Annotated in this window: 53 protein-coding genes, 1 tRNA gene and 1 pseudogene; 29 read left to right on the top strand and 26 right to left on the bottom strand. The window is 43.2% G+C overall.

Annotated elements, in window-relative coordinates; all coding sequences use genetic code 11:
- Positions 1-582 precede the first annotated feature (582 nt).
- On the top strand, positions 583-1,500 hold the full coding sequence (locus FXV91_RS17315; RefSeq protein ID WP_229391936.1) for a Nif3-like dinuclear metal center hexameric protein: 918 nt from the start codon (positions 583-585) through the stop codon (positions 1,498-1,500).
- Between the two features lie 344 nt (positions 1,501-1,844).
- On the opposite strand, the gene FXV91_RS17310 is transcribed toward FXV91_RS17315, so the two are convergent.
- The gene (locus FXV91_RS17310) at positions 1,845-2,645 is read right to left on the bottom strand and encodes an HD domain-containing protein (protein WP_229391933.1); all 801 of its coding nucleotides are present in this window, start codon (positions 2,643-2,645) and stop codon (positions 1,845-1,847) included.
- Between the two features lie 656 nt (positions 2,646-3,301).
- Between FXV91_RS17310 and FXV91_RS17305 the strand changes: the two genes are divergently transcribed.
- Positions 3,302-6,658 (top strand): tetratricopeptide repeat protein, encoded by a 3,357-nt coding sequence (locus FXV91_RS17305; RefSeq protein WP_229391932.1) that lies wholly within the window; start codon positions 3,302-3,304, stop codon positions 6,656-6,658.
- Between the two features lie 493 nt (positions 6,659-7,151).
- Here the strand turns inward: FXV91_RS17305 and FXV91_RS17300 are convergent, their stop codons facing one another.
- Both FXV91_RS17300 and FXV91_RS17295 read right to left on the bottom strand, forming a co-directional pair.
- On the bottom strand, positions 7,152-7,472 hold the full coding sequence (locus FXV91_RS17300) for a hypothetical protein (protein ID WP_229391930.1): 321 nt from the start codon (positions 7,470-7,472) through the stop codon (positions 7,152-7,154).
- A gap of 22 nt (positions 7,473-7,494) precedes the next feature.
- A complete protein-coding gene (locus tag FXV91_RS17295; protein ID WP_229391926.1) occupies positions 7,495-7,674 on the bottom strand; it encodes a hypothetical protein in 180 nt (59 codons plus the stop codon).
- Positions 7,675-8,169: 495 nt separating this feature from the next.
- Here FXV91_RS17295 and thiI point away from each other — a divergent pair, with 495 nt between their 5' ends.
- The gene (gene thiI / locus FXV91_RS17290) at positions 8,170-9,387 is read left to right on the top strand and encodes a tRNA uracil 4-sulfurtransferase ThiI (protein WP_229391925.1); all 1,218 of its coding nucleotides are present in this window, start codon (positions 8,170-8,172) and stop codon (positions 9,385-9,387) included.
- A 1,208-nt stretch (positions 9,388-10,595) separates the two neighbouring features.
- On the opposite strand, the gene FXV91_RS17285 is transcribed toward thiI, so the two are convergent.
- The 9 genes from FXV91_RS17285 to FXV91_RS17245 all read right to left on the bottom strand — a co-directional run bounded on the left by FXV91_RS17285 (position 10,596) and on the right by FXV91_RS17245 (position 20,154).
- A complete protein-coding gene (locus FXV91_RS17285; RefSeq protein ID WP_229391924.1) occupies positions 10,596-10,994 on the bottom strand; it encodes a response regulator in 399 nt (132 codons plus the stop codon).
- A gap of 408 nt (positions 10,995-11,402) precedes the next feature.
- Positions 11,403-11,816, bottom strand: a complete 414-nt coding sequence (locus tag FXV91_RS17280; RefSeq protein WP_229391923.1) for a response regulator — start codon at positions 11,814-11,816, stop codon at positions 11,403-11,405.
- Positions 11,813-15,304: a PAS domain-containing protein gene (locus FXV91_RS17275; protein ID WP_229391922.1), complete on the bottom strand. Its 3,492-nt coding sequence runs from the start codon at positions 15,302-15,304 to the stop codon at positions 11,813-11,815. Before FXV91_RS17275 ends, FXV91_RS17280 begins: the two co-directional genes overlap by 4 nt.
- A 1,039-nt stretch (positions 15,305-16,343) precedes the next feature.
- Positions 16,344-16,415, bottom strand: a tRNA-Ala gene (locus tag FXV91_RS17270).
- A gap of 64 nt (positions 16,416-16,479) precedes the next feature.
- A complete protein-coding gene (locus FXV91_RS17265; protein ID WP_229391921.1) occupies positions 16,480-16,749 on the bottom strand; it encodes an elongation factor 1-beta in 270 nt (89 codons plus the stop codon).
- A gap of 92 nt (positions 16,750-16,841) precedes the next feature.
- On the bottom strand, positions 16,842-17,012 hold the full coding sequence (locus FXV91_RS17260; protein ID WP_048171521.1) for a zinc finger domain-containing protein: 171 nt from the start codon (positions 17,010-17,012) through the stop codon (positions 16,842-16,844).
- A 193-nt stretch (positions 17,013-17,205) separates the two neighbouring features.
- Positions 17,206-17,883: an amino acid kinase gene (locus FXV91_RS17255; protein WP_229391920.1), complete on the bottom strand. Its 678-nt coding sequence runs from the start codon at positions 17,881-17,883 to the stop codon at positions 17,206-17,208.
- A gap of 146 nt (positions 17,884-18,029) precedes the next feature.
- On the bottom strand, positions 18,030-19,019 hold the full coding sequence (locus FXV91_RS17250; protein WP_229391919.1) for a hydantoinase/oxoprolinase family protein: 990 nt from the start codon (positions 19,017-19,019) through the stop codon (positions 18,030-18,032).
- Between the two features lie 172 nt (positions 19,020-19,191).
- Complete coding sequence (locus FXV91_RS17245) at positions 19,192-20,154, bottom strand: ATP-grasp domain-containing protein (RefSeq protein ID WP_229391918.1); 963 nt, start codon at positions 20,152-20,154, stop codon at positions 19,192-19,194.
- Between the two features lie 598 nt (positions 20,155-20,752).
- Here FXV91_RS17245 and FXV91_RS17240 point away from each other — a divergent pair.
- The 8 genes from FXV91_RS17240 to FXV91_RS17205 all read left to right on the top strand — a co-directional run bounded on the left by FXV91_RS17240 (position 20,753) and on the right by FXV91_RS17205 (position 32,041).
- Positions 20,753-21,199 (top strand): heat-shock protein, encoded by a 447-nt coding sequence (locus FXV91_RS17240; RefSeq protein WP_229391917.1) that lies wholly within the window; start codon positions 20,753-20,755, stop codon positions 21,197-21,199.
- Positions 21,200-21,325: 126 nt separating this feature from the next.
- Entirely contained in the window at positions 21,326-21,955 is a 630-nt protein-coding gene (grpE, locus tag FXV91_RS17235) for a nucleotide exchange factor GrpE (RefSeq protein WP_229391916.1), read from the top strand.
- A gap of 389 nt (positions 21,956-22,344) precedes the next feature.
- The gene (gene dnaK, locus FXV91_RS17230; protein ID WP_229391915.1) at positions 22,345-24,195 is read left to right on the top strand and encodes a molecular chaperone DnaK; all 1,851 of its coding nucleotides are present in this window, start codon (positions 22,345-22,347) and stop codon (positions 24,193-24,195) included.
- A gap of 110 nt (positions 24,196-24,305) precedes the next feature.
- Complete coding sequence (gene dnaJ, locus FXV91_RS17225) at positions 24,306-25,475, top strand: molecular chaperone DnaJ (RefSeq protein WP_229391914.1); 1,170 nt, start codon at positions 24,306-24,308, stop codon at positions 25,473-25,475.
- Between the two features lie 527 nt (positions 25,476-26,002).
- Positions 26,003-27,349: a Trk system potassium transporter TrkA gene (gene trkA / locus FXV91_RS17220; protein ID WP_229391913.1), complete on the top strand. Its 1,347-nt coding sequence runs from the start codon at positions 26,003-26,005 to the stop codon at positions 27,347-27,349.
- A 24-nt stretch (positions 27,350-27,373) separates the two neighbouring features.
- Positions 27,374-28,804, top strand: coding sequence for a TrkH family potassium uptake protein (locus FXV91_RS17215; protein ID WP_229391912.1), 1,431 nt, complete (start codon positions 27,374-27,376; stop codon positions 28,802-28,804).
- Between the two features lie 298 nt (positions 28,805-29,102).
- Positions 29,103-30,458 (top strand): Trk system potassium transporter TrkA, encoded by a 1,356-nt coding sequence (trkA, locus tag FXV91_RS17210; protein WP_229391911.1) that lies wholly within the window; start codon positions 29,103-29,105, stop codon positions 30,456-30,458.
- A 152-nt stretch (positions 30,459-30,610) separates the two neighbouring features.
- Positions 30,611-32,041 carry a TrkH family potassium uptake protein gene (locus FXV91_RS17205; RefSeq protein ID WP_229391910.1) on the top strand — a complete coding sequence of 477 codons (1,431 nt, stop codon included), beginning with the start codon at positions 30,611-30,613 and terminating at the stop codon, positions 32,039-32,041.
- A 695-nt stretch (positions 32,042-32,736) separates the two neighbouring features.
- On the opposite strand, the gene FXV91_RS17200 is transcribed toward FXV91_RS17205, so the two are convergent.
- From FXV91_RS17200 to FXV91_RS17150, 11 genes are all read right to left on the bottom strand, one after another.
- Entirely contained in the window at positions 32,737-33,960 is a 1,224-nt protein-coding gene (locus FXV91_RS17200; protein ID WP_229391909.1) for a digeranylgeranylglycerophospholipid reductase, read from the bottom strand.
- The gene (locus FXV91_RS17195; RefSeq protein ID WP_229391908.1) at positions 33,957-34,133 is read right to left on the bottom strand and encodes a 4Fe-4S binding protein; all 177 of its coding nucleotides are present in this window, start codon (positions 34,131-34,133) and stop codon (positions 33,957-33,959) included. Before FXV91_RS17195 ends, FXV91_RS17200 begins: the two co-directional genes overlap by 4 nt.
- 584 nt (positions 34,134-34,717) lie before the next feature.
- Entirely contained in the window at positions 34,718-35,395 is a 678-nt protein-coding gene (locus FXV91_RS17190) for a TetR/AcrR family transcriptional regulator (protein WP_229391907.1), read from the bottom strand.
- 605 nt (positions 35,396-36,000) lie between these two features.
- Positions 36,001-36,627, bottom strand: coding sequence for a 2-phospho-L-lactate guanylyltransferase (gene cofC / locus FXV91_RS17185; protein WP_229391906.1), 627 nt, complete (start codon positions 36,625-36,627; stop codon positions 36,001-36,003).
- Between the two features lie 99 nt (positions 36,628-36,726).
- The gene (cofH, locus tag FXV91_RS17180; RefSeq protein ID WP_229391905.1) at positions 36,727-37,881 is read right to left on the bottom strand and encodes a 5-amino-6-(D-ribitylamino)uracil--L-tyrosine 4-hydroxyphenyl transferase CofH; all 1,155 of its coding nucleotides are present in this window, start codon (positions 37,879-37,881) and stop codon (positions 36,727-36,729) included.
- Between the two features lie 56 nt (positions 37,882-37,937).
- Positions 37,938-39,068 (bottom strand): 5-amino-6-(D-ribitylamino)uracil--L-tyrosine 4-hydroxyphenyl transferase CofH, encoded by a 1,131-nt coding sequence (gene cofH / locus FXV91_RS17175; protein WP_229391904.1) that lies wholly within the window; start codon positions 39,066-39,068, stop codon positions 37,938-37,940.
- Positions 39,065-40,072 (bottom strand): 7,8-didemethyl-8-hydroxy-5-deazariboflavin synthase subunit CofG, encoded by a 1,008-nt coding sequence (cofG, locus tag FXV91_RS17170; RefSeq protein WP_229391974.1) that lies wholly within the window; start codon positions 40,070-40,072, stop codon positions 39,065-39,067. The genes cofH (FXV91_RS17175) and cofG overlap by 4 nt, the downstream gene beginning before the upstream one ends.
- Positions 40,073-40,137: 65 nt before the next feature.
- Positions 40,138-41,415, bottom strand: coding sequence for an NAD(P)/FAD-dependent oxidoreductase (locus FXV91_RS17165; RefSeq protein ID WP_229391903.1), 1,278 nt, complete (start codon positions 41,413-41,415; stop codon positions 40,138-40,140).
- Positions 41,412-41,573, bottom strand: coding sequence for a 4Fe-4S binding protein (locus tag FXV91_RS17160; RefSeq protein WP_229391902.1), 162 nt, complete (start codon positions 41,571-41,573; stop codon positions 41,412-41,414). The genes FXV91_RS17165 and FXV91_RS17160 overlap by 4 nt, the downstream gene beginning before the upstream one ends.
- Before the next feature lie 445 nt (positions 41,574-42,018).
- A complete protein-coding gene (locus FXV91_RS17155) occupies positions 42,019-42,156 on the bottom strand; it encodes a hypothetical protein (protein ID WP_229391901.1) in 138 nt (45 codons plus the stop codon).
- 515 nt (positions 42,157-42,671) lie between these two features.
- Positions 42,672-42,824 (bottom strand): hypothetical protein, encoded by a 153-nt coding sequence (locus tag FXV91_RS17150; protein WP_229391900.1) that lies wholly within the window; start codon positions 42,822-42,824, stop codon positions 42,672-42,674.
- Positions 42,825-42,880: 56 nt separating this feature from the next.
- On the opposite strand from FXV91_RS17150, the gene fpoA reads away from it, so the two are divergent.
- The 16 genes from fpoA to FXV91_RS17075 all read left to right on the top strand — a co-directional run bounded on the left by fpoA (position 42,881) and on the right by FXV91_RS17075 (position 54,586).
- Complete coding sequence (gene fpoA, locus FXV91_RS17145; protein WP_229391899.1) at positions 42,881-43,270, top strand: F420H2 dehydrogenase subunit FpoA; 390 nt, start codon at positions 42,881-42,883, stop codon at positions 43,268-43,270.
- Entirely contained in the window at positions 43,258-43,812 is a 555-nt protein-coding gene (gene fpoB / locus FXV91_RS17140; protein WP_229391898.1) for an NADH-quinone oxidoreductase subunit B, read from the top strand. The genes fpoA and fpoB overlap by 13 nt, the downstream gene beginning before the upstream one ends.
- A 30-nt stretch (positions 43,813-43,842) precedes the next feature.
- On the top strand, positions 43,843-44,319 hold the full coding sequence (gene fpoC / locus FXV91_RS17135) for a F420H2 dehydrogenase subunit FpoC (RefSeq protein WP_229391897.1): 477 nt from the start codon (positions 43,843-43,845) through the stop codon (positions 44,317-44,319).
- A gap of 10 nt (positions 44,320-44,329) precedes the next feature.
- Complete coding sequence (fpoD, locus tag FXV91_RS17130) at positions 44,330-45,472, top strand: F420H2 dehydrogenase subunit FpoD (RefSeq protein WP_229391896.1); 1,143 nt, start codon at positions 44,330-44,332, stop codon at positions 45,470-45,472.
- A 5-nt stretch (positions 45,473-45,477) separates the two neighbouring features.
- Complete coding sequence (gene fpoH, locus FXV91_RS17125; RefSeq protein WP_229391895.1) at positions 45,478-46,518, top strand: F420H2 dehydrogenase subunit FpoH; 1,041 nt, start codon at positions 45,478-45,480, stop codon at positions 46,516-46,518.
- A 4-nt stretch (positions 46,519-46,522) separates the two neighbouring features.
- Positions 46,523-46,933 (top strand): F420H2 dehydrogenase subunit FpoI, encoded by a 411-nt coding sequence (gene fpoI / locus FXV91_RS17120; protein ID WP_229391894.1) that lies wholly within the window; start codon positions 46,523-46,525, stop codon positions 46,931-46,933.
- Positions 46,930-47,220 carry an NADH-quinone oxidoreductase subunit J gene (locus FXV91_RS20020; RefSeq protein ID WP_255680684.1) on the top strand — a complete coding sequence of 97 codons (291 nt, stop codon included), beginning with the start codon at positions 46,930-46,932 and terminating at the stop codon, positions 47,218-47,220. The genes fpoI and FXV91_RS20020 overlap by 4 nt, the downstream gene beginning before the upstream one ends.
- Positions 47,210-47,461 (top strand): F420H2 dehydrogenase subunit FpoJ, encoded by a 252-nt coding sequence (gene fpoJ, locus FXV91_RS20015; RefSeq protein ID WP_322225212.1) that lies wholly within the window; start codon positions 47,210-47,212, stop codon positions 47,459-47,461. Before FXV91_RS20020 ends, fpoJ begins: the two co-directional genes overlap by 11 nt.
- On the top strand, positions 47,458-47,766 hold the full coding sequence (fpoK, locus tag FXV91_RS17110; protein ID WP_255680682.1) for a F420H2 dehydrogenase subunit FpoK: 309 nt from the start codon (positions 47,458-47,460) through the stop codon (positions 47,764-47,766). Before fpoJ ends, fpoK begins: the two co-directional genes overlap by 4 nt.
- Complete coding sequence (gene fpoL / locus FXV91_RS17105; protein ID WP_229391893.1) at positions 47,760-49,778, top strand: F420H2 dehydrogenase subunit FpoL; 2,019 nt, start codon at positions 47,760-47,762, stop codon at positions 49,776-49,778. The genes fpoK and fpoL overlap by 7 nt, the downstream gene beginning before the upstream one ends.
- Complete coding sequence (fpoM, locus tag FXV91_RS17100; RefSeq protein WP_229391892.1) at positions 49,778-51,265, top strand: NuoM family protein; 1,488 nt, start codon at positions 49,778-49,780, stop codon at positions 51,263-51,265. The genes fpoL and fpoM overlap by 1 nt, the downstream gene beginning before the upstream one ends.
- 3 nt (positions 51,266-51,268) lie before the next feature.
- A complete protein-coding gene (fpoN, locus tag FXV91_RS17095; protein WP_229391891.1) occupies positions 51,269-52,738 on the top strand; it encodes an NADH-quinone oxidoreductase subunit N in 1,470 nt (489 codons plus the stop codon).
- Between the two features lie 13 nt (positions 52,739-52,751).
- Positions 52,752-53,141, top strand: coding sequence for a F420H2 dehydrogenase subunit FpoO (locus FXV91_RS17090; protein WP_229391890.1), 390 nt, complete (start codon positions 52,752-52,754; stop codon positions 53,139-53,141).
- 191 nt (positions 53,142-53,332) lie between these two features.
- Positions 53,333-53,830: a GNAT family N-acetyltransferase gene (locus FXV91_RS17085; RefSeq protein WP_229391889.1), complete on the top strand. Its 498-nt coding sequence runs from the start codon at positions 53,333-53,335 to the stop codon at positions 53,828-53,830.
- A 307-nt stretch (positions 53,831-54,137) separates the two neighbouring features.
- Positions 54,138-54,323, top strand: a complete 186-nt coding sequence (locus FXV91_RS17080) for a type II toxin-antitoxin system Phd/YefM family antitoxin (RefSeq protein ID WP_229391888.1) — start codon at positions 54,138-54,140, stop codon at positions 54,321-54,323.
- Positions 54,320-54,586, top strand: a complete 267-nt coding sequence (locus FXV91_RS17075) for a type II toxin-antitoxin system RelE/ParE family toxin (RefSeq protein ID WP_229391887.1) — start codon at positions 54,320-54,322, stop codon at positions 54,584-54,586. The genes FXV91_RS17080 and FXV91_RS17075 overlap by 4 nt, the downstream gene beginning before the upstream one ends.
- Here the strand turns inward: FXV91_RS17075 and FXV91_RS17070 are convergent.
- Genes FXV91_RS17070 through FXV91_RS17060 form a run of 3 tightly spaced genes read right to left on the bottom strand, consistent with a single transcriptional unit; the run spans position 54,581 to position 55,623 of the window.
- Positions 54,581-55,024: a DUF86 domain-containing protein gene (locus tag FXV91_RS17070; RefSeq protein ID WP_229391886.1), complete on the bottom strand. Its 444-nt coding sequence runs from the start codon at positions 55,022-55,024 to the stop codon at positions 54,581-54,583. The genes FXV91_RS17075 and FXV91_RS17070 overlap by 6 nt on opposite strands.
- A 40-nt stretch (positions 55,025-55,064) precedes the next feature.
- Entirely contained in the window at positions 55,065-55,475 is a 411-nt protein-coding gene (locus FXV91_RS17065; RefSeq protein ID WP_229391885.1) for a 4Fe-4S dicluster domain-containing protein, read from the bottom strand.
- 1 nt (position 55,476) lies between these two features.
- The gene (locus tag FXV91_RS17060; protein ID WP_229391884.1) at positions 55,477-55,623 is read right to left on the bottom strand and encodes a hypothetical protein; all 147 of its coding nucleotides are present in this window, start codon (positions 55,621-55,623) and stop codon (positions 55,477-55,479) included.
- 331 nt (positions 55,624-55,954) lie between these two features.
- Here FXV91_RS17060 and FXV91_RS17055 point away from each other — a divergent pair, with 331 nt between their 5' ends.
- Both FXV91_RS17055 and FXV91_RS17050 read left to right on the top strand, forming a co-directional pair.
- Positions 55,955-57,406 (top strand): NosD domain-containing protein, encoded by a 1,452-nt coding sequence (locus FXV91_RS17055; RefSeq protein ID WP_229391971.1) that lies wholly within the window; start codon positions 55,955-55,957, stop codon positions 57,404-57,406.
- Positions 57,407-57,527: 121 nt separating this feature from the next.
- A pseudogene (locus FXV91_RS17050) lies at positions 57,528-57,671 on the top strand (IS66 family transposase); the annotation flags it as partial.

The following is a 57,671-nucleotide window of genomic DNA, read 5'->3' as shown; positions in this document are numbered from 1 at the left end:
AGTTTTATAGAGTATTATTTTCGCCCCCAGCATACCCCGCATGAACAAATTATATTCAGATCTGTATTTCCAGTATTATTTTTATAAATATAAACTTTATCGCTTTTTGGCAGTATTTTCATTTTTATTCTTATGGTTTTTGAAATATTCAAATTTCCTTAATTTTTTTCAAAGAATTTATCTCTTAAAAATAAATTATCCAAATCCCTATAAAATATCTTCATATATTCTATTTTAATTTTTGCTAATGTTTTAGCAAACGTCCTGAAAAAGCTATATTCTTGAGAATGGAATAGTCCTTGATCCTGCTTGAAGTAAAGAAGAAGAAAAAAGCCATAGGGTAAGATTAACAGAAAAGTCTGTCAGGACCTAAACAGGACCGAGTTTAGAGGCATGAATCAAACCAATGGTCACAATAATTAGTCAGAAAAGTCAGATAATTAAGAATAAAATAGCTTTTGGGATAATCTCCATAACTGACATTTCAGTAAGGGCTGGAATTAAATGTTATAAACGCTTAATCTGGATTTAGCCGGAGAAAACCAGTAATTTTAACTTTCCCGGTCTGCGGAGATTTTTTCCATGAAGCTTATGAAAATTGTGCAGGTTCTTGAAAAGATAGCTCCAGCTGAGCTTGCGGATGACTTTGATAAGGGCAAGATCGGGCTGGTCCTCGGTCTTAAAGATGACGTAAACAGGGTTGCGGTCGCCCTGGATGCAAACTCATATACCCTTAAAAAAGCTGCAGAAATTGGAGCGGAAATACTCATTACCCATCACACTCTTATCTTTCATCCAGTAAATATGATTTCAAAATCCCTGGCATCTTCCCTTAAAATTGCTCTTGAAAACGGGATATCCCTTTACAGCATGCACACTAATTACGATCGAGCCGAAGGAGGGATCAATGATGCTCTTGCCGCCCGTCTGAGACTCAAAAATACCAGGGCTGTAGAAACAGGCAGGATAGGGGAAATTGAATACTGCTCTTCAGCTGAACTGGCAGCCCATGTTTCGGATTGCCTGCAGGCCCCTGTCATGTACTCAGGGGAAAAGCAGGAAATCAAAAAGGTAATGGTTGTAGGAGGTAGCGGCTTTCGAAATGAATACCTTGAAATCGCCAGGAAAAATGGAGTTGACGCATTTATCTCATCAGAGCTCAAGCATGATATTCTCCGGGCATACGAAGATCTTTGCCTGATTGATGCAACCCATTATGCCACGGAGAACCCGGGTATGGAAGCCCTGTGTCCCAGGCTGCGCAGCCTTCTTGAAATTGAAGTGGAATTCATTGACCAGCCTTCCGGACTCAGGGCGGTTAACTGCAGGGTTGACAAAAATAAAACTGCATTCGACGTAAAAGAAGAAGGATCGTGTAAGCAGGAAGAAACTGGAAAGGACTCTCTTGAGTTAATACTTGAAAAACAGTTAAGAAACCAGATACGCTCAGATTACCGGCGCAGCCTGGGAAATGAAAATCGCAGGAAATATATCGAGTGAGATACTTCAACCAGTGCCAATTTGACCAATGATACTTTAAACAATATTACTTTAAACAATATTACTTTAAACAATATTACTTTAAACAATATTACTGCAACTGGTGGAATTTCAATCAATATATTTCGACCAGTAATAGTTCAACCAGAATACTCAACCATTGATACTTCAAACAATATTATTTCGGCCAACAATGCTTTGACCAATATTATACTGAGCATATTCAATTATATAGATTTCAATACGATAACATATCTCAAATATCTCTGCAGGCAATATATTTCGAAGGGGCTTTTTAGAAACCGGCTTATTTAAGACTTAACTTCCGGTTTTAAGGCACATTGTTACTTCTTGGCCCCTGACTCTATTGAATTCAAATAGTATTCAAAATGCCGCCTTAAAATGCCCGTTTCTTTTGTATCAGGCAGGCAGGACATAATTGACTCCAGATATCCGTACTCTTTAAGAAGGAAAAAAGTTACTGGAAAATTAATATCAAAAATCCAGCTAAGACGAAGAAGTTTCACATCATTTCTATTTTTCATATCCCCAATTTTTGCCATTCTGTTACCCAAGATCTCTGATACTATAGGCTCCGAATACCCCAGGGTATCTGGCAGATATAGTTCAAGCGCCGGATTCCGGTGTTTTCCTTCTTCCAAATATTCTTCGCTGGCAAGCCTCAGGATATCAATTTTATCTGCATCCCGTATCAGCTTTGAGTAAAAATAAAGTTTACTGAAGGTTTTTATATACTCCGGAATCTCCATCAGGTTATGATATTCTACAGCTTTCAGGATGATGTCTTCTTCTTCTCCTGAAAGACGGGAGAGAACCCTTTCCTCATTCAGAATTCTTATGCCCAGCAAGGCATGGTTTTCCGATTCAGAATCTCTAAACGTTTTATATTTCATGAACTGCTCAAAACGTCCCAGGTCATGAAACAGGGCTATTGTCTCAGCAAGCATGCACTCCTTTTCGCTTATCTTCTCAGACTTTGCAAGTAAAAGGATATTTTCACAAACTCTCCCTGTGTGTTCTATCTTTAGCTCAATATTTTCCTTAATAAGAGGGTCAGGAGAAAAGAATCTATTTACATACTCGAAAAACCATTTCCGGAAAAAATCCAGGTCTTCTTTCTGCATACTTCTGCAATAAGAAATATTGAGGTATATACTTTACGCATAATACTTTAAGCATAATACTTTAAACATAATACTTTAAACATATTTTAATGATGTTATACTGAAAAGGTTTTTGCTGTTTTAATAACAATACTAATTGCTCCGGGCAAAATAAGAGAATTATAATTTCCCATAATAAAAAACTTGCAATGTACTGGAACTTAACCGTAAACAGTAAGCATTATAACTAACTTTAATAAATTTAATGTTTCCTGTGAATAGAACATTCTGAGAAATATAACAATAAGATGAGAATTTAACAGTCATATGAGAGCCTTATAAGAGTTTTATAAAAATAGTAAAAATATGATAACCATTATATAATCCGGATAATTTCGACCCAAACTGCATAAATTATATAAGGAAGGAACTCCTCAAATTAAATGAGTATTTGCTGGGAGATTATAGGACGAAATTAGGCCCAGGCTGGACAATTATCTATGGGGGGAGCAAAAGAAATTTATTTCGTTACTTTTATATCTGAATGTTCTCGTTTACATTGTTTAAGAAATTACATATCAGAGTGACTTTAAATTATACTGATAACTAATAGACTACTGACAGACTGCTTATAAAAATTTTTCGCAGGAACTCATTAGAATAAATCGGGGTATTTAATGAGCTCAATTCAAAAAATTTATTTGATCATTTGTTCTTTCATTCTTCTGGCCTTTGTTTTATCTTTTACCTCAGGTTTTTTACCTGCAGCAGGAGCGGCTGAAAGCCAGAAGAATATTGTAGAAGATAACGTACCTGTTGCTCCCACTCTTGAAGAGGTACTTGCGCAGCGTCCGGCTTCTGTAGAAGGCCTGTTAAGTAAAGGCAATAATCTCTATTCTCTCAAAGAATATGAGCTTTCTATAGGATGCTTTGAAGATGCACTTAAAATGGACTCTAACTCATCGATGGCATGGTATGGAAAAGGATGTGCTCTGGCCGCTCTGGAGAGATACGAAGAATCAATTGTCTGCTATGACAGGGCTATCGAAACCTTCCCGGTTTCTTACGGCGTCTGGTATGAAAAGGGTAATGAGCAGCTTAAGACACAAAATTATGTAGAGGCTATCAACTCTTACGAAAAAAGTCTCGCTATGGATAACTACCTTTCCAGAGTCTGGTTCCAGAAAGCAATTGCTTCTGAGAAACTCAGTCTTGATCAGGAGGCTTTAGCCTCTTATGAGAGATCAATTGAACTCGGCTCCAACTCTTCCGAAACTCTGCAAATGCAGGGAAAAGCTTACGCAGGACTTGAGAATTACGAAGAAGCAATGAGCTGTTTTGAGATGGCTCTTAATATTACTCCTGACAATTTTGAACTCCTGACTCAGAAAGGAACAATGTATGATATGTCAGGAGATTATGAAGCTGCAATACAGTGTTACGACCAGGCTATCTCCCTTAATCCTGACCTTGTAGAGGCCTGGTATAATAAAGGTGTAGACCTTGAAAGGATGGAAATGTATCAGGATGCCCTGACCTGTTATGAATTTGTCCTCCTTTCAGAGCCTGAAAACCTTAATGCCCTGCAGAAGAAAGGATCCTGCCTTGAACAGCTTGGTAGAAATGAAGAGGCTTTGCATTGCTATGATGAGATACTTGTTTACAGCCCTGACAACACCGAGGCATGGTACGGCAAAGGTTCCGTGCTTAATGAGATGGGAGAATACGACGCTGCAATAGTCTGCTATGATAGAGCCCTTAATCCTAATGTGGGAGTTGAGGTAGAGGAAGCTGGCGAGGGTCTTCTCGAAAAGCTTAATGCTTACGACTCTTCACTTGCCAGTTACTCTGAAACTCCCGAGTTTAAATCCCCTGCAATTAAAATATGGTATGATAAAGGACTGGCTTTTGACAAGCTTGAGAATTATGAGTCTGCCCTTGAATGTTATGATCGGATTCTTGAAACCGAATCAGGACATGCAACGGTCTGGTACATGAAGGGTCAGGACCTTGACAGACTTAACAGATATGCAGAAGCTGCTGATTGCTACGATAAAGCCCTTAAACTGGATTCCGGATATGCCAAAGTCTGGTATAAAAAAGGCTATGATTCTTCAAAACTTGAGCAGTACAAAGATGCTGTAAAAAGTTATAACGAAGCCATTGATCTTGATGAAAATTACACGCTTGCATGGTACGGTAAAGCTTTTGCCCTGGTAAAAACAGGAGAATACGAAGGAGCTCTGGAGTGTTATGACAGAGTTCTTGCCGTTGCCCCTGATAGTGCCGAAATCTGGTACAACAAAGGTCTTCTCCTTGATCAGCTCGAAAGATACCAGGAAGCTTCAGACTGTTACAGTCAGGCTCTCCAGATAAATTCAGGGTATTCTATTGCCCGTTTCAGATTGAACAAGAATATGGAATTGTTATCTGGAAACTCGACCTCCAGAACAGTTGAAGGTAAAAGTATGGATGTCAGCCCACAGAAGGCAATTTCAGGAGGTTTCTGGACTTACCTTCAGGGCTACAAGTACTTAAGTTCTGAAAACAGCTCGGACTTTTCAGGAAACTTTAACGACCTGAATCCGGAATTCGGTTACGATGCAGCATGGTACGGCAAAGCTTCAACCTACAGCAAACTTGAGATGTATGAGGACGCGCTTTATTCTTACGACATGGCTCTTGCAATTAATCCTGTACGCACTGAAGCCTGGTATGAGAAAGGCTCTGCCCTTGACAAACTCGGACGGAGCGAAGAAGCTCTGGAGTGTTATAAAAAAGCCCTGGACATTGACCCGCAGTCGAGTAATGCCTGGTATGGTATAGCTTCTACCTCGAGTAATCTTGGAAGGTCTGAAGAAGCAGTTGCTTACTATGATCAATTACTTGCTCTTAACTCCAGTGATCCTGAAGCTCTCCAGGGTAAATCTCTTGCCCTTGTAAGCCTCGGTAGGTATGAGGAAGCAGTCGCCTGTTTCAATCCTCTTCTTGAACTTGAGCCTGAAAACATAGAGGCTCTGGAAGGTAGAGCTTTTGCTTTAGCCAGATCCGAAAGGCAGGAAGAGGCTCTTGAAGATTATGATAGAATCATGGAGCTTGATCCTACCAATTCGAAGGTTCTGGCTGAGAAAGCCTCTTTGTTTGAAGAACTTGGCAAGTATGAGGAAGCCTCTTCAACATATGGGGAGATTCTCAAGATTACGCCTGAAAACAGAGAGATAATGTACCGGCAAGGCAAGGCTCTGGAAGCTGCGGGAAATTTCGAAGCAGCAATTGCCTGTTATGATCAAATTCTTACGCTGGACCCGAAAAATGTTGATGCGATTAATAACAAGGGTTTTGCGTTCTCTAAAATGGAGAGATATCAGGAAGCAATTGCCAGCTATGACAAAGCCCTCGAACACTCTCCAGACAACGCCGCAGCCTGGTATTTCAAAGGGTGCGCTTATTTCGCAATAAGCAGTAACAATGCCGCTCTTGATTGCTTTAATAAAACAGTGCAGTTAAAGCCGGACTGCATAACGGCATGGTATAATAAGGGATATCTGCACAATGTAATGGGAGAGGTTAATGAGTCGGTTAACTCCTATGACAGTGCTCTTGCAATAAATCCCAATTCGCCTTCTGCCCTTTATAATAAGCGTTTTGCCCACTACCGCATAAAGGATTACGATGAAGCTTCGATATGCAAGGCAAGACTTGATGCCATGGACCCTGGCTTTGTAGCAGCCCTTCAGAACAGGGGAACCCGTATCTTCATTCCCGAAACATATAGAGGCGACATCAACTATCCGCTGCCCTCGAGATGGTATGGTGGAGAGGAAAATATTTTAGAGAACGCCAGCATAAACATAACTGAAATTTCTCAGCAGCTAAACAATAATTCCTCTGCATCTGGGGAGAAATATAAAGACACTGATGAGTATAATGCTGGGTCTTCTGAAGATACAGGATACTGGTATATTCCTGAACCCGAAGAAGATGAGAAAAATGAAAATGAAAACTGGTATGTTCCAGAGCCCGATGAGGTCTAAAGGGTTAAAATAAGCTAAAGGGTTAAAATAAGCTAAAGGGTTAAAATAAGCTAAAGGGTTAAAATAAGCTGAAAAAAAGATTCCGGTATGCACGTAAAATTTCAGGCATACCGGAAAAATTGTTTTCAAAGAGAGCAGATAAAAGTTGTTCCTGTTAGCAAATTTTCTATATTTTTATTATACAACTGTAGTTCTCTTTACAAGCTAAAGTTACTGAATTGAATTCATGTTCCTTTTTGACGCATTTTCTCAAATTCGCAATTACTGGAACTGAAGGCATGAGAATTTTGAATTTTCAGGAATGACTCATATTGCAACCCGATTTTTCCATGCTTGCATGCGAGCGGTCTTCCTATGAAAAAAGGGACAATAGAGAAACCAAACATATAACAGTATAAAAAATACGTAACTCAAATAAGTCAAAAAAATCTGTAGGTGTATAAAAAAGAATAATGTATAAAAAAGAATAAAATACACCTGAAAAACAATAAAACTAATAAAAAACAGAACAAAATAAAAGTTGCAATAAAAAAAGTGGGTTGCCTGAATGTTGCCAGAAACGACCGTTTCCTCTTTTTCCTCCGGTCCCTTCCAGATCCGCCTCTTGATATGGCAGGTAGCCGGATTGCTTTCCTGAAACTGCTGTTTCCTTGTTTGTTTCCGACACCCGCGAACCAGTTCTCAGATTGCAAGAGGGTGGTGCGAATGTTGGCCAGAAGCCTTGCGGGCTCCCTTGTTTGTTTCGACACCGGTGCTGGGCGGCAAGAATGTTGGCCAGAAACCCCTGGCGGGCTTCCTTGTTGGTTTCTGACACCCATGCCTTTTCTCTAGGGGGTTCAGACTTCGAGGTCTGCCCCAAGGATTCTCGCTTCGACAGATCCTTTTTCTGGGCTCGGCTTTCCGATAGCGGTCCCGAGCAAAACGATCCAGCCAACAGGAAACAGTATCAGCAGAAGGCTATAAGCAGCAATTGCTGTTACTATCGATTTTCCTGCAAGCTTTTTCAGAGTATCCATTGGTACTCCACCCCTGGCGTGGTTGTCTTTTATTACTTGCGTCGTTTCGATAGGTGGGCAATATTTACCCAGTCTTACCCAATGTCTTCGATATTGTGCGTAGTACACAATAGCATACAATACTATACAGGTCCTGACTTATATAGATTTTCCAAAAATAATATTACCGTCGGTATATTTTTTGTACTGATTAACAATGATAGACTACCAGGACAATTTTTCATGTTTTTTAATATTCTTTCATATACATACAGTAATTCCCACAATTCTCAAAACAACGGTGTATTTAAAGTTTTCTACCGGTCCCCCGTATATTGCCACATCATACCCTGTTTCCAGTTATTCCAGGAAAAAATTTTTTTTCTGAAAGCTTTAAACCATTTGTCACTAACCGTTAGTATATCTAACCATTAGCATATATGACAGGCAATTCTGACAAGGTCGAAACGGACCTGAAATTCTATTGATAAAGGGATAAAAAGAGATAATAAGAACATGCATGACGATTCTACAAACAGTATGGATAACAAGGGTTCCGAGAAACAGGCAAACGTTATTATAGTCCGATATGGGGAGCTTGCCCTCAAAAGTCCGGGAGTTCGGAACTGGTATGAGAAAATACTTATGAAGAACATTGCCGCAATGCTGGACTCAAGAGGCGTTCCATACTCTTTGATGCGAAGAGAATGGGGCAGGATATTTATTGAGACAACAGATCCACGTGCAGCTGGAGCGGCAGCAGATGTTTTTGGGGTTGTCTCAACATCCTCTGCATTAATAACAGGATCGGACCTTGAGAGTGCAGCCGGGACCTGTGCCCTTATTGGAACAGATCTTATTCAAGAAGGAGAGTCTTTTGCTATCCGGGCCAGAAGAAGCGGGAACCATTCTTTCTCATCAGCGGATGTAGGGAGAACCTGCGGAGATGCTGTCTGGAACGCGCTTGAAAAAGCAGGAAAAAATCCCAGGGTTGATCTAAGTTCTCCTGATAAAGAAATTTTTGTAGAAATGCGGCAGAATATGGCTTATGTTTATCTGGAAACAGTTAAAGGAGTGGGAGGGCTTCCTCTTGGCACCCAGGGTAATATGGTGGTGCTCATGTCAGGAGGCCTCGATTCCCCTGTTGCTGCATGGCTGATGATGAAGCGTGGTGTAATGATCACCCCTATTTACTGCAACAACTCTCCTTATGCAGAAAACGCGGCAAAAGAACGTGCTTTTGACTGCATCCGACAGCTCCAGGCATGGGCACCAGGGCATCAATTCACGACTTATGAGATCCCTCACGGCCCTAATCTCAGATCTTTTATAGAAATATGTGACCGAAAAAACACCTGCCTTCTCTGCAAACGCATGATGTACAGGGAAGCCTATGAGATCATGAAAAAAGAAGGTGCAAGCGGAATTATTACTGGCTCGTCCCTCGGACAGGTAGCCTCCCAGACTGCGGCCAATATGCATGCCGAGATATACCAGCTTGCTATTCCGATTTATCACCCTTTAATCGCCTTTGATAAAAGTGAGATCGCGGATATTGCCCGTAGAATTGGAACTTATGATATCTCTACAAGGTCAGCAGGAGGCTGCACTGCAGTCCCGGAGCGTCCAGAAGTCAAGGCAAACTATGATCTTATAGTTCTTGAAGAGAAAAAACTCGAAGTTGAAACTATGGTTATCGAGGCTTTGAAAACTGCAAAAGTTCTTAAGCTCTAAACATATTCTCAAATTTTTTAATAGAGACTTTTAGCGTTAAATACCGCTTTGATTCTCTTAACTATATTTAATACTGTTGACACGCAACTCACATATAGTTTAATTATATACATTGAAAAAAATATAAAAGTGGAATGCTTTATATAAGATATCTTACTTTTAATATTCTGGGCGTTATACTTCTAATGGAGTTTATAATCCAACCTCCAGTTCAATCCACAGGTTCAATCCACAATCACAACTTTTATAATGCAGTTAACGCCCTTCTCTTTATTGAGTCACGATTTAAACAATACTTATATATATTTTCTATAATGATAGAGAACTTTCTCCAAAATGGACTAATTTAAAAAATTATTTATTTTCTCTTCTCCTAATCTATTCTATGAATCGTTTTCCCAATGGTTTTCCCCGCTCAGATCCAAAGGCTTCCAGAGTACGAACAGCTTTACTTTTAATAACTATTGCAAGTTTCCTGTCGATGACCGCAGGCTCACTATATATCGATATGTACCCGAATAATCCAGTCAAAGGCGAGTTTCTTATAAATACTGCAGGTCCCATATTCTGGTTCTTTGGGGGTCTCTGGCTTTTTTTCAATATAGCTACTATTCTGAACTCCAGGCGCTAGAAAGTCTTATTCGAGCCTCATTAAATCGGCTGGTCAAGGCAGGCTTTAGTTTTGGCAATGTTATTTAAAACTTTAGAATTTATTTAAAAATTAGTCAGGCAGAAGGGTGTCAAAATAGAACCAAGTTCAAAAAAGCAACATCATTAATCATATAATACTGCATTTTTCCCGGAGATCAGTTCGGTCTTCTAAAAAGAAGCAAAGAGATGAAAAGTTGACAGAAGAAAAGCAAATTAAAGCTGCGAAAAAATCTGTAAGGGTGCAAACGATAGAATCAGATAATATCTAAAAAATATTTTTTTTTCAAGCCCTTTCTGTTTTTCAAGTCTTTTACGTTTTTTCAAGCCTTTTCTGTTTCTTTCAGAGGCGCTCTTGTTCAAACTTCATTTTGTTTTTTAATTTCTTGCAGACGTCGCCAGTTTATCTGGCGGGAAAATTTTAAATATTGCAAATTGAAAAGTGGTTTATAGAGCAGGAAAAACATTTCTCAGAGCCCGCATTGTGAGGTTTTTGCTCATAACATATAGCTAACGTTCCCCTCTCCTCTACCCGTTTTCTGCAAAGTTAAATGGACTTCTTATTTTCCTTCATCTACTCTTTTTGACCTGTTTTTATGGATAGCCACTTCTATCTCATTGTAAAGGTCCTCTTCGTTGAAGGGTTTAGAAATATACCCTGCAGGCTCTGTTAGTTTTGCCCTTTCCAGGGTTTCAATATCAGTATAAGCAGTAAGGTAAATAACAGGTATTGAAAAGCGAGATTTGATGATCCGGGCTGCTTCAATCCCGTCCATATCTCCCTTCAACATGATGTCCATCAAAACAAGATCAGGGTTTGTAAGCTCTACTTTTCTTATTGCCTCTTCCCCAGAAATAGCAGTAGTGGGAACATCATACCCCAGGCTTTTTAACCTGTTTCTAATGTTTAGGGCCACGATGTTCTGATCGTCAACGACCAGAATTTTTGCTTTGTCCATTTTTCCACCCCGTTTTTCTTAGCTTTAAATTACCTGAGACTCATCCTGGTTCACTTCCGGTTGCTATCACTTTTCGATGAGTTTAGAATTAACTCTATCACGAATGACCTCAGATTCAGTCTTTTTTCTCAATTTCAATGATGCATACAATTGTACTTCCTGGACACGACTATTTTTCCAGGAAACGACTACTTCTCCTGGACACGACTAATTCCCTGAACAAATCTCCGTGAAAAATTCTTATGTCCCGGAACTATAAAAAGGAAAAATTCAGTTAAAACATGAGTGATATACATCTTTTAGAATCGTTATTTTATAAGATCTCTTTTAGAATATCTCTTAAATTCAAGTTTGGAAAATGTATCTGTTTTAATCGGATACAGATTCCGTTAAAGCATTTGAAGAGTCTTATTCATCACTACTGGAGCTCTCAATTTCTTTTTTTTCGGCTCTGTGTTTATGTAGCGCCATCTCAATATTGCTGTGCAGGTCTTCTTCTTTAAAAGGTTTGGAAATATATCCTGCCGGTTCTGTCATTTTAGCCCTTTCAAGGGTTTCATCGTCAGTATAAGCGGTCAGATATAGTACAGGAATTTTAAGGCGGGTTTTTATTTCACGGGCAGCTTCAATTCCATCCATATCCCCTTTCAACATGATGTCCATCAAAACAAGATCCGCATTCGTCAGCTCCGCTTTTCTAATTGCTTCCTCTCCTGTGGATGCAGTGCCAGGTACAGTATAACCCAGGTTCTTGAGCTTGTTTCTGATGTTTAGAGCGACGATGTTCTGGTCTTCAACGACCAGAATTTTTGCCTTTTTCATTGTATCTCCCCTTTGATACTGGATACATTTTCAGATGACTGGCAGGGCTCCTTAAACCAGATTTTGAATTTAGTCCCTGAACCGCTTTCAAGTTCAACCGTACCCTCCAGCTGCTCGACAAGTATATTTACAAGTTGCAGGCCCAGAGAGTTTGTGTTCCTGAAATCAACGTTTTCCGGAAAACCCAACCCATTGTCCGAAACTACCAGTGTGTACTGGATATTTTTGTCAACTGAACTCTTAGCACCAATATTATTAGTGCTATTACTTATACTTTTATTCTCGGCATTTTCTTCTATCCTGCAAAGTTTGATACGAATTTCTCCTCTCCTGCCTGAGGGAAATGCATGCTTCAGGGAATTGGATACAAGCTCATTGATAATTATCCCCAGAGGAACCGCAGTATCCATTCCCAGGAAAATTTCTTCAATATCGAGCTGCATATTGACATTCCCTTTTCTGACAGTGTATGAGTGAAACAGGTCCGACGTCAGTTTCTGAAGATAAGCTGAGAAGTCCATGGTTTCATTATCTCTTGACCTGTAAAGTTCCTCATGGATTATTGCCATTGTAGCAACACGGTTCTGGCTCTCACGAAAAGCTTCCAGAACTTCCGTATCGTCAAATCTTTCTGCCTGAAGTTCAAGAAGGCTTGAGATTACCTGCAGATTATTTTTAATCCTGTGATGTATTTCCTTTTTACGGATTTCTTCCACTTTTGCAAGAGATTCTTCAGCTTCTTTTTGTTTGCTTATATCGTAAACCGCACCCTGCAAAATTCTATTTTTCCCTGTAGCATCGAAAACATTCTGAAAAACCTCGCGGACCCACTTTACTGTTCCATCTTTGTGTACTATTCTGTAATCATGTTCTATGAAGAGCAATGGATCTTTTATCAATTTATCCCTATTATCAAAAAGACTTTTCATGCTTTCGGGATGAACAATCTGGTACCAGTTAACATTTCCGGAAATAAAGTCCTCTCTTCTGTACCCCGTAGTCTCTTCTATACTGCCGTCTATGAGGATCAGGTTGAAATCAAGCCCCATCTGGAAAGCAATTCCTCTGAAGTTTTTCATAAAGGACCTGTAGCGCGCTTCACTTTCTTTCAGTTTTTCCGAAGCAAGTTTTATGCCTGTAATATCTTTCATTACTCCGAAAGCTTTTCGAATGCTTCCGTTTTTATTCCTCAGATAGACTCCGCTATCTTCCAGATGGATATAGCTCCCATCCTTCTTCCTGAACCTGTACTCAACACGGAAGTTATTTGCTTTTTCTTGAAATGTCCTGAGTTCACCAAGCGCTCTTTTCCTGTCTTCGGGATGAATATGATCTGCCCATGAATTGCCGAGTTTATTAAATTCTTCTACTGTATACCCCGTGACATCCTGGATAGCGCCTGCCCACTTGATATTTTTCTCCCGGTGGTCATGTTCAAATACTATCTGCCCGGTCTGCTCGGCAGCTATCCTGAATCTTTCTTCACTTTCCAGAAGCTTTTCCTGTGCAGACCTCTTCTCCGTGATGTCTTTTATCACTCTGGCTGCCAAATACACGCAGCCTTTTTCATCTTTCAGGTAAACTCCCTCATCCTCTACATAGAAGTAACTTCCATCCTTTCTCCTGAATCTGTAGTTCTGATAGAAATCACCCCCATAATGCATACAATATTCGTGAGCAGCCCTTACCTTCTGGAGGTCTTCCGGGTGAATCAGGCACATCCAATCATTAACTCTGACTTTCTGGAACTCCTCATAACTATACCCTGTAATCTGAGGAATTGCTCCTGCCCAATCAGTTTTGTCATCCGCATAGTTATCGAAATATAAAAGCATTTTAGTTTTTTCTGCGATTAAACGGTAGCGTTTCTCACTCTGTTCCAGTCTATTGTGAGCAAGTTTCCTATCAGTGATATCTTTTATTACCCCGAGAACCCTGCATATGCCTCTATTTTCGGCTTTCAGGTAAATTCCGCCATCTTCAACGCAGATGTAGCTTCCATCTTTTTTTCTGAATCTGTATTCTTCAAAATATTTCCCCCCATTCTTAATGCACTCTTCATGGGCTTTTACTGCTTTTTCCCGGTCTTCAGGGTGAACGTGCTGAGCCCATACTTCGGGAGTGAAGCCCTGGAACTCTTCAAAACTATATCCTGTAAGTTCTTCAATTGCTCCTGCCCACGAACTGTGATTATTTTCAACATTATAATCATAAACGAGTTGCCCGGTCTGTTCTGCTGTTATGCGGAATCTTTCCTCGCTTCTCTCGAGAATTTCTCCGGCGAATTTTCTTTCTGTAATATCTTTTATTACTCCGACAACCCGGTAAACCTGGTTAAGATTATCCTGAAGGCACACGCCATTATCTTCTACATAGAAGTAGCTTCCGTCTTTCCTTCTAAACCTGTATTCTTCAAGATATCTCCCCCCGTTTTTCATACACTTTTCATGTGCTTTCCGTGCCTTATCGCGGTCTTCAGGATGGATGTGTTCTATCCAGCTTTCCATATCTACCTGCTTGAACTCTTGAGGACTGCAGCCTGTAAGCTGCGGGATCGCTCCAGCCCAGTCAATTTGTTTTGATTCAGTCTCATAATCATAAACTAGCTGGCCTGTCTGCTCGGCAACAATCCTATATCTCTCCTCACTTTTTCTGAAAAATTTTTCAGCTTCTTTGCGAGGAGTAATATCCAGCATTACGCCCACAATTCCGGCAATTTCTCCGGAACTATTTTCGTAGGTGGCCTTATGAAACAGAAAGTCTCTGCTTACGCCGTCAGCGCAGATAACCCTGGTCTCGTAGTAATGGCTTCCCCCATTATTGAGAAGTTCCCTGTCATGTTTATAATATATCTCAGCCAGTTCTTTTGGAACTCTCTTCTGAAACTCGGAGAATGATCCCCCTATAACCATCTCCTTTGGAAGACCCATAATTTTCCTGGCAAAACTCTCGTTACAGTTCACATAAATCTCATTAAGGTCTCTCTGGAATACAGAGCTTGGAATGTTGTCAAGAAGTGTTTCAAGAAACTGAAGATTATTCTGAAGGGTCTTTTCAATCCTCTTTCTCTCGGTTACTTCCTGTGCAAGTTTCTCGTTTGCTTCTACGTACTCAAAGGTCCTCAGCCCAACAAGTTTTTCCAATCTCTCATGCTGAGACATAAGTTTCTCTTCAGCCCGTACTCTGTAGCTTATGTCAAACCCATAGATATCTGTGAATCCATCTTTCGAATGAGGATAAAGCTTTAGAGCATATGTAGCACTCCCAATGTTGATTTCAAGGTTTTCAGGCTTTTTTTGCGAAAGAATCCTTCTTATACCGTGCCCCAGTGATTGAGGAAGCTCTTCTCCTTCTTTTATGCCCCAGTGCTCAAGAAGAAAGCAGGCTGCTCTATTGGCATAAAGAACCTTTCCATTCTTTCCTACCCTGAGAACAGGATTAGGGTTCTCTGAAGGGAGGGGCTCTGTTATTTTTTCATGAATCGCCATTGAATTTTCCTGTTCTAATTCTCCAGCCTCTTCTTTCTTCCCGGGAAAGCTGTTACTCTTAATAACTTCCAGTCCCCCATTTTTTACTTTTTGCCTTAGTCTCTATATCTCAGAGTGAAAAATCAATTTTCACTTAAAAACAGGGTTAAAAATAGCCTTTTGCGGATTTTCCCATTTTTCCGCTATTTATTCCCTTCAATCCGATATATAGGGGTTGTAAAAAAAATATGCGCTGGTCTGTTATGTATCCATTATTTAAAAAGCATATGATGTGTTACCGGATTTTTAAAAGTTAAGATCTATAAATAATTAAACCTGATGTTTTATAAATATTTTTTTCTGGGTAAAAAATTTAAGGAACTTTTTATAATAGTTAACTATGTTTATATTGTTTTTTCAGAAAAACAAACATCAAGAAAGCAAAAGCAATAAAAGAGAATTAAAATATAAGCTTAAAACGCCACGAGATAGAAAAGCTCAACTGAAAAATTCTCTCTTTAAAAAGAGTTTTGTATATTAGAGTGGCCAGGGGGAGCTTCAACTTTCCCTGGCCATCTGAGGGGGTTATTCTAGCGTGGGATAACCACACTAATATTTAAAAAGAGTTATTTGTATTTAATTCTTTGCTATTTTTAGAAAGTTAAACAATGTGTCTTTGCCTTTATCGGAATCATAAGGGAAATATATTCCTTCAAAAATCTGATAGATTTTTAAAATGTCTATAAAAAATTAACAGTGTAACCCAGTTATATTGATTATCACTTATATCAATTTAAGCCTTAGCAACCAGCATCAAATACTCCTGAAATTATGCCTGCTGAAGACGCAACCACCAGCCCGTCTGATGTCCATCGAAAAAAGAAAAATCAGAAAGAATTTAAAATATCTAAAAAAAGTTTCAAGAGATTCAAAAAGAGTTTTTTTCATTCAGTACTGATAGAACCAATCCAAAAACTCAAAATTGATTTTCTGGATAGCGAATTCAGAATGATAAATGGAGTTTCCGATCGTGGAAACTCGACTCTGATTACTTAATTAATGGACTCGGCGGGATTTGAACCCGCGGCCTTTACGTTGCGAACGTAACGATCTTCCCCTGATCTACGAGCCCTTTTATGAAAAAGAGAATGATGAAAAAAGTTTTCCGGAAACGTTATCCGGTTCTTTTTTCCTTCTCAGATGCGATAGGCTTCCAGAACCTGAACATTCTCGACGCCGGAAACTTTTGCAAAGGCTTCTTCTGCAGGTTCAGTTCCGCCTTCTTCGTCATTAACGATTAATGTTACAATCAGAGCCTTCAAGCCAAAAGCGATAGGCTCCTCAACGACATCTCCGTGAAGGTCTGCCCCTGCAGGAATTACGGCTTTTATTTTCTCTTTCAATTCTGCAAGGTCGGTTTCAACGCTTTCTGGCATAATTTTAATTTTTGCTGCAACATCGCCCATTTTAATCCCTCTTATAATCTATATGATACTGTTGACCAGTTTCAAGATGCTTTCACAATGCTCTTCTTGATCTTTCGGCATTCAGGCCAAAATCAGGGAGCTTTGAATCCGCACTTCGGGCAGGTGTATACGTTACCCTGCTGCCTGCAACTTATACATCTCCCAATCTCTGCTCCGCACTGGGGGCAGGGAAACTTCACATAGCCTTTCTCTACAAGACGGATTCCGCATGAGGTACAGTATTCAATTTTCTGTGATGACATTTTTCTTCTCCTTAATTATTCCTTATAGTGAACTGTAATGAATTAACCGGTAAATCAGGCACCTTACTTAAGCTTCGGTATCCTGCTCTTTTTTCGGCACCTTTATTAACATCAACAAATCTGATGAACTGAATGTAATGATGCTTTTTGGATACGGTTTGCTTCTCTCCCCTAGTCATATACGATATACAATTTAAATATTCCCCTTTACCGCCGTACAGGGTACAGGCTTCCCGTACACCGCCTGAATTACTCTTTCAGGAAATTTCCCGTTTATAATTACGCACTGCATTTTGTTTTTCTGAAGGAATCCGGGCAGGAAAGGGTCAATGCAGCTTTCAAAATTTTCGGGAAAATCGGAGGCAAAAATTTCTCTGCTCAGTTCTCCTTCCCTGAATATCCCGTCAACATCTGTAGCCTTAATGAACAGGGCTCCTGTCTGCTTCGCGATCCAGGCAGCAATTGTGTCCGAAGTAACTTCCCATGAGTGAGGCAGAGGATCTTCTTCCTTCAACAGCCTGTAAGGAAAAAGAATTGACACGCCCGGAGGCAGTTCTGTTATTGAATCCGTACCTACTGCACCGCTTTTGTCCCGCAAATAGCAGGCGTATTGCTCCATGCCAAGCACAGCCATCCAGTGAGCTGCATCGTCTCCAAGTCCGAACCTCAAGTCAGCTCTCCTTACGGCATCTGCAAATATCCCTCCTCCGGGTACTATAAGGATGGAAAACAGAATTCTTTCGGAAACCCTCTCATCAGGGGCAGTCCCTGAATGTCCTGAGCCAAATTCTTTTACGAGCCTGTCAATAAGTTCTGGAGCTTCGCTGATCAGACTCCCTCCTAATTTGATGACTACCCTCACAGCTTTCATTGAGATTTCTCGTCCGTTAGGTTTTTCCTCAATTCTAATGATTTTCAGTCATATTACTAATTTCTTCAGGGAAACAGAAATATCAGAGACTCAGTTTAAGAGACTCGGTTTAAGAGACTCAGTTTAAGAGACTAAGATTAAGAGACTCAATTTTTAGACTTTTCGGCTTCCAGAAGATGGGCGGCAGCATATGCCGGAAAGACCTTCGAGATCTCTCCTCCCCAGCGCCCTGAAACAGAAATGCATTCAAGTCCGAGCCTTTCTGCAGCTTCCTTTGTAAGGAACTCTCCAAGTCCTGCTGCTGCAATCTTCTTAAGTCCATTTCTTTCCGCAACTTCGAAGATCGCTTCAGCCAGGGTAGAGATCTGTTTTTCTTTTACCTGCTCTGCAATCTCGTATATTTCCCTTCCCTCTACCTCTGAAAGGTCTGCGCAGACCAGCCTTGCAATTCTGCGCATGGCATCTGTTTTGTTCCTGCCTGCTCCGTCGGCAGTCTCACATGTGTACGCAGCTTCATCGATTTTCCCGAGAATGAGATAAGCATCTGCTGTCGTTGCAAAAAGTTCCGAGGATGTCCTGCATATGCCTTTCTCAAGCTTTACCTTTTCAAGAAGTGCAGCAAGATTTGTTCTGAGAGTGCCCGCGTATACAAGTTCGCTCCTGAGCAAGCGTTCAAAGTCCGTAAGCCCTGCCCTGTGCTCCCCTGATATGATCGGAATAATATCACTTGTAGTACTGCCAACATCAACAAAAAGACAGTCTCCTATCTCCTCCCCTATCAGTCTGGCCGAGGCTGCCCAGTTTGCGGCAGCAAGCTCCCTCAGGGAGCCATCTTCACTATGGAACCTTCCCTGACTGTTTATATAATATACTTTTTCGGGACCGAAAGCAGAATCAACAGTATCTTTTATAAAGTGAATGCCCTGCTCTTTGTCTTCAAAACAGTCCGCGAGTTCTCCTGTCATCACAACAGCAACTCTTTCAGGTTTCAGCCTTTGTGCAATTTCTTTTAAGACTTCCGGAAGCCTGGTATTCTTCCAGAGAGGCAGGTAGTGAAGTTCCACAAGAGTTCCGTCCGAGGAAGCAAGCTTTGTGTTCGCCCCTCCAATGTCAAGCCCTATAATTTTTGAATGCATTTTTAGTTCCGTTCCGTGTTTTTTCCAGGTTTATAACTAAGATCTATAACTAAAGTTTATAATTAAAGTCTATGACTAAAGTCTATAATTAAAGTCTATATAAAGTCTATAATTAAAGTCTATAATTAAAGTCTATAACTAAGATCCGTAATTGTTCACACTATCCATATTTTCAGCTCTTCCCGAAAAGCTCGCCAAGCATATCTTTCGAAAAGTGATACTCCCCTTCTATTCGTACCGAATCAGGGAGTTCTCCGAATCTATTCATTAGAAGAAGTTCGCCTATTTCCTCCTTCATGACCCTGTTAATCCCGAATAACGAGGCTGTAGGCCTTGGATTTACATCCACCACATACGGAAGATCGGAAAGTACGATGTCCACACCCACATACCCGAAACAGTCCAGACATTTTACTGTGGAGATTGCAGTTTCATAGAGTTCATTTACTCTGGAAGTCTGGTAAGGAGTCAGGCTGCCATTGTATTTTATTACTGAAACCTCGGTTTTCGCCGGATTTTCCCCTTCCCTGTCCTTTTTCTCTTCAAACTCAATAAACTGGCGATTTACCGTAAGTAGAAGAGGTTTTTTTCCTGCAATCAGGCTTACACTCAGATGTTTTCCTTCAATGTATTCGCTTGCTATGAATTCCTCTGTCTTTTCGAACTCTGCAACCAGATATGTTGCCTCTGCCCCGCATCCGAATCTTGGTTTTATAACGTACTTTCCACCTTCTCTGGCCTTTTCCGCAATTTCAGGAGCGTTAATCCCGGCTTTTTTCAGGATGTTCGTACACATGAGTTTATCTGCACAGCAGGCTGCAGAACTTGGAGAGCACCCCAGGTTCACGGTATTCTCTTCAAGGATCCTGTTCAGTTCCGAAAGCATTCCATCAGGAGCAATAAGCAATCCCGCATCGTACTTCTTTGCCTCTCTTTCAATTACATGCCTGAAGTTTTCAGCCGTTGATTTCAATGGTGTGCCTGCACATATGTCTGTGCCTGCAGAAGGATAATACACTTCATGCCCCACGCGGACAAAACTTTCCGCAAGTGTCTTTAGCATAGCTGCCCCTTCCGGGATCAGGGACTTTTCAATATCCGTACCGACAGCGAATTCTGCAATAAGGATTTTCATCGGAAAAGAAAAACCCGGTCATTTTATATTACTTTTTGTCCTGCATAGAAAAAATACTCCTGAAAAATGACATTTCTTATTTCACTCCCCTTTGGCCACTCTCGCCTTCAAGTTGCCTTTACTACAAAAATGACGAGAAAAAACAATAAGTAAAAACGACCGAAGGAGTCAGCAAGAAACAAATAAGAAACAAACAAGAAAAAAACAAGAAAAAAACAAGAAAAAAATAAAAGCGACAAAAAACGGAAGTAAACAAAACAAAGATTAGTCCTCTTGAGCAAAGTGAAAAAAACATCACCATTAAAAAGTTAGTTTGCTTGGGCGAATGAAGCTTTACTAAAAACCTATATTAGTCCTCTTGAGCGCAGCTAAAAGGGTAGCGCACTGCAGAGCCGTAACTCTGCTGAAACAGACTTCGTACTCCCTAGGTGAAATTAAGGCTATGGAAAATTAGGCAACTAAATGAATAAGAGGATATAAAGGAAAAGTGCAAGAGAGGAAATAATCCGGTTACGTAAGTAAAGATTTATATAATTTATATAGTTTATAGCTTAAAAGTAAGCGTTATAATACTTGGATAATACTTAAACAATATTTGATGGTGGCTGGTAAAATCAACAGCAAAAACCCAGATTCTCAGTCTTTGTTTGAAAATCCTTTTGTCAAAACCCTCGCTATTGCAGTTCTTATGGGTATATTCCTGGTTGACATGGGGCTAGGGTTATTTGATATATTCTCTACTAAATCAAGTCCCCTGCCGCCGGCATTCGTACTCATGATCTTTGCCGTGATTTTTATAGGGGGAATGGTATTTTATGAGAGGCAGGGCCTTGACACCCTGAGTTCCATTATAGGAGGAGCACTGGCAGGTTTTGGGCTCTCCTTCGTGTTTGTTTCTCTCGTAGGAGGCGTTCAGTTTGCGTTAGATGGAGGAATTTCCGTTCTTGGATGGGAACAGGTAATTTCGGCAGTTGCGGCCTGTATGATTGCAGGCGTCATAATGCTCAAAGCACTATCTTATAAACTTCAAAACCACTTTTACTGATTTTTCTTTTTTTTGCTTTTTCAGGGAGATATCCTGTCCGCAGCTCCGAAAAGTATTTATAGAATTACAAACAATCACAGATCAAGACGAGCGCTACATTTAAAATAATTTCATGGGGATTGATAGATGAAGAAGTCCAGTAAAAAAGAAAATATGCATTCAAAAGAAGAGAGCCAGATGCAGGCTGAAAATTCAGAAGCTCAGAACTCTGGATCTTCGGTTGATAAAGCCGATGAAACAATAGCAAGTCCTGAAAATGAACCTGTAAGTTCCGGAGCTGAAAAGAGTCCGGAAGCTGCATGCAGGGAGGAAAACGAACTTCTCAAGGATCAGCTTTTTCGGCTTGCAGCGGATTTTGATAACTTCAGAAAAAGAACTGCCCGTCAGATGGAAGAGAACCGAAAAGCTGCGCTTGAACAGGTGCTTCTTGACTTTGTCGAAGTAACAGATAACTTCGATCGCGCCTTGAAATCTGCACGTACTGCAGAAGACATGAGTTCAATTGTAAGTGGAATCGAGCAGCTTTCAAAGCAGTTTTTCTCTATCCTGGAAAAGTATGGACTTGAGAGGATAAAATGCGAAAAGGCAGGCGAATTTGACCCTCACAGGCATGAGGCTGTCCAGCACGTAGAAACCTCCGACGTTCCTGACAATACTATAGTTGAAGTTTATAAATCAGGATATGCTTTAAACGAGAGAGTTGTCAGACCCGCTCTGGTTTCAGTGGCAAGAAGCCCTGAAGAGATAGAGAAATAAAAAAGTGAGTTACTCAAAGATAAACCTGTACTAAACTGAGTTTACCTTTAAATTAGCATTAGACTCAAAATTACGTCAATTTTCAAAAGCAAAATCAAAACTTGTAACCCTGTGAGTAACAGAAGAACTTTATTAAATAACTTGAATTAATAGTTTAACTGAGAAGTAACTTGCTAATCTCTCTGACTAACTAATTTAACGAAATATTTAACTAAATAAAATAGAACTAATTACAGATTAACTGAATTTGAGAAGTATTTTTACCGGTTAATTTAACCAGAAATTTAACTCACTAGAAATTTACAAGACATTTAACTCACTAATCCAATAAGCAACCTAATCAAGTAATCTAACTATAATTAATTGATAATTAACTATGAGGATATAATATGGCAAAGATACTGGGTATTGACCTTGGTACTACTAATTCATGCATGGCAGTGATGGAAGGCGGGGATGCTGTCGTGATCCCGAACGCCGAAGGCAGCAGAACAACTCCTTCAGTCGTTGGGTTCTCTAAGAAAGGGGAGAAACTCGTGGGTCAGGTCGCAAAGCGGCAGGCTATCTCAAACCCTGAGAATACGGTCTATTCTATTAAAAGGCACATGGGAGAAGCCAGCTATAAAGTCACTCTTAACGGGAAGGCATATGCTCCGCAGGAAATTTCTGCGATGATCCTCCAGAAGCTCAAAACAGATGCAGAGGCTTATCTTGGAGAAACCATAAAACAGGCTGTTATTACAGTTCCTGCTTATTTCAATGATTCACAGAGGCAGGCTACAAAGGATGCAGGTTCGATTGCAGGGCTTGAAGTCCTCAGGATCATTAATGAACCGACTGCTGCATCCCTGGCTTACGGGCTTGACAAAGGAGACATAGACCAGAAGATTCTTGTCTACGACCTTGGAGGCGGAACCTTTGACGTATCCATTCTGGAACTCGGAGGCGGAGTATTCGAAGTAAAGTCCACAAGTGGGGATACGCACCTTGGAGGCGACGACTTTGACCAGCGCATTATTGATTACCTGCTTGCAGAATTCAGGAAAACGGAAGGAATTGACCTTTCCAAGGACAGGGCTGTACTCCAGCGCCTGAAGGATGCAGCTGAAAAAGCCAAGATAGAGCTTTCAGGCGTTGCCAGCACTAACGTCAACCTCCCCTTCCTTACAGTAGGCCCTGATGGGGACCCAAAGCACATGGATGTTGACCTGACAAGAGCCCAGTTCCAGAAAATGACTGAAGATCTCCTGGAAAAGACCCTTGTATCTATGCGCCGTGCACTCAGCGATTCAAAGTTTACAGCAAATGACCTTGACAAAGTGATTCTTGTCGGAGGCGCAACAAGAATGCCTGCCGTGGTTGAACTTGTGGAGAATTTCACAGGCAAGAAGCCATACAAGAATATCAACCCTGACGAGGCAGTTGCAATCGGCGCAGCCATCCAGGCAGGAGTCCTGGGCGGAGAGGTAAAAGATGTCCTTCTGCTCGATGTCAATCCTCTTACCCTGGGTATCGAGACCCTTGGAGGCATTGCAACCCCGCTCATCCAGAGGAATACAACCATTCCTACTAAAAAGAGCCAGATCTTCTCAACTGCTGCTGACAACCAGCCCTCAGTCGAGATCCATGTCCTGCAGGGAGAGCGCGGAATCGCTTCCGAAAACAAGACCCTGGGCAGGTTCACCCTTGACGGCATACCCCCGGCTCCTAGAGGCATTCCTCAGATTGAGGTTACCTTTGACATTGACGCAAACGGTATCCTTCACGTGGGTGCAAAGGACCTGGGGACAGGCAAGAATCAGTCCATTTCTATCCAGAAACCCGGCGGACTTTCTGATGCAGAAATCGAGCGCATGGTCAAGGATGCGGAACTGCATGCAGAAGAGGACAAAAAGCGCAGGGAAGAAGTCGAGACAAGAAATAACGCCGAAGCCCTTATCAATGCCTCGGAAAAGACTATCAAGGAAGCCGGAGATCTGGCTACCGAAGACCAGAAGTCAAAAGTCAATGCTGCAATCGAAGACCTGAAGAAAGCCCTTGAAGGCAAGGATGCCGAAGAGATTAAAGCAAAGACAGAAGCTCTTCAGGAATCGGTATACCCGATTTCGACAGCTATGTATCAGAAAGCCCAGCAGGCTCAACAGGCTGCAGGCGAAGCAGGAAGCACTGATGCGAGGGGCCCTGATGAGACAGTCGTTGACGCCGACTATGAGGTAGTTGACGACGAAAAGCGTAAGTAATTAAAGAGAATTAACACTAACAAAAAGCGCCTGATAATTTGCAGGCATGACCGGAAACCTGCTTGCAGGTTCCGGGTTTTTATCCTTTTTTAAAACAACAGGGAATCCTGATGGCTACCACACGTGATTATTACGAAATTCTCGGATTATCCAAAGATGCTTCAGTCGAGGATATAAAGAAGACTTACCGGAAGCTTGCACTGCAGTACCATCCTGACAGGAACAAGGAAGCCGGGGCTGAGGAAAAATTCAAGGAAATATCCGAGGCTTACGCCGTTCTTTCAGACACTGAAAAACGTGCTCAGTACGACCGCTTCGGGCATGCCGGAATCGATGGTCAATACAGTGCAGAGGACATTTTCCGGGGCGCGGACTTTGGCGGGTTCGGAGACATTTTTGAAATGTTTTTCGGAGGCGGCAGAAGAGGAGGTCCTATGGGGCCGAGGAGAGGTTCAGACCTCCAGTACGACCTCTACATAACCTTCGAGGAAGCTGCTTTTGGAGTTCATAAAGATATTGATATTCCAAGGACAGAAAGATGTTCTGCCTGCTCGGGAACAGGAGCAAAGGAGGGCACAAGCCCAAAGCGCTGCCCTACCTGCGGCGGCACAGGGCAGGTTCGCACCACCCGTTCAACTTTGGGAATGCAGTTCGTGAGCACCACAACCTGCAGTACCTGTCACGGCAGAGGTCAGATAATTGAGTCCCCATGCCCGGTCTGTAGCGGTGCAGGCAGAGTCCGGAGCAGAAGGACAATAACAGTCAATGTCCCTGCAGGAGCAGACTCAGGCATGACCCTCAGGCTCAGCGGAGAAGGGGATGCAGGAGAACCAGGGGCGCCTTCCGGAGACCTTTATATAATTATCCATGTGATGGAGCACAGGTACTTCAAGCGGGTCGATTACGATGTAATCTCCGAACTGTCAATACCATTCACCCAGGCTGCACTCGGGGCGGATGTTATGGTTGATACCCTCTACGGCCAGGTCAAAATGAACATCCCTGCAGGTACTCAGACCCATTCCGTCTTCAGACTCAAGGACAAAGGCATACAGCACATTCACGGGCACGGTAAAGGAGACCAGCTCGTAAGAGTAATAATCAAGACCCCGACAAAACTTACTCAGGAACAGAAAGAGCTTCTTCGCCAGTTCGAATACCTGAGCAATGGAAAGAAGACTGAAGGAGACGAAAAGAGTAAAGCTGAGAAGCAAAAGAGCGAGAAATCCAGAAAAAGCAAAGGGCTTTTCGAAAAAGTAAAAGATGCCTTTGAGGGTTAAGAAAGCTCTGGCCCGGTTTTCACTCATTTATCGGTATTACTAATATCTTTCTATCCTTTTTTCCTTTTTTCGAGAATAATTTTTCTTAGAGAATTCTTTTTTAGTTAGATTTTTTCCTGAACGGAAGCTCGAAAACATTTATATATACCTGTTTAATTCTATGGCTAAGAATCGTATTTGATATGCAAAAGCATAGGTTTGAGAATTCTGGTTTGCAAAACGTTTAATTTCCAGAGATGGTAAATACGCTGATAAACTTTGCTACAAATAACCGAGTATCAGGCAGCATCTTACACTTCAATATTTTGCCTGGTATTTTTTTAATGTTTATTTTAGCTTTGATTACTTTTATTTTGACTGCTTTCAAGTCAGTTATTTTTGTTTTGAATTTTGTCGCCTCAGTTATTTTTATATTGAGTCTTTACTCCTTGATTAATTTTAGTTTAATCAATCCTATGCTCATGGATTCTGGTTCAATATATTCCTATAGTGCAGATTCATTAAAAACAGTTTTTTGAGGGTGTTCTATGAAGGCTGTAATTATTGGTGCAGGGGAAGTAGGCTATCACATTGCAAAAGCCCTCTCTCCTAAAAATGATGTGGTAATTATAGAGAAAGACGAGGAAGCGTCAAAAAGGGTAGATGAACTTGACGTGCTCGTAATTGAAGGAAATGGTGCAAACGCTGATATCCTTTCAAAAGTCCTGCAGAATGCTGACCTTCTCGTGGCTGTTACAGGCGTTGATGAGATCAACATTGTTGCCTGCATGACCACCAAGCTGATCACAAAGAGCAAACCCGGCTGGAAGGATACTAAGACCATAGCAAGAGTTAGTAATCCCGATTATATAGATTCGCCAGTTACATCAAGAGCTCAGGTTGGCGTTGACCTTATGATCTGCCCTGAGCTTGCGCTTGCCTCGGAAGTTGCTGATGTACTCTCAAGCCCCTCAGCAATAGATGCAGAAATGTTTGCCGAAGGAAAAGTAAAGATGACTGAGTTTGCAATAAATCCGGAAAGCAGACTTGTGGGAAAGCAGATGCAGGACCTTCAGCTTGCTGACTGTTGCATTGTCAGCGCGGTTTTCCGCGAAAACGAAATAATAATTCCTCACGGAGACGATTTGATCAAGGCAAATGACCACATGGTAGTTGTGGGCAAGCCTGAAGCTATGGAAAACCTTGAGAACGTTTTCGGGAGCCAGGTACCCCACAGAAACAGGATTCTCCTTATTGGCTGCGGAATTGTAGGTTTCTATCTGGCAAAACTGATCGACAGAGAAGAAAACGCGGACCTGAGGATCATTGAGAACAGGAAGAGCCGCTGCATAGAAGTGGCTGAGATGCTGGAAAACGCCCTTGTGCTCAACGGGGACGGCACTGATGTCAGCCTTCTCAGGGAAGAAAATATTGAGGATATGGATGTTGTTGTTGCAGTTACGGACAGCGATGAAAAGAACCTTCTCTGCGCTCTTCTTGCAAAGCAGCTAGGAGCAAAGAAGGTGATTGCAAGAGCTGACCGCTCGGATTACCTTCCTCTTTTTGAGATGGTCGGGATAGATATGGCTGTAAGTCCCAGGGAAGCAACCGTAAACGAAGTCCTCAAACTTACCATGGGAAAAGGCATACAAACGCTCACTACTATCGAAGGCGAGAAAGCCGAAATCATAGAATATACGGCTTCTGAGAAGTCTAAGGTTGTCGGCAAGCCTTTAAACAAAGTAAAATTCCCTAAAGGAGCTCTCATTAACATGGTAGTACGCGGAAAAGAAACTATAATTCCAAGGGGGGATTTCGTTGTCAATAACGGAGACCGTGTAGTTATTTTCTCCATGGCCTCTGCGGTTTCTGAAGTTGAAAAGTTTTTCAGGTAAGTTTTCTAAGATCGGAGTAATTTTATGGATAATAAAGTCGTTTTTAATGCATTGGGGAAGATTATCATACTTCTTGCTTTTACAATGCTCGTTCCCCTTTTAGTAGCTTTATACTATCGGGAGCCTCTGGAACCTTTTATTGTCTCTATTTTCGTAACTCTTCTTGCTGGTTTGCTTCTTACACATATCAAAAGTAGTGTTGAATGGCAGCAGAAAGAAGCTCTTGCCATTGTGGCTCTGGCCTGGCTTGCAGCAGCTATTTTTGGCGGGATTCCTTTCCTTTTTGAGGGAGTCTCTTTTCTTGATGCCGTGTTTGAAACAATGTCGGGTTTTACTTCAACGGGTTCGACAATTCTTGTGGATATAGAGAGTTATTCCAGGAGTCTCCTTTTCTGGCGGTCTTTTACCCAGTGGCTTGGAGGCATGGGAATTATCGTGCTCTTCGTTGCTATCCTGCCCAAACTAGGAGTTGCCGGTCGCCAGCTTTTCAGGGCCGAGGCTCCGGGTCCCACCGAAGATAAACTGAAACCGAGAATAAAAGATACGGCAAAGATCCTGTGGGCGCTTTACGTCCTTATCTCTGCTATTGAGGTTGTGGCTCTGATGCTTGCCGGAATGTCCCTTTACGATGCCCTTACGCATACTTTTGCAGGCATGGCTTGCGGGGGCTTTTCTCCTTACGGAGCCGGAATCGAAGCTTTTGGAAGCCCTCTTATCGAGTTTATTCTTACGTTTTTCATGTTTGCGGCCGGGGCGAACTTTGCTCTCTACTACCGGGCTATCAAAATTGATAAGGACCTCCTGTTCAAAGACGAGGAATTCAGGGTTTATACCTATATTCTTCTGGGATTTTCAGGCTTGCTCACCCTCGTTCTGTACAAAGATATGGAATTTTCTCTCTTCAATTCTTTCCGCTATGCCATATTCCAGATTACCTCTATCATGACAGCTACGGGCTTTGCTTCAACTGATTTTAACCTGTGGAAAGATTCGGCAAAGATTTTGGTTTTTGCAGTCATGTTTATAGGAGGCTGTGCAGGTTCTACAGGAGGCGGCATGAAAGTCGTGCGTTTTATGCTGATGTTAAAGTATGCGAGGAGAGAATTGTTTAAATTTATTCATCCGAGACTTGTCAGCCCTATCAGATTTAATAACAAAGCAGTACCGGATGATGTTTTACAGTCCATACTTTCTTTTGTTGTGATCTATATATCAGTTTTTATTTTCAGTGCGGTACTCCTGACTTTGCTTGGAGTCGACATGATCAGTTCTGCCACAGCTTCGATCGCTACTCTTGGAAATATAGGGCCTGGCTTTAATGTCGTCGGACCCATGGCAAACTTTGAAATGCTTCCTCCCCTGGGAAAAATCGTCCTGATTAACAATATGTGGGTCGGAAGGCTTGAGGTTTATACTGTGCTGGTGCTCTTTACAAGTGATTTCTGGCACTCCTGAATGAGAACTTTTACCGGTAAATTCCTACAGGTAAACTCTCACATACTAAAAAAACAGATATCTCTGAACTTTTTCAGACTCTGTTTTTCCCCAGATATTCAGGTTTTTAACTTCCATTTCCCATCTGTGTATATGCTTTGGATCTTATTAATCTTAATTTTTTATTTTTTTGTTTGTTATTAATTCTACCACTACACCATTTATTAGAAATCCGCCCATTTACGTTTTTTTTCTCCAAAGACTACTTAAGCAAGCAGGGTAATCTATCTGGAAATAGTCTTTTCTTCGAGGGAATCTTATGAAAGCAGTGGTCATCGGAGCAGGAGAAGTTGGATATCATATCGCAAAGTTTCTTTCCCTCACACATGATGTGATTGTTATCGAAAAAGACGAAGACGCCCTGAGAAGGGCGGATGAGCTTGATGTTCAGGTCGTGGAAGGAAACGGTGCAAATGCCGATATTCTTGCAAGTGTCCTTTCCAATGTGGATATTCTCGTGGCTGTCACCGGGGTTGATGAAGTTAACATTGTTGCCTGTATGACCGCAAAATTGATCATAAGGTCCCATCAAGGCTGGAGAGAAACAAAAACTATTGCAAGAGTTAGTAACCCTGACTATATTGATGTGCCTGTTACTTCCAGAGCTCAGGTTGGTGTGGACATTATGATCTGTCCTGAACTCGCTCTCGCCTCGGAAGTTGCAGAGGTTCTTTCAAACCCTTCTGCAATAGATGCGGAAATGTTTGCAGGAGGTAAAGTCCAGATGATGGAATTTGCCATCCGCCCCGATAACAGGTTTGTAGGAAAGCATATGCAGGACCTCAAGCTTGACGACTGCTGTATTGTCAGTGCGATTTTTCGGGAAAAAGAAATAATCATCCCTCGAGGGGACGATTTAATCAAAGCAAATGACCACATGGTAATTGTGGGCAAGCCCAGAGCCATGGAAAATCTCGAGGGCATTTTCGGGAACGAAGAACACCACAGAAATAGAATTCTCCTTATTGGCTGCGGAATTGTAGGCTTTTACCTTGCCAAGATTATTGATAAGGATGAAAATGCGGATCTCAAGGTCATTGAGAACAGAAAGAGCCGCTGCATAGAAGTAGCCGAGGTACTGGAGAATGCCCTTATACTAAACGGGGACGGCACTGATGTCAGCCTTCTCAGGGAAGAAAATATTGAGGATATGGATGTTGTTATTGCAGTTACGGACAGCGACGAAAAGAACCTTCTCTGCGCTCTTCTGGCAAAGCAAATGGGCGCCAAAAAAGTGATTGCAAGAGCTGACCGTTCGGAGTATGTACCTCTTTTCGAGATGGTGGGAATCGATATTGCAGTAAGCCCGAGGGCAGCAACCGTAAACGAGGTCCTCAAACTTACAATGGGGAAAGGCATAGAGGCCCTTGCAACTCTTGAGGGCGAAAAAGCCGAAATTATCGAATATACGGCATCCAGTCAGTCAAAAATTGTAGGAAAACCGCTCAACAAGGTCAAGTTTCCCAAAGGTGCAATCATTACCATGGTTGTCCACAAGGATGAGGTCATTATCCCCAGAGGAGAGTTTGTCATCCGGGAAGGTGATAGAGTCATTGTTTTTGCTCTATCTTCCGCTGTCCCGCACGTTGAGAAATTATTTGTAGTCAAATCCTAAAATAATTCACTAATTTCAAATGAAAACTCCGATGTTTCCGTGGTATAACGCATCTTGGGAGTTAAGTGTAAATATCTACGTCCGAAACTATAAGTAAGGAATAAATACGAATACATTGAAAGGGTCATAAGCTGCAAAAACAGAGGATCGGCATGAATATTAAGATTGTTTTTTATGTGCTTGGCGGTTTACTCAGGCTTCTCGGGATGCTCATGGTTGTTCCTCTCGGAGTCTCGTACTATTACGGGGAAAATCTGACACCTTTTCTTGTGTCTATAGTAATAACCGTCCTTACAGGTTTAATCCTGCTTTCCTATAAAACCGACGAAGACTGGATGCGCAAAGAAGGCTTTGCGATCGTTGCCCTGGGTTGGCTTGCTGCTGCGGTTTTCGGGGCAATACCTTTCGTCCTGGAAGGAATTTCCCCCCTCAATTCTCTTTTTGAATCCATGTCGGCTTTTACCACTACTGGTTCGACAATCCTTACTGATATAGAAAGCTATCCTAAAGGCATTCTCTTCTGGCGGTCCATGATGCAATGGCTGGGCGGTATGGGAATTATTGTGCTGTTCATTGCTATCCTGCCCAAACTTGGAGTTGCCGGACGACAACTTTTCCGGGCTGAAGCCCCGGGCCCGACAGAAGATAAATTGAAACCAAGAATAAGGGAAACCGCAAAGATTCTGTGGATGGTCTATTTTGTAATCTCATTCGTGGAGGTTATTGCTCTCTTGCTTGCAGGACTTTCGCTATATGATGCAGTAACTCACACGTTTACTACAATGGCCTGCGGAGGTTTCTCGCCTTATGGGCTGAGCATTGAAGCCTTTAACAGCCCTCTTGTTGAATTCATAATAACTTTTTTCATGTTCATCGCAGGCGCAAACTTTGCCCTACATTACAGGGCGATTTATGTTGACAAGGACTTCCTTCTTAGAGATGATGAATTCCGCTTCTATACAGCCCTCACCCTTGCAGCAACCGGGCTTTTGACTCTCCTGCTCTATCGCGACCTTGGTACAGGTCTTTTTGACTCTTTCAGGCTTTCGATCTTTCAAGTAGTTTCCATTATGACAACTACCGGGTTTGCCACAACGGATTTTAACCTCTGGTCCGAATCTGGTAAAATGGTGCTTCTCCTTGTTATGTTTGTTGGCGGTTGTGCCGGCTCTACAGGCGGAGGCATTAAGGTTGTGCGCGTCCTTATGCTCCTCAGACACGGAAGAGTAGAACTTTTCAAGGCCCTTCATCCGAGAGCCGTAAGAAGTGTAAAATTCAATAATAAAAATGTGCCAGACGAGGTTATAAACTCTATTTTCTCTTTTGTGGTGATCTACCTTCTTATTTTTATCTCAAGCGCACTTATCCTCTCGGTGCTGGGTATGGATATTATAAGCTCTATCACTGCCTCCATAGCTACTCTCGGGAACGTAGGTCCAGGCCTTAATGTGGTAGGCCCGATGGGTACTTTTGACCCGATCCCTCCTCTCGGAAAATTAATCCTGATAGCAAATATGTGGATTGGACGGCTTGAAGTCTACACTGTAATTGTGCTCTTTACGCCGGAGTTCTGGAACAAATAATTTTCAGTAATACCCCTTTTCAGCTTCAAGCAAAAATGGAATGAAGAGTTAACTGAGCGAAGCTGGACAGCAATTCCTGACCAGTCAGTTGATATTTACGAATATGCGAAAATACATATTTTTATGTCCTCTCCCGCACCTCGGAGAGCTACAGCCGCCCTGCCATGATAGATGCTACGGAGAAACTACATTCCATGGCAGAAAAGCAATTTCTTATCCCCGGAAACTGCTTTTCAACTCACACTTATAAAATACTCTGCCAGCTTATCTGACGGTTCGTCAAAAAAGAAGTAAAAATAAAGATGAAAAAGAGTGTTTTGCGCAGTAATATCTTTAATTTAGTCCTCTTGAGCGAAGCGAAAAGGACAGCGTACTGTTGCGATTACATCGCAACTCCCAGAAAATCTCTGATTTCCTGTGATCCCGAAGCGCAATTCGGGAAGTAAAATCTGTGATTTTATAAATTAGTCCGCTTGAGCGAGCGAAGCGAGTGAAACAGACCTCGTGCTGTTGCACTTGCAGTGCAACTCCCAGAAAATCTTCGATTTCCTGTGATCCCGAAGCGAAACTCGGGAAGTTAAGATTACGTGAAAAAATTCGGGTAACCTGGGAAAAGTAAAATTTAGAGAAAGAATTTTTCCTTTAAAAGGCCTCAAAAAAGAACAATAGAAAAAAAGATGCCTGTTTTTCAGGCATTATGTTCTGTTCTTTATTACTTCTTTTGCTGCATCCTTAAAAAGTATGCGAAGATCCCAGAGCAGCTTTTTATTGGCTTTGAAGAGAGCCTGTAACAGATCCAGGAGGCTCATTCTCTCGAATTTTACGTCTTTTAATGAATGAGCAAGCGAGTCAAGGTCATCGTCGGAAAGGTTGATAAAGCAGTTCTTAACGATAAGGCTCATGTCAATGTCATGTCCTATTGTAGCTCTCCACCTTTTTTCATAGACCTCTTCAAGCTTTCCCAGTGAGACATCTCCTGCGGATATAGCTGTGTAAGCAGCTTCTCCAGCCATCTTACCTGCATCCATGGCGTTGAGAATCCCTCCGCCTGTAATAGGGTCTGACTGACGTGCAGCGTCTCCTATAAGCATCAGCCCGTTAGCTGAAGTTTTCTCGATGCTGCCTGACACCGGGACTCCGCCGAAAACCATCTCAACTATCCGGGCATCCGGAAACCTTTTCTGCAGGAAATCGTTCAGATGGTCGACCGGTCTCTGTTTGAATTTCCCCATCTTACTTCCCAGAATTCCGATTCCCACATTGGCTTTTCCTTCTCCTTTAGGAAATATCCAGACATACCCCCCGGGTGCGATCTCATTTCCTATGTAGAACTCACAGTGCTCCTGGTCTATATCCGTGCCTGCGATAAGGTACTGGGCACAGGTCTCGATATCTACGGGTTTCAGGGCTGTGTCAATCCCTGCCCACCTGCCCACCTTTGATTCGACTCCATCAGCCCCTATTACTATTTTGGCACGCACATCGTACTCTTTCCCGAGATGCATGAGCCTGGCCCCTTTTACGAAATCGTCTTCAATGATAAGACCTGTAGCTCTTGTCTTTACCCTGACCTCAGCTCCGGCCTTCGCAGCCTGCTCCGCAAGGGCACGGTCAAAGACCTTTCTCTCGAGTACATAGCCGACCTCTCCTCCGGAGAGTTCCTCAGCCATCTCTATTTTTGTACCGTCCGGAGAGTAAATACAGGAACCTTTAAGGTCAGCACAGATCCACCGTTTGTCGATCTCTAGATGTTTTTTAAGAAACTCTTTGTTTACGCCTTCGGCACAGCGTACAGGATCACCTATTTCCTGGCGTTTTTCAATTAAAAGTACATCAAGCCCTTTCTCAGCTGCTGTTTTAGCAGCAATGGAGCCTGCAGGGCCGGCTCCTATCACCAGAACATCATACATGTCCTTCATTTCATTACCTCAATTGCTCCTACAGGGCAGATGCGATCGCATATCCCGCACACGATACAGACATTTTCATCTACTTCAATCCAGGTTTCCACAAGTTCGAGTGCTCCTTTAGGGCAGACTCCCACACAGGCCCCACAATATCCACATTTATATCTGTTTATGTTGATGCTCACCAGCTCACCTGTAACTTTTAAAGGTAAATCATGATCTTTAACAGCAGACACAATCTCTTGCAAATAATTTGGCGAGAATCGAAAGACTCACCAATATAATGCCGCATTATTTAAACTAATGACTTTTATATAATTCCTGAATATCTCTTTTTTGATTACAATGCTTTCGGAAATAACATTCTGTTAATAAATCTTTTCTGGCTCTTAAGATCTATTTACTATTACTTAAATTTCTTTTTGAGAAAGGTAATCTTCGAATTCAGATCTATCTGCTTAATATAATTTATTTTTTCGAATCAGTTTCCACAATTATTGTATTTATGTACTTTAAAGTTATTGGCTACTGTGCCAATGCACTCATTATAGAATTCTCCTTCAGTTACCTTTATGATACATTTCATTATTAACCCGTAGTATATTTTTTAGTATGTTAACTCTCTTCAGAAAGCAATATTTGATGCAATCGCTTTAGTATAAAATTATTTATGATATATCTTCACAAATTATATTTTTACCTTCGAAGAAAATTCTATTAATTTATACTAAGTAGGAGGCTTCTGTTCCTTAAAACTCATGCCCTGGATCTATATACCTTTTTTCGTAATATTATTTGCCAGCAGGTCAATAAAAGTGTCCATAACTTCAGGAAAATCGTCTTTCTCGATTTCGTTCCTGAAATGGAGAAGGGAAAGGACGGCCTGTGTGGTTGCGGCAAGGATCCTGGCAGGTTTGTCAATAAGAAGCCCGGCGGCTGCCCACTCTTCAAAAAAAGGAAGAATTATTGACACATTGTTTCTACGAATATTTTTAATTTCTTCCTCAGAGGACCGGGAAATTATCAGCTCAAGATGTTCTTTCTCGATTAAAACTTTTCTCCAGATTGGGTGATTATCCACAACATGCAAAACATACCAGAGATAAGCCCTGATAGCTTTATCAGGTTCAGACCTATATTTCAGGAAGGAACTTTCTAGTATGCTGTCCTTTAAAACTTCCTGCTCCTCTTTAAAAATCTGGAGAAAGAGATCCTCTTTGCTATTAAAAAAAGAATAGAAAGAACTCTTTGAGATTCCCAGACCTTCGGTAAGATCCTCAATGCCTGTTTTCTTAATCCCGTATCTGGCAAAGCAGTCCTTTCCGCGATCCATAATTTTTCTTCTTATGACCTCTCTTTCTTCATCTGTAAAAGATCTCACAGGCTCACCTATCCTGGGAATAGCCTTCCCGAATTTTGCTGATTCCATAAAATCGAGCTTATCCATTCAAGAATTAAAGACTATTAGTATCAATGAATCATTCGTTTTTTCGTTCATAGTTTAATAAAGATGATTTATTTAAAATTTTGGATAGAAAACCTGAAAAAAATGATTTTTCACGTCTATTTATTGCTTTTCACTATTTTTTCAAGCCTCTTTTTCGTTCTACTTCACTCTCTCCTCTACTTAGTTCTTTTTTTGAAGAGCCGCCAGACAGACTGGTTGAGGGCCTTACCATGTGAATTGAATACCGGTTTGCAGATTAAGGGCAGTATTTGTCCGGACTGAAAACTGGTTTGCAGATTAAGAATAATTTATTTGAGGCAGGTCGACTACAGCCACGTGAGGCGCGGACAGAAAAAAACGGAAATTCGATTTTGTAAAAGGGGAGAAAAAAGAGCCATAAGATAAAAGAGAAAATGAAAGCAAACAGAAGAAAGAATTTATAATTTCAGACTTCCGTAGCTATGCAAATAAAGAAGAATAAATAATCAAAATGCTTTTTCTTAGTTTATTTTTCTTCTTTAGTTTTTATATTTCAAATCATTTTTCCAGTTCTTTGTTGGAAAGGGCCGCCAGACTAACTGATGGGAGCACTTCCCTATAAGGGTTCAAACTGGAACCAGTCCGACCCTTCCTCTGCTGACATCGAGTTTGAATTTTCGGTTAATATAGTCTTTTGCAGCCCCTTTTCCATGTATGAGAAGCTCTACTAGATCTTCAGGTTCATCTATATCCGTGCCGGCCAGGAAGGAGTCATAGATTTCGAAGTCTTGCCCGGAAGCTGTTGCAATAGAACAGTGAGTCAGAAAGCTTGAACCGTAATATTTTACTCTATAATTAGAGGGATTCTTTATAAACAGGGCATTCGTACCTCCGCCTTTCCCGGGGACGATACATATATCCTTTTTAGTTGAAGTTATCCCTTTTATATGGTCCGGAGAAAGAAGAGGCAGATCAGCCATAACAATAAAGATAGGCTCTCCGGCCTCTTTGAGGTATCTGTTAAGGGCTTCATTCAGGTCTTTTTCATCCAGCAAGACTCTTGCTTTCTTCATTCCTTCAAGTCCGTAGGCCGAAGGGCTGAGAATGTCAATTTTTTCGATTCCGGTTTCCTTGAGAGAATCAATTACCTGGTTCAGCATGAGTTCTACGAACTCTTCCCTTTCTTCCAGGCTAAGGACAGGCGACAGCCTTGATTTTGCGCTGGCTTTCTTATAGGGGATTACGGCTCTCATCTGGACTCCTGCACATTTTCGTTTTTCGTATTTTCCTCATTTTGTCTCAGGGGAACTCTTTCAGAGGAATTTTTTAGAGGAATTCCGTTTTCAGGTTTCTTATTCCTTGCTGCCTATTTCCGCTCTTTCATAACCAGGAAGCAGTCCTTCAGGTCCCGAAAACCGCGGATCGACCTTCCGGTAAAGGGTATCCCTCTGCATGGGAATCCTTCCTGCCCCTTTTATCATCCACTCAAATTCTGCCGGAGATACGTATTCCCCATGGCTGCCTCCGGATGCTGTAGAGATCTGGTCTTCGATGAGCGTACCTCCCAGGTCGTTTGCTCCACACTGGAGGGCTACCTGGGCGAGCTTTTTTCCCAATTTTACCCATGTGGCCTGGATGTTATTGATATGGGTATGCAGGATTACGCGGGAAATGGCTATGAGCTGCAGGTCTTCAAGCCCTGTGCTTGAGAACTTTCCGGATGACAGCATCTTCTCCCCTATCGGGTTATTGTAGGGCAAAAAGGACATTGGAATAAGTTCCGAAAACCCTCCTGTCTCTTTCTGGATCTCACGGATGGTAAAAACGTGATCCAGTCTCTCTTCCAGCGTTTCGACATGCCCGTACATAATAGTGGCATTAGTGGAAATCCCGGCTTTATGTGCTGCAGTTATGGTGTCGATCCACTGCCACGTATTGATTTTTCCAGAGCAGATAATTTTTCTTACCCTGTCGGAAAGAATCTCGGCTGAAGTCCCGGTGAGGGAGTCAAGCCCACTTTTTTTAAGCCTGCGCAGGGCTTCTTCAACGGACATGCCTGAGATTTCTGCTGCATAATTTATTTCCATGGGGGAAAGGCCATGAATACACATGTCAGGAAATTCGGCTTTTATTGATTCGATAATCTCAAGATAGAACTCCATGTCAGTTTCGGGGGTATACCCACCCTGGACGCAGACTTCCACAGCTCCGGCTTTTCTGGCTTCCTCCGTTTTTTTCAGGATCTCTTCGACGCTCAGTATATATCCTTTCTCTGTCCTGTATGCGCAGAATCCGCAGTTTCCGACGCATTTGTTTGTAATATAGATATTCCTGTTCACCACATAGCTGACAGTGTCGCCTACCGTACTGGCGCGCAGATCATTAGCGAGCTCAAATAGCTCAAACGGGTTTCCTTCAAGCAGGAGGAGGGCATCTTCTTTAGTACATTTTCCCTGATATGCCCTCTCAATCACGTCTTCTGGAGTTGTCGGTTTTTTCGTGTACATCCGATCATCCTTTTTAAAATTCCATAATTTCCCTGACTGTTACCTGGCTGTCCGGCTTATTCGAAAACTCTGCATCCGGCAACCCTTCCATGGTTTCTGGAAGCCAGTTCATGCGCTCCCATGTACAGGGTTGTCCTTTCTTTAGGGACCCTGCCGGCTCCGTGGATCATCCATTCCAGTTCTTCAACAGAGATACTTTCTCCGTGAGAGGCTCCTGCCAATCTGGAGATGCTTTCTTCCATAAGCGTGCCTCCTAGGTCGTTTGCGCCGCAATGGAGAGCAAATTGGGCAAGCTTCTTTCCGAGTTTTACCCAGCTTGCCTGTATATTATCTACATGCCCGTGAAGAAGAATACGAGAAATAGCATAAATTTTCAGATCATCAAGGCCAGGAGTTGCGTACCTGCCTTCACTGATCATTTTTTCTCCGACAGGGTTGTTATAAGGCATAAAAGGCAGGGGCACAAATTCGGTAATTCCACCGGTCTCCTTCTGAATTTCCCTGATAGTTAGCATGTGCTCAATTCTTTCTTCCGGAGTTTCGACATGCCCGTACATCATGGTTGCAGTGGTAGGAATTCCTGCAGCATGTGCCTGTCTGACCACTTCAATCCATTCCGAGGTACTGAGTTTTGCAGGGCAGATTATTTCCCTCACACGGTCAGAAAGAATCTCGGCGGCAGTTCCGGGCATCGTATCAAGCCCGCTTCGTTTCAGCCTTGCAAGGGATTCACTTACCTTCACGCCGCTGATACGGGAAGCATGTAGGACTTCCATTGGGGAGAAGGCATGGATATGCATTTCCGGGAACTCGGCCTTTATGGCTTCTACAATTCCAAGGTAGAAGTCCAGCCCAACATCCGGAAGCAGCCCTCCCTGAATACAGACTTCGGTTGCTTTTACCTGCTCAGCCTCCCTGACCTTTCCCATGATCTCTTCCAGGTTCAACAGGTACCCGTTGTTATCTCTAAATGCACAGAAACCGCACGTACCTACGCATCGGCTTGTGAAATTAATATTTCTGTTGACTACGTAGGTGACTGTGTCTCCTGCGGCAAGGTCTCGGAGTTCGTCCGCAAACCTGAAAAGTTCAAAAGGGGGTATCTCCAGGAGCAGGAGCGCATCTTCTTTTGTGCTCCTTCCCTGATGTGCGCGTTCTATGAGGTCGTCGGGAATTTTGCTGTTCATTTTTCTAAATCCTCCGGTTTCTCTGTTTCGGGCTGCTTCCTGTAGCCGTCCCTATCTGAGAGCTGCTCGATGAGGCTGCCTATTCTTTCCGAATACCACCCTTTTTTTACGTACTGAGGGTAGATTGGCAGGCGTTCTTTGAGCGGGGTTTCCCCGAGCTTTTCCTGCAGAGCCTTTACATCCGGCCATTCGGCTTCGGGGTTGATCCAATCAATTGTAAGAGGGGATATACCTCCAAGGTCCGTTACTCCCTTTGCAATAAGGGCTTTTGGGTCAATGAGATTCGGGGCAACCTGTAATGCCACATCACGCGGCAGGATCCGGGCTGCAAGAGCTACCGCATCCATCATCTCTTCCACAGTTGGCTCAGGGAAGTTTTCCATGGGAGTCCCTGGTTTAGGGGCAAAATTCTGAATAATTACTTCCTGAATATGCCCGTATTTCCCGTGAAGGCCTGCAATTGCTTCAAGAGACTCTATCCTATCATCCCTGCTTTCCCCTATCCCTATAAGGAGGCCTGTAGTATAAGGAATTTCCAGTTTTCCGGCATCCCGAATTGTCTCAAGCCTGCGTTCCGGAATTTTTCCGGGGCAGTCTTTATGGGCATCCAGAACTGCCGAGCTCTCAAGCATCAGCCCCATACTGGCATTCAGGGGCTTTAAAGCTTTAAGTTCGGAATAGGTCATAATACCTGCATTCGTATGGGGAAGAATTCCTATATCGATTGCAGATTCACAGAGGAAAAGGAGATATTCAAGAGTAGAAGAATAGCCGAGACCTTCAAGTATTGCACTGTATCCGGGCACTTCCTCTGCATACTCCCCGAAAGTGAAGAGAGCTTCAGTGCACCCTGCCTTTACCCCGTTTTCAAGAATAGAAATAACCTCTGCCGGCTTCATAAGCCGAGCTCCGGGCTGTCCTGGCTCCCGCCGAAAGCCGCAGTAACCGCACTGGTTTCTGCAGATATTGGTTACCGGGATGAAAACGTTTTTTGAGTAAGTTATGAAAGGAACTTTTTCCGGTGGAATGATAAAACACCTGCTGAATTCTGGTTTTTTGCTCTCTGACTTCAACTTAGGATTTTTCCCATAACCGATACCACGCCAAGAGCCACTCCTTCAACTTCTATGCCTCCCTTTCCTTTGGCCCCGTCTCCAACAACATAAAGGCCGGAAAAAGGAGTTTCATTTCCGGGATCAGTACCTGATGCTGCCCTGTTTACAGGCCATTCATCATGATATGATTGGATAAGGAGGACTTCGTATCTTTTACCCGGAAAAATCTCTTTAATATCCACAAGCCCCATCTCGATCTCGGATTCGAGATTCTTTACGTTCTCAGGGGCCACATACTGGTGGCACATGGTAAGGTGCTTTCCTGGAGGAGCCAGTTCAGGGTCAGCCTGAGTTACTTCATTGATCCCGTTTATACGTCTCGTATAAGGAGTCAACAGGACTCCGGAATGTCCGACCAGAGGCTCATCTGCGGCAAGACAGATCTTTATACCTGCTGATGGCTGAAGAGTCTCAAGCATTTTCAGGTAACCTGCATCTGCTTTTCCGGAAAGAGCTTCACCGCAGAGTAGAACGGTTGCAGCATGCCCCAGATTGCTGATAACAAGATCAGCTTCATGTTTATTACTTTCAGCAACCACCCCTGCGGCTTTTCCATTTTCAACCAGGATTTTTGAGACTTCCTGTCCGGTATGGATTTTCCCTCCGTTTGCAAGAATAACGGCTTCAAGGGCATCAATAACCCCTTTACACCCCCCTTTCGGGACCCCTGTACCTCCAAACCGGTACATGTTCTCAATTATCTCAAAAACCTCTTCTACCGGGACTTCATCGCTTTTCAGGCTGAGAGCCCAGCCGCAGAAAGAATCGGCAAATCTTATTAGCCACTCGTCATTGACCTGGGACTTTATCCAGGCCTGAAGTGTGCTTCCTGCAGGGTGGTTCTTTCTTGTACTAACTATCAAAAGGGCTATTTTCATGCGGTCTTTATAGGAAAGAAGCGAAGGAAAATCATTAAAAGAAATATCTTTAAAGCCTTTTACATAATCGGAATTCCCTTTTTTGAGAGGCACACGTATTGTGGTCATTTCTGACCGCACTATATCAACATCGGCTCCGATTTCCCTGAGTAACCGGGCAAGGGGACCTCCCGTACCGTTAGGGAGCATATGGAAAGCTCCGCTCGAAAGCTGAAACCCTTTGTAACTGAGATTGGTAAATCTGCCTCCTGTGATAGGAAGCCTTTCAAAAACTTCAACTTCATGCCCTGCCTTTGAGAGCCTGGCAGCGCTTAGGAGCCCTCCGAGGCCTGCCCCAATGACAATCGTTTTCATGCCGTTACCTCAATGGCTTTTACAGGGCAGTAGGGAATACATAACCCGCATTCTACGCAGGCGTCGGTAGCCCGTGCTTTTCCCTTTACCTCTATGGCTCCTTTTTTACAGAAAGAAGCACACTGGCCGCACCCTACACAGTTATCGTTTATCTTCATGCGATCCACCAGCTTTTCTATCGTGAAAAGACTTATTATAATGTGTTGGTATAGCGTGTTGCTCACATTGTTTTCTCAGGAAAAATGGAAAGCAGGGTTCCCTGAGAATTACGCGCCGGTTGTAATATCTAATCGGTAGTATACTATGAATTTATCCCTTTTCAGAATATAATATGTATTCAAAGACAATACTCAAAGGCTCTAAAAGCCCCTGGTTCCTCTAAATATTCTGATTGCCTGAGAAGGCATTTTCAGGCAGCTACCTGTACATAATAATACTTAAGGGCTCTCACTGAAGCGTCCAGGATACCATTATTAGTCATTTAATGATTATAGCCATTCAGCCGTTCAGTCACCAGATCTATAGTCACCACAACCACTCAACCATCGTAGCTTTTTAGCCATTTATAATCATTCAACTATCATAGATTTTCAGCCATTATAGTCAGTCATCATAATTATGGTCGTCATAGCTGTTCAGCCTGTAGCCGTTATCCGTATGATGTCCCTGGTATATTTGAAGAAGATGATGAAGGAAATTAGATATCGCTTTTCCTTCAATTACGGAGGAAATTTTCAGCACTTTCAGTTCCTTATTATTTTCATTTTAAAGGTTGCCTCAGGAGCGCTTTATCCCCACAATTTATCATCATTATTAGTGCCGCAATTACAGGGTATTTTATGGAGATAAAAATAATTAGCGGATATATATAATTCCTTGCTATGAGAGGAGAAAAACTTGTGCTTATAGAGAAATAATTTCCAGGATTTTTAGGCTGTGAAAAGATAAAAACATATTTATGGTGTATATATAATTTCGTGATCAGGTCAGGGCTTTTCCTCTGATTTATTTCAACATGCCTATATTTTAAAAAGAGATTTTTAATTATTTAGACTTAATATTTATATAATATTAATTATCTAGCAAATAGCTATAAATAACCCCTGATTCATTTGCAGAACTAGCATAGCTACTTCGAATCTTAATTATTAATTATACTACTTTCACGGCAATTGAATCCATGTCACCGGAAGAAGGGTTCTCCCCTTACATTCGGTAATTTATTACATAACCCCGGGCAATGAAATGTAAATTTTTCAGAGCCTGGCGGTAAAATGCCCGTATTCAGAGAGCCCCATCTGTCGGAAGAGAGGGTTCCCGATGTGGGTACTCCTGCAGGACCTGTGTTCGGACCACAGTGGTTTTTCAAAATAACCGGAAGTCCGAATACGGTTTTTTTGTCCGCCCATATTTAAAAACCAAAAAATCAAGATCATGCGACGCTGCAGTTTCAGATTGCTGCACTTTGATAGGTGATACAATGTCTGGAATAATTGATAGCTATATACCGGTTGCAATATTTCTTGCCGTGGGACTGATTATGCCACCCATGACAATGTTCATGGTAAAGCAACTGAGTCCGAGGAGCAAGGCAGCCAGCAAATACACGACATATGAATCTGGTTCCGTCCCTACAGGAACTGCCAGGATCCAGTTCAATGTCGAGTATTATCTTTATGCAATTGCTTTTGTTCTCTTTGATATTGAGGTGCTTTTCCTTTACCCATGGGCTACCGTCTATAAGGGGCATGGGATTACCTCAATTGCAGTAATTGAGATGTTTGTATTTATCTTCATACTGCTCTTCGGATACGTGTATCTCTGGAAGAAGGAGGCCCTTACATGGGTGAAGTGAAGGAGACAAAAACGAACAACAAAACAGAAACTCCGGAAGACGAAATTCCCGGCGTTCTCACAACAACCACCAGTGCAATCAGTGACTTCCTCAAGAAAACCAAGGCTCAGGATCTGATTAACTGGGGGCGGAAAAATTCGCTCTGGTTCATGACCCAGCCAATGGGCTGCTGTGGTGTGGAAATGATCGCGACGGGCTGTGCTCATTATGATACTGACCGCTTCGGGATCATTCCCAGGAACTCCCCAAGGCATGCGGATGTCATGATTATCAGCGGCTATGTGACAAAGAAATACCTGCCAGCTTTACAGAGGCTCTGGGACCAGATGCCTGCTCCTAAATGGGTAATCGCCATGGGAGACTGTTCTATCAGCGGCGGTCCCTTTTATGAGTCCTACAGCACAGTGCAGAACATCGATGAAATCTTCCCTATCGATGTATACATTCCCGGATGTCCGCCCAGACCCGAAGCTTTGATCCAGGGGTTTGTGGAACTTCAGGAAAAAATAAAAGCTAAAAAAGATCGGGGCACGGAATACTGAGTAGATTTCAGGCTTATTTGAGGGAATACAATGGATGCCAGAACAATTATAGAATCATTAACCGGGGAATTTCCGGAGGCAATTTCCGAAGCAGGGATCGAATCTCCGATACGTATCCGGGCATATGTGGATAAGGAAAAAGTAAAAGAGGTCTGCCAGTACCTTAAAGACTCCCTTCAGTTCGACCACCTCTGTTCCGTGTGCGGAGTGGACTATCCTAAGAGGAACGAGCTGGAAGCTGTGTATCATATAGCTTCGTATGACCATCCTGTAGTTCTTATGCTGAAAGCAAGGCTGCCCAGGGATTCTCCGGAAGTAGAGTCTGTTATACCGGTATACTGGAATGCAAACTGGTATGAAAGGGAGACCTACGAACTCTATGGGATTGTGTTTAAAAACCACCCGAATCTGAAGCCTCTTGTGCTCCCAGAAGAGATGCTGGGTGAGTGGCCTCTCCGGAAAGACTACGAAGGTTTCCCGAACAAGACAGCAAGAAACCTGGTGTGAGGGGTGAAAAATGGACGAAATTCTTGGATCAAATGAAATTATCGGACCAAACGAAATGATTGTACACCTGGGCCCCCAGCATCCCATGCAACCCGGACCTTTCAGGTTAAACCTGAGGTTAAAAGGGGAAACCGTGATGGATGCTGAAGTGGAACTGGGTTATATTCATAAAGGCATTGAAAAAATCCTGGAGAACAAAACATACCTTCAGGGAATTACGATAGTTGATAGGATCTGTTACCTTGTAGCCCTGACAAATGAAGAATGCTTTGTGGGCTGCGCTGAAAAGCTGTTAGATATCGAACCTCCTGAGAGGGCTCAGTATATAAGAGTCATTTTAGAAGAGCTCTCCAGGCTCCAGAGCCACCTGCTTGGCATGGGAGAGTTCGGAGAGTTCATCGGCTTCGTCTCCATGTTCATGTACACAATCAAGGAAAGGGAAGATATCCTTACTCTGATTGACATGGTCACGGGGGCAAGGGTTACCCACAGTTACCTGAGGTTCGGAGGAGTACGCGACGACCTTCCGGCCGGGTTTAAGGAAAAGGCTATCCCTGTCCTGAACAACCTCAAGAAAGTCATTAGCGATTACGAGGAAATGTTCAATTCGGACAGAATTTACAGGGAACGGACCGCAGGAGTTGGCGTCCTTACTGCAGATGTTGCAAAAAGCCTTGGAGTTTCCGGACCTGCTCTGCGGGCAACTGGTGTTCCCTTCGATATCCGGAAGAACGAGCCCTACCTTGTGTATAAAGACCTGGACTTTAAGGTCTGCACTGAAACTGCAGGAGACTGTGCTGCAAGAGTGCAGGTCAGACTTAACGAGATGAGGGAAAGTATCTACATCCTTGAACAGTGCCTTGACAGGATCCCGAGCGGGCCTATCTTCCCGGAAGGAACCCCTTACAGCAAAAGGACTCCTGTAATGAGAGTTCCTGCAGGTGAGGTATTCCACAGGGTGGAAGACCCGAGAGGTGAGATGGGCATGTACATGATTTCCGACGGTACAGACAAGCCTTACAGGGTAAAAGTCAGAGGACCTTACTTCCCGACTCTTCAGGCTTTGCCTCCTCTTATCAAAGGTACAACAGTTGCGGACGTTGCAGCGATTTCAGGCAGCATGGACGGATGCACCAGTGAAGCGGACAGGTGATTATAGTGGCTATAGAAATCCCAGAATTTATAATTCCTTTTATCCCCTGGATCCGCGGGCTTGTGGGCCTCTCTCTCGTGGGAGCCATTTTCCTTGGAGCTATGGGTGCTGTCTGGATTGAGAGAAAACTCTCGGCCGATATTCAGTTAAGGCATGGACCTTCAAGGGTGGGCAAGTTCGGGCTTCTGCAGCTTGTAGCCGATGCCATAAAACTCTTCACAAAAGAAGATATGAGACCGAGTAATGCTGATCGTCTTCTCTTTGACAACGCTCCTATTTTTATGATGAGCTCGGTTTTCCTGATGCTCGTTGCAATCCCTGTGGGTGCAGTCTTCATTAACGGGGTCGAATATCCTCTGGCTGTAACCGAGATGGATGTCAGTATACTTTACATAGAAGCAATGTCCGCAATTACCATCTTCGGGATTTTCATGATTGCTTACGGTTCTAACAACAAGTATTCCCTTCTTGGTGCTTTCAGAAACTTTGCCCGCATGGTAGGGTATGAAGTACCTCTCGGGATCACTGTTGTCAGCGTTGCCGTAATGACAGGTTCCCTGAATATCGTGGAAATTGCCAGAGCCCAGGGACTTGTCTGGAATATTTTCCTGCAGCCGATCGGGTTTATAGTCTTCTTTATTGCTCTTATGGCGGATATGGGGAGGCTTCCTTTTGACCAGAATGAGTCTGAAGAAGAACTGATCGCAGGCTGGATTACCGAATATACTGGAATGCGTTTCGGGCTCGGGTTCTTTGCCGAATATATCCACATGATTCTTGGATCCTTCCTTGTAGCACTTCTTTTCCTTGGCGGCTGGAACGTTCCGGCATTTGTTGCAAACAATGCAATACTTGGCCTTATTGCCCCTACAGGATTCCTGCTTCTTAAAACAGTGCTTGTGCTGATGACTATTATAGGAATGAGGTGGGCTGTCCCGAGATTCAGGATTGACCAGGTAGTAGATATGAGCTGGAAAAAGCTCCTGCCCCTATCCCTCTTGAACCTTGTCTGGGCAGTAGGCCTTGGACTCTATCTGGGGGCTTAAGAGTATGGTTCTCAAAAATATTAGATACGCAATTAAAAACATCCCTAAAAAACGCGTAACCAGGATGTGCCCGGAAGTGGAAAGCCCGCTCTCCGACAGATTCAGAGGCCTGCAGACCCTTGACAAGAGCAAATGCATAGGCTGTGGAATCTGTGCCAATACATGTCCTAACAGCGCGATAAAGATCGTAAAAGCCCCTATTTCCCCCGGCAGCGAGAAGCAGAGGTGGTTCCCTCAAATAGACATAGGTCACTGCCTCTTTTGCGGGCTCTGCATTGACCAGTGCCCCAAAGGTGCCCTTTCCAGCGGGAGAGAATATTGTAAAGGCATGGTGAAATGGACTCATAAAGACCTGCTCATGACTCCGGAAAAACTCGCAAGGGAAGTAGATATCGAAGAAGGTGATGAGAGATGATCGGACTTGAAACTATCGGAGCAGCTCTGGAACTGGCTGTCTTCGGGCTCCTTGCGGTTGTCACAGTCTTCTTTGCAATCTTTGTGGTTATTGCAAAAGATGTTGTAAGAGCCGGGCTTTCCCTGATTATGTGCATGTTCGGCGTTGCAGCACTTTATATCCTCTTAAATGCCCAGTTCCTTGGGATAATCCAGGTGCTGGTCTATATAGGGGCAATCGGAGTATTGATCCTCTTTGCAGTTATGCTTACGAAGCGCGAACTGGGAGGTGGGTCCCGTGCACATTAACAGACTCACGGCTCTTCTCGTATCTCTGCTCTTTGTAGCAGTTATAGTAACAGGAGTTTTTGGAACTTCCTGGAATACGGTTTCGGAACTCCCTGAAAACCCGGCTGACCCGAGCAATATCGAGGGCATAGGCATGTTAATTTTCACTCAGTACGTGGTGCCTTTCGAGGTCCTGTCAATTGTCCTGCTCGCATCCCTTATCGGTGCAATCTATATGGCAAAAGGAGAGGGCAACAGATGACTGCTATTCCGTTAACATTTTATCTGGGTCTTGCAGCCCTGCTCTTTTCAATCGGGCTTTACGGCATCATGACACACAAAAGCGGGATCAGGATGATCATGTGTATAGAGCTCATGCTGAACTCCGCAAACCTGAACCTTGTGGCTTTTTCAAGCTATACGGATACCCTTCACGGTCAGGTCTTTGCCATCTTCTCGATTGCCCTTGCAGCTGCTGAAGCAGCAGTCGGGTTTGCAATCTTTATGGCAATCTACAGAATGCACGACAAAATTAACCTTGATGAGCTTAACATTCTGAGGTGGTAAAAACGGCTCTGGAAGAATTTGCATTTTTGATCCCCCTGCTTCCGGCACTGGCTTTTGCGATCACCTTCTTCTTTGGCAGGAAAATGCCATCAGGAGGGGCAATCGTCCCCATCCTTGCTATTGCCGCCTCTTTTGTAATCTCTTTCATGATTACACTCGGGCTGCTGGCAAACCCCGAAGAAGTCGTAAACCAGTCCTATTCCTGGTTTGCAGTGCTTAACATAGGAATATTAATTGACCCCCTGGCTGCAGTCATGCTGTCAATGGTTTCCTTCGTGAGCCTGCTGATCCATATCTATGCAGTTAGCTATATGTCCCATGATCCCGGAAGGGCCAGGTATTTTGCAGAAACCGCACTTTTCACCGCGGCAATGCTCTCCCTGATCCTCTCGGACAACATCCTGCAGCTCTTTGTTTCCTGGGAACTTGTCGGGCTCTGTTCCTATCTCCTGATCGGGTTCTGGTTTGAAAAACCCTCAGCAGCAGCAGCTGCCAAGAAAGCTTTCCTGACAACCAGGATCGGAGACGTAATGTTCCTTACAGGAATAATCGTACTCACTTCCGATCTTCTTAAGGTCGCAGGCGGTTTCCAGGAAGGAGTATACCTGCTGCGTTTTGACGAAATCTTCAGTTATATCCCCCAGCTTTCGGCTCTGCAGTTAAATGTCTTCGGCTTTGAAATAAGCCACCTTACTATTATCACTCTGCTTTTCTTCGGAGGAGCTGTAGGAAAGTCCGGGCAGTTTCCGCTTCATGTGTGGCTGCCCGATGCAATGGAAGGTCCAACAACCGTTTCAGCTCTCATCCATGCAGCAACAATGGTTACTGCCGGTGTTTATCTGGTCGCAAGGACTTTCCCGATGTTTATTGCAGCCCCTGATTCCCTCATGGTAGTTGCTTACTTCGGAGGCTTCACGGCTCTCTTTGCAGGCACTATGGGCATTGTGATGAACGACCTCAAACGTGTGCTTGCTTTCTCAACCATCAGCCAGCTCGGATACATGATGCTGGGCCTGGGCCTAGGTACTGCAATAGGGCTTGAAGCAGTCGGGATCTCACTTTTCCACCTGATTAATCACGCTTTCTTCAAAGCGCTTCTCTTCCTCTGTGCAGGCAGTGTAATCCATGCGGTCGGCACTCAGGATATGAGAGAGCTCGGAGGCGTAGGAAAGGTAATGCCCATTACCGCTGCTACGATGACAATTGCAGCGCTTGCCCTTGCAGGTTTCGGTATCCCCGGAACCTCAATAGGGACAAGCGGTTTCATGTCAAAGGACCCGATCATTGAAGCTGCATACCTATTCGGAGAACACAGCAGCAACTGGATCCCCTATATATTCTCAATCGCTGCAGCTCTTCTCACATCCATTTACATCTTCAGGCTGATCTTCATGACCTTTACAGGGAAGCCGAGGAGCAATTATCACGGGCACGAATCCCCTGCCATTATGACCATCCCCCTGTCCATTCTGGCCCTTTTTGCCCTTGTTTTCGGTGCATTCACAAGAACCGGCTTTATGAATTTCCTTGAAGAAACCTTTGCCAACAGCTTTGTGAACCTGGATATAGGAAATCTTGCAGGAATTGGCAGAAATGAGCTTGTAGAGGCAGGAGGACACGAACCTCTTATTGTCCTGTGGCTCCCGTTAATAGTGGCACTTGCAGGTCTTGCAATTGCTTTCGTGATCTACTATCTGAGGGCAGTAAAACTCGGGGCCCTGGCTTCCATGAAAAACCCTGTTTACAGGCTGCTTTACAACCGTTACTACCAGCACCAGATCTACACCGAATTCTTCTCAATCGGTGTGGTCTACGGAGTTATTGCTTTCCTGACGCAGGTAGTTGATGTGATCGTTGACAGCATTGTGGAAGGAATCGGAATTATTACGGTTGGTGTAGGTGAAGAACTCCGGAAGATTCAGACCGGGGTTGTACAGACCTATGCAACTGCAGTAATCGCGGGTGTAAGCCTGCTTATAATACTCATTAAATTAATAATGGAGGTACTCTGATGCTGCCGGTCGCATCGTTGTTGATTCTGGTGCCGCTGATTTTCGCAGTCGTGACCTTTTTCACAAAAACAAAAGACCAGGCTGCAGGTCTGGGCTTTCTAGGGTCTCTTGCGACTCTGGGCCTTACCCTTTACGCCTATCTGAATTTTGACAGCAGCACTGCTGCAATGCAGTTCTATGAATCTGTGAAGTGGATTCCCTTTCTCGGGGTTAACTATTCGGTTGGAATTGACGGCATTTCCATGCCCCTTATCCTCCTGAATGCGATCGTTATCCCGTTCATGATCCTCTTCAGCTGGAAAGAAGACAGGGAAGCCCCTAACAGATTTTACGGGCTGATCCTTACCATGCAGGCCGCAGTCATAGGCGTCTTTGTAGCTCTTGACTTCGTTGTCTTCTATATATTCTGGGAGCTTACCCTGGTGCCTCTCTTCTTCATAGTAAATATATGGGGTGGAGAAAAGAGAGCTCATGCGTCCTACAAGTTCTTTATCTACACGCATGTTGCCTCTCTGGTAATGCTGCTCGGGATCTTCGGGCTCTTTTATGCCTCCCTGAATCAGACAGGCGTTGCTACGTTTGACATAAGAGAGCTGGTCACACAGTTCCAGTTCTTCGAATCCGGCCTGATGAAAGATGGAATATTCCTTGCAATCCTCTTCGGGTTCCTGGCAAAGCTGCCGACCTTTCCCTTCCATTCGTGGCTTCCGGATGCATATTCCGAGGCTCCTACTGCAGGCAGTGTACTTTTTATCCTGCTCAAAATCGGAGGGTACGGACTTTTCAGGATTTCACTCCCGATGCTCCCGAACACCGGCAATCCTGACCTGATGATCATGATGCTGGGCCTGCTCGGATCTTTCAGTATAGTGTACGGGGCTCTTCTTGCCCTGCGGCAGAAAGACCTCAAGCGCATGATTGCTTACTCCAGCCTGAGCCACATGGGTTATGTGATCCTGGGTTCAGCGGGCTTTGTTGCCCTCTCGGTTTCAGGAGCCATGTTCCAGCAGTTTTCCCACGGGCTTATTATGAGCGTCCTGTTCATGTCCGCGGGAGCAATCCAGACAAGCACTGGCACAAGGATCATTAACAATCTCGGTGGGCTTGCAAAGAAGATGCCGATGCTCACTGTGGTTATGATGGTAGGGTTTATGGCATCTCTTGGCCTTCCTGGACTGACAGGCTTTGTTGCCGAGTTCCTGGTACTGACCTTCACTTTCACTAACCTGCCTGGTTTTGTCTTACTTGCCTTGCTGGCAATAGTGATTACCGCAGGTTACCACCTCTGGGCAATGCAGAGGGCAATGTTCGGAGTATATAATGAGAAGCTCGGGGATGTCAAAGATATCAATTCCCTGCAGGTCTTTTCAATGGCAGTTATTGCCCTTCTTGTGCTCTATTTCGGCCTGAACCCGAGCCCGGTGCTTGATATGATGATTAAGAATTCGGAAGCAATAGTCAGCCTTGCGGCTGTCCTGGGGGTGTAAGAAATGGACGAGATAATGTATCTTGCACCTGAAATTGTATTAGTTGCAACCGGCCTGGTCGTACTTATGGCCGGAGTTTTTCTTTCCCCCCGGTCCAAGAATGTACTGGGTTACCTGGCAACTCTGGGAATCCTTGCAGCCCTTGTTCTGACGGTTAGAAGCTTCGGGCTGCTGACGATGGGAGAATTCAGCGTTGGGTATTCGATTTTCTCAGAAACTCTAAGTATCGATGCCCTTTCCCAGTTTTTCAAACTGGTCTTCCTGACAGTTGCCCTGATTGTTTCAATTGCTTCGATCAAGTATACTGAAAACAGTGATCACACAGAAGAGTTCTACACCCTGGTCCTCTTTGCAACCTTCGGAATGATGATTGTATCATCTGCAAATGACCTGATAGTACTCTTCTGTGCCTTTGAGCTTGCAAGTCTTGCAACCTATGCCCTTGCAGGCTATGAAAAGCAGAACGCAAGGTCTCTCGAAGGAGCCATGAAATACTTCGTGATCGGCTCGGTCTCTGGAGCGCTCATGCTCTTCGGGATTTCCTTTGTCTACGGAGCAACAGGCACTACCAGCATCCCCACGATTGCTGCAAACTCTGCCCTCCTGACACAAAACCCGATAGGGCTTGTTGCAGTCGTGCTGCTGATTGCAGGTTTTGGCTTCAAGATGGCTCTGGTGCCCTTCCATATGTGGGCTCCTGATACCTATCAGGGATCCCCTTCAGTTGTTTCCGCACTGCTTGCAGCCGGGTCCAAAAAGATGGGATTTGTGGCAGCCTTCAGGATTTTCATTGTGGCTCTTGCAGCCCTTCAGCCTGACTGGCAGTTTGCCTTTACAATTCTTGCAGTTGTGACAATGACCTTCGGAAACGTGGTCGCAGTTGCTCAGACCAGTGTAAAGCGCATGCTCGCCTACTCCTCCCTGGCACAGGCAGGATACATTGCAATGGCTTTTGCGGTGATGACCCCTGTAGCTCTTACAGGCGGCATTATGTACGCCCTTGCCCATGCCTTTATGAAAGCAGGAGCTTTTATTGCAGCTGCAGCCGTTGTCTGGATGGTAGCTTCGGAAAGGACAGGAAACCTCGATATCCCCGACCATCTTGACAGCTTCAGGGGCCTTGGGAAAAGAATGCCTCTGGCAGCCCTTTCCATGACGATTTTCGTCTTTGCCCTTGCAGGAATTCCACCGACTGCAGGCTTTATGGCCAAGTTCGTGCTCTTCTCCTCAACCATTCAGGCAGGCATGACCTGGCTTGCAGTGATCGCCATCCTGAACAGTGCCCTTTCACTGTTCTATTACGCACGGCTTGTGAAATACATGTACTTCCTGCCCCCTGAGGGTAAAAAGGTCAGCATTCCCTTCCCATATGCAGCAGCCCTGCTGGTTGCAGTTGCCGGTGTGCTGGCAATGGGTCTCTGGCCTGAGCCCTTCGTGGAGCTGGCTATGAAAGCAGCAATGGTACTGGTCTAAGGAGGTATGATAAATGACAGATTGTGACCTATGCGGGCGCGGAATCCCGACCGTTATCCCGGTCCGGGCTATCCGCCCTCTCCTCAAATTCGCCTACCCCGAAGGGGTCTGGAAAGGGCTATGTGAACCCTGCCTGGATTCCGCCCAGAAAACGTACTTAACAGTAAATAAAAACCAGACCTCATGCAGAAAAGGCAAATGCGCTCTCTGCGGAGATAAAACCGGAGTTTTCCCTGTGGAACTGCAGATCCCGAACTTCTCAAAAGGGGTCATAAAAAAAGATGCAGATCTCTGCTACAGGTGCCTGAAATCAGTCGATGAGGCTTACATCAGGTACAAAAAGGCAAAAATCGACGAAGAAGGACGTATACACGGGCACGAACACGTGCATCCGCATCATTGAGTAAAGCTGCGTTTTGCGGCTTTATTTCTTTTCTTATTTTTGGCTTTTTTAATATCTTATTTTACTCTGCAAGTTTCACTGCTTATTCTGCAGCGTAAAAGGCAAATACTTCAAAGTCTTTCAGGTTTTCAGTAAGCATTTTTTTATAGTTATATAAAAAGAGTGTTTCTATTCCCCCGGATGTCGTTAAAATGAATTTCGAATTGAGAAAATGGGAAAAATTCGATACTGAGAACTTTTTCAAATATTCTCACAACACAAAAATTGCAGAAAATATGAGGGATCCTTTTCCTTCTACTTTAGATGATTGCAGAAAGACCGTAGAAAGCTTTAGCTCTAATGACGAAACACAACAATGCTGCAGGGCAATTGTTGTCAATGAAGAAGCTGCAGGGTGCATTGCCTTGTTCATTAAAGACAATGTTTACTGTAAGAGTGCAGAAATTGCATACTGGCTTGGCGAACCTTTCTGGGGTAGGGGAATAATGAGCGAAGCAATAAAGCAGCTTTGCCGGACAGCTTTTGAACAGTATGATATTGTACGGATATTTGCAGAGCCTTATGAACATAACATTGGCTCAAGAAAAGCCCTTGAGAAAGCCGGGTTTGTTTTAGAGGGTGTAATGAGGAAAGGTGTTTATAAAGACAGTAATTTCTTTGATTACTGCATGTATGCCCTTGTGAAATAACTTTTACTGAGAGAAACCCACACGATCCGCTTTTTTGAAAAAAAATCATGATTTTTTCAATGTTTTATTATCTTTTATAAGAGGCACGCGGCTGGCTAGTAGAGTTTATCATCGACCTGGTGGCCAGGGACTGACCTGAATCTGAGATTCTGCGGAATTATCCGGGCATTACACATGAAGATATTTAGGCTTGCTTGAACCTGAGAAGGTGATCTGCTTAGAGATACATAATGTAGAAAAAGGTTATACCTGAAAAAAGATAAATGAATATAAAACAGATTATAGAGGTTTCTAAAAAGGTGATTATGTGACCGCTGCAAATGGACAATATGTAGTTAATGAAAATGGGGAAAAAGTTGCAATTATTCTTCCCATAGAGGAATATGAAAAAATGAAAGAGGATCTCCACGATCTGGCTATTGTTGCAGAAAGACGCGATGAGAAGACTATTAGCTTTGAAGAGATGAAAAAAATATTAAGTTCAGAGCGATGACGGTTTATACAATCGATTTCAAGGCTAGCGTAGAAAAAGACTTGAGGAATGTGCCAAAAGATAGACTTCCTCATATTCTCAAAAAGATTGAGGAACTTGCCGATGTGCCCCTTCCCGGAGATTCAAAAAAGTTATCAGGAGCTGAACATCTGTATCGTGTTCGAGTGGGAGATTATAGAATAATATATGAAGTCGTCCACAAAACAAAGAACATAACTATTTTCTATATAAAACATCGCCACTCTGCTTATCGTAAATTATAACCCATTTTCTGTCACAGTTTCCTTTCTCTCAATATATTCCAGCACACACCCTGCAAATTCCTCGAAATCTCCCAGTCTTTCAGTCAGGAATTCTTCCAGCACTCCAGGATCTACTTCTTCATACCTATGGACAAGCATATTTCTGAACCCTGCGGCAGATGCAAATCTTTCCGCAAAAGCTTCTGGCAGGATGGAATGTCTTCCAAGAACAAGGAAGACACTTTCATAATCTTGAGGTCTTTCAAAACCTTCCTCTGAAATTATAATTTCTCCGAGATAGATTGCACTTTCCACCGCCAGCTGGAAGTTTCTTTCAATCGCACTCCTTTTCTCATAATCGAACTCAAGATTCACATTTTCGGGGTCCACAGACTCAAGGTATTTTACACACCTGCTCATGAAATCCAATTTTCTGAAAATAGTTTCCGAATCTCTCATTCTAAGAAAACCCCCTTTTTTAAACTCTATCACCCTAAGTTTACATCGGACAAACCTTAACGCAGAGCCCGCACCGCAATCCTCCCAGTACATTGAACATATACTGTGCACATTTCTCCCTGTCAATCTTCCCATCCGAAGAAATAGCACCAGCCGGGCATACTTCAATGCATTTCATGCAGCTACTGCACGTTTTGTTGATAAATGGTAGCTGAGTATTTTCCTCTGTTTCCAGCGGGGCATCTGTGAGGATTGCTGTCATCCGAACCCTTGGGCCGAAATCTTTTGTAATGAGAAGATGGTTCATTCCGAAACTTCCCAGCCCTGCACAATGTGCAGCATATTTGATGGACATATTTGCTTTGAGAGTCTCACGGTCAGCATACCAGTAACCGAATTCACTTCCTTCCGTAGGTACGATGGTTGCTCTGTATCCTTCCTTTTCGATCATTTTAGCTATCTGGGAATGCAACTATCCTCAGGGTTGCAGTCGCTGCCATAAGTGTGTTGGTATACTCAGCCCTTCCTCTGGGAAGCGTATCAAAAGCCCCTCTCGGTACTCCAACTCCCAGGACTATAACTGACCTTACATCCGGCATCACGTCCTGAGGCTTGTTTCCCGTATACTCTGGATTTTGAAAGCAGGCAGGGTCCGCAATACCGATAAAATCCGCATTAGTTCCAAGGGAAATATCCTTTATCTTTTCTGTAAGGGTAGGTTCCTTTACACTTTATCTCCTTTTATTTAGGTTTTAAGTCTTCTTATATTCCAGGTTATAATTTTTCAATATAAATTGGTATATAAATAATGAATTTAATCTGTATATTAGTATAAATTATAGCATTTACACGCAATAACCTCGGTTTAGAGGCTTCCTGTATTGAATCGATTGGTTAGCAATTATCTGGGGAGGGTCACCTGTGAAAGTCATGCTTATCGGAGATTGTCTAAGCAAGCTAACGAGTGCTGCACTGTTTATCGCTTTGCTTCTGGTTTCTGCAGGCGTTGCGAGTGCGGAGGTTATTTATGTTGAGCCAGGAGCTTCAATTCAGGCTGCAGTAAATAACTCTACAACCGGAGATTTTGTCATTGTGGAAGCCGGGGACTACGAGGAAAATATCGTTGTCAATGTTTCAGGGATAACGGTAACTTCGGAACCTGAGAGCATTGACGGTGTACTTATCAGATCAAGGGACGAGAATTCAAGCGTGTTTCAGGTTAAAGCGGATAATGTAACCGTCAGCGGTTTTAATATAACCGGATCAGGAGAGTTTTTCAGTACCTTCGAGGCTGCACGCTTCACAAATTCTTTTAGTTCCGGAAACTCAGGAGAGCCGGGTGAGACTTATGAGCCGGAAGCACGACAGGCTTATGGGCTCGGGTCAGGGGAGATTTTTGTCTCGAGATCGAATGGATTTGGTTGCCCTCCGGCAGGGATCTGCCTTGATCAAGTTAAAAACTGTACAATTGAAAGAAACAATATTTTTGAAAACCAGTATGGAGTTTACCTGCAGGGCTCCATGAACAGTACAATCTCGGAGAATACTTTTTTCCGAAACGGCATCTGGATTGATGAAGGGTGTAGCAAGAATATGCTGGTCAACAATACAATTGATGAGGGAAACATCATTATTGGCGCACACTGCTGGGATAATATAATGTTTCAGAACCGACTTTCAAACGGTGGGGGAATAGGCATTGCCTGCTGCGGGGGAGGAAATCTCGTTTCAAAGAATGAGATTGTAAATTGCAGTAACGGAATTGATATATATGACACTCAGGCAAGGACTGTCCTTCGTAACAACCAGATTACGGACTGCAATTACGGGATTTACCTGATTTTTGTCTTTGATTCCAGTGTATATAATAATACTATCTCGAACAGTAGTAGAGGTATATTTTTAAGGGAAAACAGCCACGACAATGAACTGTTTAATAACACAATAACTTCCAGTAACGATTCAGGAATTTATTTGATGGATGACAGTGCTGATAACCGCATCTATAACAATTACTTTAACAACACTGTAAATGTGAAGGCTGAAAACAGTGAAGGAAACAGCTGGAACACTACAAAAGCCTCCGGAACGAATATTATGGACGGCCCATACCTGGGCGGCAATTTCTGGGCTGACCCGAACGGAACCGGGTTTTCTCAGACCGCTAAAGATTCGGATTCGGATGGGATCTGCGACCTGCCTTACAACGTAAACAAAAGTGATTTTGACTATCTCCCGCTCACCAAATCCCCTTCTTTACCTAGAGTGAACCTTAAAGATATAATTGAGGAATCTGTTGAAGTTAGACTTAATGTTCCGGCAAACTATCCGGAAAATGATATGAAAAAAGGTCCTCTTGTTTTCTGGGTTGAGAAAGATTGAGAGATCTACTTTCTTTTTCTTCTTTTTTAGTAACTATTCAGGCAGCCTTTTAAAGGCTACAATTTTTCCTCTTTTCGAGGAAAAATTGGATATAAATTGAATTCTATTTTGTTTCGTTATCATGCTTACACGTGAAGAGATTCTTGCTTTGTGTGCTTCAAACCCTGAAGTTATTGCTTACATTGTGAGTCTTGAAACTCAAATTAAAGAACTTACTGAAAGGTTGATAGCCTTAGAATCTCGTTTAAACCAAAATAGTCGTAAC

The organism is Methanosarcina sp. DH2 (assembly GCF_020804225.1).
Lineage (GTDB): Archaea > Halobacteriota > Methanosarcinia > Methanosarcinales > Methanosarcinaceae > Methanosarcina.
Note: the sequence above shows the minus strand (reverse complement) of the source record. Positions and strands in the feature narration are given on the sequence as shown.

Bases quoted from the DNA above. Each gene is read 5' to 3' on its own strand.
- FXV91_RS17240 (WP_229391917.1), top strand. From the start codon at position 20,753: ATGGTGGCTGGTAAAATCAACAGCAAAAACCCAGATTCTCAGTCTTTG.
- trkA (WP_229391911.1), top strand. From the start codon at position 29,103: ATGAAAGCAGTGGTCATCGGAGCAGGAGAAGTTGGATATCATATCGCA.
- FXV91_RS17315 (WP_229391936.1), top strand. From the start codon at position 583: ATGAAGCTTATGAAAATTGTGCAGGTTCTTGAAAAGATAGCTCCAGCT.
- FXV91_RS17245 (WP_229391918.1), bottom strand. From the start codon at position 20,154: ATGAAAATCCTTATTGCAGAATTCGCTGTCGGTACGGATATTGAAAAG.
- cofH (WP_229391904.1), bottom strand. From the start codon at position 39,068: ATGAACAGCAAAATTCCCGACGACCTCATAGAACGCGCACATCAGGGA.
- dnaJ (WP_229391914.1), top strand. From the start codon at position 24,306: ATGGCTACCACACGTGATTATTACGAAATTCTCGGATTATCCAAAGAT.
- FXV91_RS17190 (WP_229391907.1), bottom strand. From the start codon at position 35,395: ATGGATAAGCTCGATTTTATGGAATCAGCAAAATTCGGGAAGGCTATT.
- fpoC (WP_229391897.1), top strand. From the start codon at position 43,843: ATGGATGCCAGAACAATTATAGAATCATTAACCGGGGAATTTCCGGAG.
- fpoN (WP_229391891.1), top strand. From the start codon at position 51,269: ATGGACGAGATAATGTATCTTGCACCTGAAATTGTATTAGTTGCAACC.
- fpoM (WP_229391892.1), top strand. From the start codon at position 49,778: ATGCTGCCGGTCGCATCGTTGTTGATTCTGGTGCCGCTGATTTTCGCA.
- grpE (WP_229391916.1), top strand. From the start codon at position 21,326: ATGAAGAAGTCCAGTAAAAAAGAAAATATGCATTCAAAAGAAGAGAGC.
- fpoD (WP_229391896.1), top strand. From the start codon at position 44,330: ATGGACGAAATTCTTGGATCAAATGAAATTATCGGACCAAACGAAATG.
- FXV91_RS17160 (WP_229391902.1), bottom strand. From the start codon at position 41,573: ATGAAGATAAACGATAACTGTGTAGGGTGCGGCCAGTGTGCTTCTTTC.
- FXV91_RS17310 (WP_229391933.1), bottom strand. From the start codon at position 2,645: ATGCAGAAAGAAGACCTGGATTTTTTCCGGAAATGGTTTTTCGAGTAT.
- FXV91_RS17260 (WP_048171521.1), bottom strand. From the start codon at position 17,012: ATGTCATCACAGAAAATTGAATACTGTACCTCATGCGGAATCCGTCTT.
- FXV91_RS17085 (WP_229391889.1), top strand. From the start codon at position 53,333: ATGAATTTCGAATTGAGAAAATGGGAAAAATTCGATACTGAGAACTTT.
- FXV91_RS17265 (WP_229391921.1), bottom strand. From the start codon at position 16,749: ATGGGCGATGTTGCAGCAAAAATTAAAATTATGCCAGAAAGCGTTGAA.
- FXV91_RS20020 (WP_255680684.1), top strand. From the start codon at position 46,930: ATGATCGGACTTGAAACTATCGGAGCAGCTCTGGAACTGGCTGTCTTC.
- FXV91_RS17090 (WP_229391890.1), top strand. From the start codon at position 52,752: ATGACAGATTGTGACCTATGCGGGCGCGGAATCCCGACCGTTATCCCG.
- FXV91_RS17205 (WP_229391910.1), top strand. From the start codon at position 30,611: ATGAATATTAAGATTGTTTTTTATGTGCTTGGCGGTTTACTCAGGCTT.
- cofH (WP_229391905.1), bottom strand. From the start codon at position 37,881: ATGTACACGAAAAAACCGACAACTCCAGAAGACGTGATTGAGAGGGCA.
- FXV91_RS17165 (WP_229391903.1), bottom strand. From the start codon at position 41,415: ATGAAAACGATTGTCATTGGGGCAGGCCTCGGAGGGCTCCTAAGCGCT.
- FXV91_RS17280 (WP_229391923.1), bottom strand. From the start codon at position 11,816: ATGAAAAAGGCAAAAATTCTGGTCGTTGAAGACCAGAACATCGTCGCT.
- FXV91_RS17060 (WP_229391884.1), bottom strand. From the start codon at position 55,623: ATGCCGGATGTAAGGTCAGTTATAGTCCTGGGAGTTGGAGTACCGAGA.
- FXV91_RS17200 (WP_229391909.1), bottom strand. From the start codon at position 33,960: ATGAAGGACATGTATGATGTTCTGGTGATAGGAGCCGGCCCTGCAGGC.
- FXV91_RS17255 (WP_229391920.1), bottom strand. From the start codon at position 17,883: ATGAAAGCTGTGAGGGTAGTCATCAAATTAGGAGGGAGTCTGATCAGC.
- FXV91_RS17055 (WP_229391971.1), top strand. From the start codon at position 55,955: ATGCTTATCGGAGATTGTCTAAGCAAGCTAACGAGTGCTGCACTGTTT.
- FXV91_RS17305 (WP_229391932.1), top strand. From the start codon at position 3,302: ATGAGCTCAATTCAAAAAATTTATTTGATCATTTGTTCTTTCATTCTT.
- cofC (WP_229391906.1), bottom strand. From the start codon at position 36,627: ATGAGAGCCGTAATCCCCTATAAGAAAGCCAGCGCAAAATCAAGGCTG.
- thiI (WP_229391925.1), top strand. From the start codon at position 8,170: ATGCATGACGATTCTACAAACAGTATGGATAACAAGGGTTCCGAGAAA.
- FXV91_RS17065 (WP_229391885.1), bottom strand. From the start codon at position 55,475: ATGATCGAAAAGGAAGGATACAGAGCAACCATCGTACCTACGGAAGGA.
- fpoI (WP_229391894.1), top strand. From the start codon at position 46,523: ATGGTTCTCAAAAATATTAGATACGCAATTAAAAACATCCCTAAAAAA.
- FXV91_RS17075 (WP_229391887.1), top strand. From the start codon at position 54,320: ATGACGGTTTATACAATCGATTTCAAGGCTAGCGTAGAAAAAGACTTG.
- FXV91_RS17250 (WP_229391919.1), bottom strand. From the start codon at position 19,019: ATGCATTCAAAAATTATAGGGCTTGACATTGGAGGGGCGAACACAAAG.
- fpoK (WP_255680682.1), top strand. From the start codon at position 47,458: ATGACTGCTATTCCGTTAACATTTTATCTGGGTCTTGCAGCCCTGCTC.
- FXV91_RS17070 (WP_229391886.1), bottom strand. From the start codon at position 55,024: ATGAGAGATTCGGAAACTATTTTCAGAAAATTGGATTTCATGAGCAGG.
- FXV91_RS17285 (WP_229391924.1), bottom strand. From the start codon at position 10,994: ATGGACAAAGCAAAAATTCTGGTCGTTGACGATCAGAACATCGTGGCC.
- dnaK (WP_229391915.1), top strand. From the start codon at position 22,345: ATGGCAAAGATACTGGGTATTGACCTTGGTACTACTAATTCATGCATG.
- FXV91_RS17295 (WP_229391926.1), bottom strand. From the start codon at position 7,674: ATGGATACTCTGAAAAAGCTTGCAGGAAAATCGATAGTAACAGCAATT.
- trkA (WP_229391913.1), top strand. From the start codon at position 26,003: ATGAAGGCTGTAATTATTGGTGCAGGGGAAGTAGGCTATCACATTGCA.
- FXV91_RS17150 (WP_229391900.1), bottom strand. From the start codon at position 42,824: ATGGGCGGACAAAAAAACCGTATTCGGACTTCCGGTTATTTTGAAAAA.
- fpoB (WP_229391898.1), top strand. From the start codon at position 43,258: ATGGGTGAAGTGAAGGAGACAAAAACGAACAACAAAACAGAAACTCCG.
- FXV91_RS17215 (WP_229391912.1), top strand. From the start codon at position 27,374: ATGGATAATAAAGTCGTTTTTAATGCATTGGGGAAGATTATCATACTT.
- FXV91_RS17275 (WP_229391922.1), bottom strand. From the start codon at position 15,304: ATGGCGATTCATGAAAAAATAACAGAGCCCCTCCCTTCAGAGAACCCT.